This window comes from Bacillus sp. C-3-6 (assembly GCF_054509685.1).
This window is the reverse complement of the sequence record NZ_CM137247.1, coordinates 4,642,501-4,699,560: the sequence shown is the minus strand read 5'-3', so window position 1 is coordinate 4,699,560 and position 57,060 is coordinate 4,642,501. Positions and strand designations below refer to the sequence as shown.

The 57,060-nt window shown below is 36.2% G+C and carries 58 protein-coding genes and 2 pseudogenes (2 of these 60 cut by a window edge); 37 read left to right on the top strand and 23 right to left on the bottom strand.

Going from position 1 to position 57,060, the window contains the following annotated elements:
- The 4 genes from ACW0JX_RS24245 to ACW0JX_RS24230 form a co-directional block, all read left to right on the top strand.
- Positions 1-579, top strand: the 3' portion of a protein-coding gene (locus ACW0JX_RS24245; RefSeq protein WP_134207568.1) for a nucleotidyltransferase domain-containing protein. The gene continues 216 nt to the left of window position 1, outside the view; only the last 579 of its 795 coding nucleotides appear in the window; its start codon lies beyond the left edge, outside the window; the stop codon is at positions 577-579.
- Between the two features lie 97 nt (positions 580-676).
- Positions 677-1,354, top strand: coding sequence for a CPBP family intramembrane glutamic endopeptidase (locus ACW0JX_RS24240; RefSeq protein ID WP_459245144.1), 678 nt, complete (start codon positions 677-679; stop codon positions 1,352-1,354).
- A gap of 113 nt (positions 1,355-1,467) precedes the next feature.
- Positions 1,468-2,136, top strand: coding sequence for a hypothetical protein (locus tag ACW0JX_RS24235; RefSeq protein WP_459245143.1), 669 nt, complete (start codon positions 1,468-1,470; stop codon positions 2,134-2,136).
- A gap of 10 nt (positions 2,137-2,146) precedes the next feature.
- On the top strand, positions 2,147-2,950 hold the full coding sequence (locus tag ACW0JX_RS24230) for a leucine-rich repeat domain-containing protein (RefSeq protein WP_459245142.1): 804 nt from the start codon (positions 2,147-2,149) through the stop codon (positions 2,948-2,950).
- Positions 2,951-2,952: 2 nt separating this feature from the next.
- Here ACW0JX_RS24230 and ACW0JX_RS24225 read toward each other — a convergent pair whose 3' ends face one another.
- Positions 2,953-3,591 (bottom strand): DUF4304 domain-containing protein, encoded by a 639-nt coding sequence (locus tag ACW0JX_RS24225; protein ID WP_459245796.1) that lies wholly within the window; start codon positions 3,589-3,591, stop codon positions 2,953-2,955.
- Positions 3,578-4,048, bottom strand: a complete 471-nt coding sequence (locus ACW0JX_RS24220) for an SMI1/KNR4 family protein (protein WP_053563438.1) — start codon at positions 4,046-4,048, stop codon at positions 3,578-3,580. Before ACW0JX_RS24220 ends, ACW0JX_RS24225 begins: the two co-directional genes overlap by 14 nt.
- Positions 4,049-4,137: 89 nt before the next feature.
- On the opposite strand from ACW0JX_RS24220, the gene ACW0JX_RS24215 reads away from it, so the two are divergent.
- From ACW0JX_RS24215 to phnA, 5 genes are all read left to right on the top strand, one after another.
- Positions 4,138-4,392 carry a DUF7660 family protein gene (locus ACW0JX_RS24215; protein ID WP_000383680.1) on the top strand — a complete coding sequence of 85 codons (255 nt, stop codon included), beginning with the start codon at positions 4,138-4,140 and terminating at the stop codon, positions 4,390-4,392.
- A gap of 36 nt (positions 4,393-4,428) precedes the next feature.
- Positions 4,429-4,812, top strand: coding sequence for a hypothetical protein (locus tag ACW0JX_RS24210; RefSeq protein ID WP_168410367.1), 384 nt, complete (start codon positions 4,429-4,431; stop codon positions 4,810-4,812).
- Positions 4,813-5,100: 288 nt separating this feature from the next.
- Positions 5,101-5,898, top strand: coding sequence for a DUF2628 domain-containing protein (locus ACW0JX_RS24205; protein ID WP_072940842.1), 798 nt, complete (start codon positions 5,101-5,103; stop codon positions 5,896-5,898).
- Between the two features lie 69 nt (positions 5,899-5,967).
- A complete protein-coding gene (locus ACW0JX_RS24200; RefSeq protein ID WP_459245141.1) occupies positions 5,968-6,249 on the top strand; it encodes a hypothetical protein in 282 nt (93 codons plus the stop codon).
- A 159-nt stretch (positions 6,250-6,408) separates the two neighbouring features.
- Positions 6,409-6,750, top strand: coding sequence for an alkylphosphonate utilization operon protein PhnA (gene phnA / locus ACW0JX_RS24195; protein WP_000212735.1), 342 nt, complete (start codon positions 6,409-6,411; stop codon positions 6,748-6,750).
- 200 nt (positions 6,751-6,950) lie between these two features.
- On the opposite strand, the gene ACW0JX_RS24190 is transcribed toward phnA, so the two are convergent.
- The 4 genes from ACW0JX_RS24190 to ACW0JX_RS24175 all read right to left on the bottom strand — a co-directional run bounded on the left by ACW0JX_RS24190 (position 6,951) and on the right by ACW0JX_RS24175 (position 9,923).
- Entirely contained in the window at positions 6,951-7,748 is a 798-nt protein-coding gene (locus ACW0JX_RS24190) for an ABC transporter permease (protein WP_000679254.1), read from the bottom strand.
- Complete coding sequence (locus tag ACW0JX_RS24185) at positions 7,732-8,391, bottom strand: ABC transporter ATP-binding protein (RefSeq protein ID WP_459245140.1); 660 nt, start codon at positions 8,389-8,391, stop codon at positions 7,732-7,734. The genes ACW0JX_RS24190 and ACW0JX_RS24185 overlap by 17 nt, the downstream gene beginning before the upstream one ends.
- A 54-nt stretch (positions 8,392-8,445) precedes the next feature.
- The gene (locus tag ACW0JX_RS24180; RefSeq protein ID WP_001054090.1) at positions 8,446-8,619 is read right to left on the bottom strand and encodes an aspartyl-phosphate phosphatase Spo0E family protein; all 174 of its coding nucleotides are present in this window, start codon (positions 8,617-8,619) and stop codon (positions 8,446-8,448) included.
- A 233-nt stretch (positions 8,620-8,852) separates the two neighbouring features.
- The gene (locus ACW0JX_RS24175) at positions 8,853-9,923 is read right to left on the bottom strand and encodes an NAD(P)/FAD-dependent oxidoreductase (protein ID WP_000682065.1); all 1,071 of its coding nucleotides are present in this window, start codon (positions 9,921-9,923) and stop codon (positions 8,853-8,855) included.
- Positions 9,924-10,275: 352 nt separating this feature from the next.
- Between ACW0JX_RS24175 and ACW0JX_RS24170 the strand changes: the two genes are divergently transcribed.
- The 3 genes from ACW0JX_RS24170 (at position 10,276) to ACW0JX_RS24160 (ending at position 12,023) form a co-directional block, all read left to right on the top strand.
- The gene (locus ACW0JX_RS24170; protein WP_000595026.1) at positions 10,276-10,515 is read left to right on the top strand and encodes a YuzB family protein; all 240 of its coding nucleotides are present in this window, start codon (positions 10,276-10,278) and stop codon (positions 10,513-10,515) included.
- 246 nt (positions 10,516-10,761) lie between these two features.
- Positions 10,762-11,628 (top strand): diaminopimelate epimerase, encoded by an 867-nt coding sequence (gene dapF, locus ACW0JX_RS24165; protein ID WP_000077392.1) that lies wholly within the window; start codon positions 10,762-10,764, stop codon positions 11,626-11,628.
- A 41-nt stretch (positions 11,629-11,669) separates the two neighbouring features.
- Positions 11,670-12,023, top strand: a complete 354-nt coding sequence (locus tag ACW0JX_RS24160) for a HesB/IscA family protein (RefSeq protein ID WP_053563443.1) — start codon at positions 11,670-11,672, stop codon at positions 12,021-12,023.
- A gap of 105 nt (positions 12,024-12,128) precedes the next feature.
- On the opposite strand, the gene ACW0JX_RS24155 is transcribed toward ACW0JX_RS24160, so the two are convergent.
- Positions 12,129-12,692, bottom strand: a complete 564-nt coding sequence (locus ACW0JX_RS24155) for a GNAT family N-acetyltransferase (protein WP_001068190.1) — start codon at positions 12,690-12,692, stop codon at positions 12,129-12,131.
- A 405-nt stretch (positions 12,693-13,097) separates the two neighbouring features.
- Here ACW0JX_RS24155 and ACW0JX_RS24150 point away from each other — a divergent pair.
- From ACW0JX_RS24150 to ACW0JX_RS24130, 5 genes and pseudogenes are all read left to right on the top strand, one after another.
- Positions 13,098-13,190: pseudogene (locus ACW0JX_RS24150) on the top strand (iron-sulfur cluster assembly accessory protein); the annotation flags it as partial.
- A 389-nt stretch (positions 13,191-13,579) separates the two neighbouring features.
- Positions 13,580-14,356, top strand: coding sequence for a hypothetical protein (locus tag ACW0JX_RS24145; protein WP_459245139.1), 777 nt, complete (start codon positions 13,580-13,582; stop codon positions 14,354-14,356).
- A 99-nt stretch (positions 14,357-14,455) separates the two neighbouring features.
- A pseudogene (locus tag ACW0JX_RS24140) lies at positions 14,456-14,649 on the top strand (hypothetical protein).
- Positions 14,650-14,750: 101 nt separating this feature from the next.
- Positions 14,751-14,936: a methyltransferase gene (locus tag ACW0JX_RS24135; RefSeq protein WP_459245138.1), complete on the top strand. Its 186-nt coding sequence runs from the start codon at positions 14,751-14,753 to the stop codon at positions 14,934-14,936.
- A 106-nt stretch (positions 14,937-15,042) separates the two neighbouring features.
- Positions 15,043-15,396, top strand: a complete 354-nt coding sequence (locus ACW0JX_RS24130; RefSeq protein WP_000833148.1) for a YxeA family protein — start codon at positions 15,043-15,045, stop codon at positions 15,394-15,396.
- A 30-nt stretch (positions 15,397-15,426) separates the two neighbouring features.
- On the opposite strand, the gene ACW0JX_RS24125 is transcribed toward ACW0JX_RS24130, so the two are convergent.
- Positions 15,427-15,888, bottom strand: coding sequence for a 2-thiouracil desulfurase family protein (locus ACW0JX_RS24125; protein WP_000635489.1), 462 nt, complete (start codon positions 15,886-15,888; stop codon positions 15,427-15,429).
- Between the two features lie 80 nt (positions 15,889-15,968).
- Between ACW0JX_RS24125 and ACW0JX_RS24120 the strand changes: the two genes are divergently transcribed.
- Positions 15,969-16,850 (top strand): helix-turn-helix domain-containing protein, encoded by an 882-nt coding sequence (locus ACW0JX_RS24120; protein WP_459245137.1) that lies wholly within the window; start codon positions 15,969-15,971, stop codon positions 16,848-16,850.
- A 17-nt stretch (positions 16,851-16,867) separates the two neighbouring features.
- Here ACW0JX_RS24120 and ACW0JX_RS24115 read toward each other — a convergent pair whose 3' ends face one another.
- A complete protein-coding gene (locus ACW0JX_RS24115; RefSeq protein WP_157417389.1) occupies positions 16,868-18,115 on the bottom strand; it encodes an MFS transporter in 1,248 nt (415 codons plus the stop codon).
- A gap of 218 nt (positions 18,116-18,333) precedes the next feature.
- Positions 18,334-18,813: a GyrI-like domain-containing protein gene (locus ACW0JX_RS24110; RefSeq protein ID WP_088346159.1), complete on the bottom strand. Its 480-nt coding sequence runs from the start codon at positions 18,811-18,813 to the stop codon at positions 18,334-18,336.
- Between the two features lie 444 nt (positions 18,814-19,257).
- On the opposite strand from ACW0JX_RS24110, the gene ACW0JX_RS24105 reads away from it, so the two are divergent.
- Positions 19,258-29,403 (top strand): isopeptide-forming domain-containing fimbrial protein, encoded by a 10,146-nt coding sequence (locus ACW0JX_RS24105; protein WP_459245136.1) that lies wholly within the window; start codon positions 19,258-19,260, stop codon positions 29,401-29,403.
- Between the two features lie 114 nt (positions 29,404-29,517).
- Here ACW0JX_RS24105 and ACW0JX_RS24100 read toward each other — a convergent pair whose 3' ends face one another.
- On the bottom strand, positions 29,518-30,507 hold the full coding sequence (locus ACW0JX_RS24100) for an NAD(P)/FAD-dependent oxidoreductase (protein ID WP_459245135.1): 990 nt from the start codon (positions 30,505-30,507) through the stop codon (positions 29,518-29,520).
- A 462-nt stretch (positions 30,508-30,969) separates the two neighbouring features.
- On the opposite strand from ACW0JX_RS24100, the gene ACW0JX_RS24095 reads away from it, so the two are divergent.
- From ACW0JX_RS24095 to pepA, 5 genes are all read left to right on the top strand, one after another.
- Positions 30,970-32,178 (top strand): NAD(P)/FAD-dependent oxidoreductase, encoded by a 1,209-nt coding sequence (locus ACW0JX_RS24095; protein WP_459245134.1) that lies wholly within the window; start codon positions 30,970-30,972, stop codon positions 32,176-32,178.
- A 318-nt stretch (positions 32,179-32,496) separates the two neighbouring features.
- Positions 32,497-33,003 carry an NUDIX hydrolase gene (locus ACW0JX_RS24090; protein ID WP_000517993.1) on the top strand — a complete coding sequence of 169 codons (507 nt, stop codon included), beginning with the start codon at positions 32,497-32,499 and terminating at the stop codon, positions 33,001-33,003.
- Entirely contained in the window at positions 33,000-33,317 is a 318-nt protein-coding gene (locus ACW0JX_RS24085) for a YuiB family protein (RefSeq protein WP_000027016.1), read from the top strand. The genes ACW0JX_RS24090 and ACW0JX_RS24085 overlap by 4 nt, the downstream gene beginning before the upstream one ends.
- 85 nt (positions 33,318-33,402) lie before the next feature.
- Positions 33,403-34,029, top strand: coding sequence for a 3D domain-containing protein (locus ACW0JX_RS24080; RefSeq protein WP_002094181.1), 627 nt, complete (start codon positions 33,403-33,405; stop codon positions 34,027-34,029).
- Between the two features lie 145 nt (positions 34,030-34,174).
- Complete coding sequence (pepA, locus tag ACW0JX_RS24075) at positions 34,175-35,659, top strand: cytosol aminopeptidase (RefSeq protein ID WP_000487953.1); 1,485 nt, start codon at positions 34,175-34,177, stop codon at positions 35,657-35,659.
- 174 nt (positions 35,660-35,833) lie between these two features.
- Here pepA and cdaS read toward each other — a convergent pair whose 3' ends face one another.
- Positions 35,834-36,439, bottom strand: coding sequence for a sporulation-specific diadenylate cyclase CdaS (gene cdaS, locus ACW0JX_RS24070; RefSeq protein WP_001158743.1), 606 nt, complete (start codon positions 36,437-36,439; stop codon positions 35,834-35,836).
- A 143-nt stretch (positions 36,440-36,582) separates the two neighbouring features.
- On the opposite strand from cdaS, the gene ACW0JX_RS24065 reads away from it, so the two are divergent.
- Positions 36,583-38,307, top strand: a complete 1,725-nt coding sequence (locus ACW0JX_RS24065; protein WP_459245133.1) for a phospho-sugar mutase — start codon at positions 36,583-36,585, stop codon at positions 38,305-38,307.
- Between the two features lie 107 nt (positions 38,308-38,414).
- Positions 38,415-39,302, top strand: coding sequence for a UTP--glucose-1-phosphate uridylyltransferase GalU (galU, locus tag ACW0JX_RS24060; RefSeq protein WP_075717126.1), 888 nt, complete (start codon positions 38,415-38,417; stop codon positions 39,300-39,302).
- A gap of 45 nt (positions 39,303-39,347) precedes the next feature.
- Here the strand turns inward: galU and ACW0JX_RS24055 are convergent, their stop codons facing one another.
- On the bottom strand, positions 39,348-39,941 hold the full coding sequence (locus tag ACW0JX_RS24055; protein ID WP_459245132.1) for a biotin transporter BioY: 594 nt from the start codon (positions 39,939-39,941) through the stop codon (positions 39,348-39,350).
- A gap of 50 nt (positions 39,942-39,991) precedes the next feature.
- Complete coding sequence (locus ACW0JX_RS24050; protein ID WP_000810334.1) at positions 39,992-40,735, bottom strand: DUF3298 and DUF4163 domain-containing protein; 744 nt, start codon at positions 40,733-40,735, stop codon at positions 39,992-39,994.
- Between the two features lie 95 nt (positions 40,736-40,830).
- Between ACW0JX_RS24050 and ACW0JX_RS24045 the strand changes: the two genes are divergently transcribed.
- Complete coding sequence (locus ACW0JX_RS24045; RefSeq protein WP_001140612.1) at positions 40,831-41,214, top strand: hotdog fold thioesterase; 384 nt, start codon at positions 40,831-40,833, stop codon at positions 41,212-41,214.
- A gap of 39 nt (positions 41,215-41,253) precedes the next feature.
- Here the strand turns inward: ACW0JX_RS24045 and ACW0JX_RS24040 are convergent, their stop codons facing one another.
- Together ACW0JX_RS24040 and ACW0JX_RS24035 are read right to left on the bottom strand one after the other, a co-directional pair.
- Positions 41,254-42,630 carry a glycine--tRNA ligase gene (locus tag ACW0JX_RS24040; RefSeq protein WP_000287154.1) on the bottom strand — a complete coding sequence of 459 codons (1,377 nt, stop codon included), beginning with the start codon at positions 42,628-42,630 and terminating at the stop codon, positions 41,254-41,256.
- Between the two features lie 345 nt (positions 42,631-42,975).
- Complete coding sequence (locus ACW0JX_RS24035) at positions 42,976-43,689, bottom strand: DNA alkylation repair protein (protein ID WP_078400741.1); 714 nt, start codon at positions 43,687-43,689, stop codon at positions 42,976-42,978.
- A gap of 117 nt (positions 43,690-43,806) precedes the next feature.
- Here ACW0JX_RS24035 and ACW0JX_RS24030 point away from each other — a divergent pair, with 117 nt between their 5' ends.
- Positions 43,807-44,274, top strand: a complete 468-nt coding sequence (locus ACW0JX_RS24030) for a hypothetical protein (RefSeq protein ID WP_000390061.1) — start codon at positions 43,807-43,809, stop codon at positions 44,272-44,274.
- A 79-nt stretch (positions 44,275-44,353) separates the two neighbouring features.
- On the opposite strand, the gene ACW0JX_RS24025 is transcribed toward ACW0JX_RS24030, so the two are convergent.
- A complete protein-coding gene (locus tag ACW0JX_RS24025) occupies positions 44,354-45,679 on the bottom strand; it encodes an ArsB/NhaD family transporter (protein WP_000545210.1) in 1,326 nt (441 codons plus the stop codon).
- Positions 45,680-45,968: 289 nt separating this feature from the next.
- Between ACW0JX_RS24025 and kapD the strand changes: the two genes are divergently transcribed.
- Positions 45,969-46,592, top strand: coding sequence for a 3'-5' exonuclease KapD (gene kapD / locus ACW0JX_RS24020; protein WP_000344356.1), 624 nt, complete (start codon positions 45,969-45,971; stop codon positions 46,590-46,592).
- A gap of 40 nt (positions 46,593-46,632) precedes the next feature.
- Here the strand turns inward: kapD and ACW0JX_RS24015 are convergent, their stop codons facing one another.
- Positions 46,633-47,016 (bottom strand): kinase-associated lipoprotein B, encoded by a 384-nt coding sequence (locus ACW0JX_RS24015; protein ID WP_001209343.1) that lies wholly within the window; start codon positions 47,014-47,016, stop codon positions 46,633-46,635.
- A 165-nt stretch (positions 47,017-47,181) separates the two neighbouring features.
- Between ACW0JX_RS24015 and ACW0JX_RS24010 the strand changes: the two genes are divergently transcribed.
- Together ACW0JX_RS24010 and sodC are read left to right on the top strand one after the other, a co-directional pair.
- Positions 47,182-47,358: a hypothetical protein gene (locus ACW0JX_RS24010; protein WP_000982763.1), complete on the top strand. Its 177-nt coding sequence runs from the start codon at positions 47,182-47,184 to the stop codon at positions 47,356-47,358.
- Between the two features lie 68 nt (positions 47,359-47,426).
- Positions 47,427-47,966: a superoxide dismutase [Cu-Zn] gene (gene sodC / locus ACW0JX_RS24005; protein WP_023523265.1), complete on the top strand. Its 540-nt coding sequence runs from the start codon at positions 47,427-47,429 to the stop codon at positions 47,964-47,966.
- A 198-nt stretch (positions 47,967-48,164) separates the two neighbouring features.
- Here the strand turns inward: sodC and ACW0JX_RS24000 are convergent, their stop codons facing one another.
- On the bottom strand, positions 48,165-49,316 hold the full coding sequence (locus tag ACW0JX_RS24000) for a PatB family C-S lyase (protein ID WP_200458878.1): 1,152 nt from the start codon (positions 49,314-49,316) through the stop codon (positions 48,165-48,167).
- 117 nt (positions 49,317-49,433) lie between these two features.
- Between ACW0JX_RS24000 and ACW0JX_RS23995 the strand changes: the two genes are divergently transcribed.
- A complete protein-coding gene (locus ACW0JX_RS23995) occupies positions 49,434-49,685 on the top strand; it encodes a YugE family protein (RefSeq protein WP_000537641.1) in 252 nt (83 codons plus the stop codon).
- A 120-nt stretch (positions 49,686-49,805) separates the two neighbouring features.
- Here ACW0JX_RS23995 and ACW0JX_RS23990 read toward each other — a convergent pair whose 3' ends face one another.
- The gene (locus tag ACW0JX_RS23990; RefSeq protein ID WP_459245131.1) at positions 49,806-50,645 is read right to left on the bottom strand and encodes an alpha/beta fold hydrolase; all 840 of its coding nucleotides are present in this window, start codon (positions 50,643-50,645) and stop codon (positions 49,806-49,808) included.
- 109 nt (positions 50,646-50,754) lie between these two features.
- On the bottom strand, positions 50,755-51,747 hold the full coding sequence (locus ACW0JX_RS23985; RefSeq protein ID WP_002094180.1) for a 2-hydroxyacid dehydrogenase: 993 nt from the start codon (positions 51,745-51,747) through the stop codon (positions 50,755-50,757).
- Positions 51,748-51,865: 118 nt separating this feature from the next.
- Here ACW0JX_RS23985 and ACW0JX_RS23980 point away from each other — a divergent pair, with 118 nt between their 5' ends.
- The 3 genes from ACW0JX_RS23980 (at position 51,866) to yugI (ending at position 54,148) form a co-directional block, all read left to right on the top strand.
- Positions 51,866-52,363 carry an Lrp/AsnC family transcriptional regulator gene (locus tag ACW0JX_RS23980; protein ID WP_459245130.1) on the top strand — a complete coding sequence of 166 codons (498 nt, stop codon included), beginning with the start codon at positions 51,866-51,868 and terminating at the stop codon, positions 52,361-52,363.
- A complete protein-coding gene (locus tag ACW0JX_RS23975; protein ID WP_000808528.1) occupies positions 52,360-53,550 on the top strand; it encodes an aminotransferase in 1,191 nt (396 codons plus the stop codon). Before ACW0JX_RS23980 ends, ACW0JX_RS23975 begins: the two co-directional genes overlap by 4 nt.
- 253 nt (positions 53,551-53,803) lie before the next feature.
- Positions 53,804-54,148, top strand: coding sequence for a S1 domain-containing post-transcriptional regulator GSP13 (gene yugI, locus ACW0JX_RS23970; protein WP_000003764.1), 345 nt, complete (start codon positions 53,804-53,806; stop codon positions 54,146-54,148).
- Between the two features lie 109 nt (positions 54,149-54,257).
- Here the strand turns inward: yugI and ACW0JX_RS23965 are convergent, their stop codons facing one another.
- Positions 54,258-54,491: a DUF378 domain-containing protein gene (locus ACW0JX_RS23965; protein ID WP_000105788.1), complete on the bottom strand. Its 234-nt coding sequence runs from the start codon at positions 54,489-54,491 to the stop codon at positions 54,258-54,260.
- 274 nt (positions 54,492-54,765) lie between these two features.
- On the opposite strand from ACW0JX_RS23965, the gene ACW0JX_RS23960 reads away from it, so the two are divergent.
- Together ACW0JX_RS23960 and ACW0JX_RS23955 are read left to right on the top strand one after the other, a co-directional pair.
- Positions 54,766-56,118: a glucose-6-phosphate isomerase gene (locus tag ACW0JX_RS23960; protein ID WP_000103664.1), complete on the top strand. Its 1,353-nt coding sequence runs from the start codon at positions 54,766-54,768 to the stop codon at positions 56,116-56,118.
- Between the two features lie 107 nt (positions 56,119-56,225).
- Positions 56,226-56,639, top strand: coding sequence for a YugN-like family protein (locus ACW0JX_RS23955; RefSeq protein WP_000612347.1), 414 nt, complete (start codon positions 56,226-56,228; stop codon positions 56,637-56,639).
- Here ACW0JX_RS23955 and ACW0JX_RS23950 read toward each other — a convergent pair.
- Positions 56,626-57,060, bottom strand: partial view of a potassium channel family protein gene (locus tag ACW0JX_RS23950; RefSeq protein ID WP_459245129.1) — the 3' end only. It continues 561 nt past the right edge of the window; 435 of the gene's 996 nt are visible here — the last part of the coding sequence; its start codon lies off the right edge, out of view — the gene reads right to left on this strand; the stop codon is at positions 56,626-56,628. The two genes, ACW0JX_RS23955 and ACW0JX_RS23950, sit on opposite strands and share 14 nt — an antisense overlap.

The following is a 57,060-nucleotide window of genomic DNA, read 5'->3' as shown; positions in this document are numbered from 1 at the left end:
GTGGAACTGCATAAGAAACTTAGTGATAATACGCTAGGTAAAAGAATGGACGGTATGTATATTCCGCTTGCTGACTTAGGAAAATACAATGATGAAATGAACGAGTATGTATATTGTGCAGAAGGAAAAGCGGACATTGGTTATTGGGATATTAATGCGGTCACATGGTGGACGTTGAAAAATCAAGGCATTACAGTTACCGGAAAAGAAGCAGAAGATCTTCCGCTGCAAATACAATGGAATGATGTAGTAAATACGATGAAATATAACGTAGAACAGTACTGGAGTGAAAAGGCGAAGAAGCCATATTTATTTTTTATAGAAGAGTGGGTAGAATCAGCTGTCGTTACGATGGGACGTATTTTATATACACTAGATCATAAAACAATCGTTTCAAAAGATAGAGGACTGCAATACTTGTCAGAACGTTCAGCGGAAGAATGGGAGCTCTTATTAAAAGAAGTAGCGAGAATACGGCACAATCCAAAAGAAAAGCGAATGCTCTCAAGGTGGAGAAGAGCAGATATGACGAAGAGGTACTTACTGCATTTAATTGAGACGTGTAGAGAGAAATGGTAGGGACGAAAATGGACAATACAGTGGGGGGTATTGTCTTTTTTATGTTGAATTTGGTATATAATGGTTTAAAAGGTTTAATTATACTGGAGGGGATAGGATGAATATAGAATTAGCTACATATGAAAAAAAGAATGAACAAATGAGTATGCGCCAAGTAATTAGCATTCTATTAATTATTTTTGGGGTCATGCATGGAATTGGTTTTTTGAACCTTTTATATGATTCTTCCTTATATCCATGGTATGTAGATCATCTTATTCCACCTTTCACGTTTTGTATGATTATCGTAATGTATGCACCGGCAAGAAATTGCTGCTTACATTTAATAAAATCATTACAATTCAATAATTTTAAACACTATGTAACGATAGTAATGACAGCGATTGTAATTCTTATATATCTTGCAATATTAAATTTAGTTTTAGCACATGGGATTGGTGTGGACGAGTCTAGTATAGTAATAAAGCCTACTAAAAGTGAAATCATTTTATATGTAGTTGTGCTCACCATTTTTGCACCGATTTGGGAAGAACTTTTATTTCGGGGGATGTTTTTTACGAAATTATCCCAGCGCTTTTCTGCACTTACTAGTGCCGTTATAAGTGCTTTCATATTTACTTTTGGCCATCCCCTTACAGTAGGTAGTATTTTATATATTTTTGGTATGGGTATATGTTTAGCATACACATATAAGAAAACGAAGAATTTACTCGTTCCAATTGGGATTCATTTATTAAATAATTCGTTTTATTTATTAGTAAATTTTCAACTATAAAAAGACGCCTTTTAAAAAGGAAGTCTTTTTTATTTTGTAGTAGATAGAAAAGTATTTACAAGTATTGTGTAGAGGAAAGATAATAGAAAAAAATATGCGCATGGGGGAAGATGATGAGTAAATATAAATTACATATAGATAAAGAACAACTATGGAAAGGCTGCGTTTTAAATTCGATTGCCCATGCAATTAATGTAGCGCATTGTCCAGATTTCTCACATGAAAGTTCATGGGATGGATTTAACTATAGTATGCAAGATAGCCAAGGCGGACAAGGGACAATTACGTTTCATCCGAATTACACGATTGTATGTCTTCAAGATGTGAATAGCGAGAGAATTGATGAGTGGATTGATGCGAAAAATTATTTTGAAGGGGCATCTTCGGAAGTAATAGATATTGCGAAAGAAGAAGCACTTCAATACGTATTAGAAGAAGTAGAAGGCGAAACAGTTCCTTTTATTACAACTGCATTTTGGATTGAGGATAGCGGTGCGTATTCAATTGATTCATTTGAAGAGATGGAAGAGCACGGCGGATTCTTATTAGAAATTCCATTACTTGATACAGAATCAGCAATAGAAAGACTGGAAGAAGAGTATGAACTGACAGCGGAACAAATAGAGCTTTTACAACTTGTGTATGAGAAAAAAATCCAAAGTCCAAATGAGGAAATTAAGTTGTCTAAAGATGAAATAGCAATGATTGGAACGGAAGATAGCGAAGGATTGGAAGTTAGTAAGGAGTCATTTGAAGAAATGAATATTACTTGGGAGTTGTAGGGGGGATAACATGTTTCCGATTGGTGATCAGCCGAAGATTATGAAAGACTTAGCAAGTATAGCTGGTGATTTAGAAGAAGTAGCGATTGAGGGGAAAACAAAAAATATAGAACGACTAGCATCTTTAAAAGTTAAAAAGTTATGGATGTTCACAGTAAATCAAAAGCAGTTTGATCATATTCTTACGTATGTTTGTCCCGATATATTATACGTTTACGAAATGAGGGTCGAGGATTTAAGTAGCCTTCAGAAATTGTCTAATTTACAACAGTTGTATATGTGCTGGAATACAAAAGCGAAGACGTTATGGGACATTGATTATAATAAAAAACTCAAATCCTTACTAATTGATGATTTTTCTAAGTTAGAAGATTTAAGTGCTTTAAGTAAGTGCACACAACTTAATACCTTCTATATGGGTGGTGGAATAAATACAGCGATGAAAGTACAAACTTTAAAACCACTCGCTGAATTACAGCAGTTGCAAAAGCTTACTTTGATGAATTTAAAGGTTAAAGATGATTCATTAGAACCGTTAATGCAATTGAAAAATTTAAAGGAGTTAAGCTTATCTAATCAATTTAAAGTGGAAGAGTATGCAAAACTCTCTGTAGCATTGCCATATACGGTATGTGAGTCTTTTAAACCTTACGTATATATGAACGATGCAATAGATGGGGAAAATATAATGGTGACTGGGAGAAGAAGGCCAGTCCTTAATTCAAAAACGGATACTGTGAAGATGCAAAAGTATGAAGAACGATTTAAAAAGTTACAAGAGGAATATAAAGCACTAGTAGAAAGTACAATGTGAAATTACATTGTACTTTCTACTAGTTTTTTCATATACATATCAACTTCGTGAAAGAATATGGGCTCTTTTTCCTCGGTATTCAGATGCACGGTGCAATGTAAATATTGCTGTAAGTAGCGATTAGCTTGTTCGTACTGTTTTAATTTGTAGAAAGAAAAACAGGTAAGAAGTAGAAACGCTTTTTCTCGTAATATTGGAACGACAGCTAGTACAGGAGTAATGGAATGCATATTTGTTTCCACTAAATTTTCATAAGATACCCACGTTTGAAACCAGTCGAAAATAGTAGAAAGGTAATTCGGAATTTCGATAGTTTCATGTGAAACATTATGCAATAACTGGTTCTGTTTGATATGCATAGGCTCTATTCTCGTTTGTAGAATGCAATCGAATATTGAAATGTTCTCTTTTATTTGTAATTGGTTCGTAATAAGCTGCGGGAGACCGATAGGGTGGACTCCTATATTTATATAAAAGTCATCTCCAAACTGGCTTTTTTGTATGTTAATGAGCTTATAAAATCCGTTTTCAGCTTTGAAAAATGTATGTCTTTTTTTCTTAAAGTCGAGTGGTTTTAAAGTGGCGTGTAAATTTGTAATAAAATCTTGCTCCTTTTTAGAGCTAGGCTTACTCTTCGTCATATTCATACGTAGTTAAGTTTTGTAAGAAACTTTCAAAGTTAGGTGCTAATTCAATAATTTCCTCAAACTCATTATCGATAAATATAACTGGAGGATTTTCAGCTACATTTCGATAGTCTAATGCAATCCATGTATGTCCATCACCAGATAAAAGTACGATATTCTCAGGCATTTCCCATTCTCGAATTAAATAGCAGCTCTCTAAAATACTAGATTCATTTTCATCAAAAGAAATACCATATAAACCAGATACATTAACGTGATCGTCTGCCCAAGAATTTGGCTTTGAAGTAGGGTGAACATCGAGACGAAGAGTTCCCCCATTTTGTTCTTTTAGAAGGGTTATATATGATTCTGGAAGCTTTACGTTCAGTACTTCTTCTGCTTTTTTGATTAGTTCATCGTTAATGGGTGCTAGTTTTAAATAGTCATCGTCTGCCCAAATTGTACTCTTCATATTCGGTCACCTCAAATAATAGTTTTAAGAATCTTATGTCATATATTATAGTTAGTTTAGATAACACGCAATAGAGGGAGGGACGGAGTATGGATGTGTATGAATACCTCGATCACGTAAATTCTAAAGAAGATTTATTAAAATTTCTTGTATACCTCCAAAAGGATTTTAAAGTGAATAAAGATGAATGGGAGAATGTAGAGGTAGAGACTTATTTAGAGGCATTAAATAGTTGGTTAGGTTCTTGTGAATCGGTTTATATAAATCAAGGAGAGAAGTTTCCAGAAAATATTTCATGGAAGTTTATTGCTCAAATGTTACTTGCGGCAGCTCATTATGAATAAAATTAGATTTTTAAAAGATAGAATGGAGAGGATATCATGATTAACCATAATAAAATTAAACAACTTTTAACACATGTAGATCGTGCTGAGGATAATGAAATTGAGCTAGAGTATGAATCTGAACCTATGACGATAGAATTGTTTAATAGTGAAGAAATAGAAGAAGGGCAACTTGGTTATAGTTTTGATGAAGAAGGACAAAGCTTAGTCGGGAATGAAGAAGGAGATTGGAAAGAAGGATGGATTGTAATAGGGATAGATTCATATCTTGGAGACCCGATTTTTGTAGATAGTAATGATGAGAACTGTCCAGTTTATACAGCTATGCACGGTGAGGGAGAATGGGAGCTGGAATGTATAGCGGAACGTATAGAAGATATTATTGAGAAAGTGAAGGGGAATGTGGGGGAAATAAAATAGTATTTCAATGTGATTAAGAGGGAGGAAATGTAGTATATATTCACTAAAAAAGATGTATAAAAATGATTTTGATGCATCCTTTTTAGTGAATATATAAAATAATTAACTTAGTGTATTAAAGATATGATACATGATTATTTTAATATATTTAAAAGTAAAATGAAATAAGAAACGGATAATTGTCGGAATATATTCGATTTCCGTTCATTTTTATGAAATATGTGTACTTTTTGTTAGATTCCTTCATTTTGTCCATATACAATAAATGTATATAGAAATAAGAAAAGGATGATGTACGTGAAGGACACTGTTTTACAAGAAACGATTTCTCCACAAGAATTACATAAAGTTGTTCAAAAGAATACAGCTTATTATGATTTTAAGTGGGGTAAAGTAGAAAACCCTGCGCAAGGGAATACATGGAATTGGGTAGCCTTTTTCTTCCCAACCTTTTGGTTAGCTTATCGCAAAATGTATAAGTTATTTATTATATTTGCGTTATTGGCTATACCTAGTATAGTTATAACCCCTTTTATAGATATTCCAGAGGGGATTTATGTAACATTTAGTTTAGCTCTTCAATTAGGAATGATGATATTTACTGGATGGCAAGGAAACCGTTTATATTATAAGCAGGCTGTTCGTGTTTTTCGTAAGGGAGAAGATGCGTCTGATCATGAGAAGGCGTATTTCTTACAATCTAAGGGTGGCGCTAGTGTAGCTGGTATGATTGGTTTACAAGTTATAGTCGGGATTGTGTTTGGCGGAGCTATGCTCGGACTTTCTCTTTTACCAACTGAGCCGAATATTAAAAACGTTGTTCGTTCAACTGGTGAAGGGGTTACTTTAGAGATTATGACTGATAATCCAACCTGGAAGTTTGTGAAGAAAGAAAAAGATTATGATGTAGTAGAGTTTACTGGTTATGATTATACAGAGAAGAAAAACGTGAAAATTAAATTTGCTGTTTATTTCGATGAAGATTATTTCGAGTGGCAAGAGGTATATGAAAATAATAAGAAGTTAAGTGAAGAAGAAGTAGAAGAATATCAAATTTATATTGAAGAAAATAATTGGGGTTTCTAGAGGGAACTCGTTCATTTTGAAAAGAAGAATCTTGTGAAGGTTCTTCTTTTATTTATTAGGGGGAGAGAAATGATTTCAGCATTAATAGAAGCTCTAATAGGATCTATTAGTTTAAGTACGGGTTTACACACGAAAAAGATTGATGCTAACATACTTTACTTGCAGCAGTATGAATGGTTTCGAATGATATATGAAGACGAGAAGTATCGAAAGTTATTTATTATGAACTACAAAGTTCGCTCATATTTACAAAGTAAGTTAAGAGTACGATTGCTCGTAAAAAATAAAAATGCACAACGAAGATTTTTAAAATTAGTAGAAGAACAAATAGAAAAAAGGCATACGAATTGAAATTTTGTAAAATACAATAAAAAATGAGAATTTGAGGTAGGCTTGTCAATAGCGTGAGACTATGGCACTATAAAGAAATGCTATACAAATTTTATTTATCGAGATGTAAACATCAATTTTGATTTTTACGTATAAATAATGAACGGAGGAAATGAATTTATGGCTACTTTACCAAATTGTCCAAAATGTAATTCAGAATATACGTATGAGGATGGCGTTCTTTTCGTATGTCCAGAATGTGCTCATGAGTGGGGCCAAGACGCAGAAGCTGAAAATAATGATGGTGCAAAAGTTGTAAAAGATGCGAACGGAAACGTTCTTCAAGATGGCGATGCAGTTACTGTTATTAAAGACTTAAAAGTAAAAGGAACTTCTTCAGTTGTGAAGATCGGTACGAAAGTAAAAAGTATCCGTCTAGTTGATGGCGATCACGATATCGATTGCAAAATCGACGGTTTCGGAGCTATGAAGTTAAAATCACAGTTCGTTAAGAAGGCGTAAGACAATAAAAAGAGGAGGCGAATAGCCTCCTCTTTTTATTATGTCACTTTTTGTCGGTAAATCGATATTTCGTACAAAATCGTTGATATATTCTGAGTTATGATAGATATATTTGAAAAATCGTTGATATATTGCAAGTTATGATAGATATATTGAAAAAATCGTTAATATAATTTCATTCATCGCGAACTACGCACGATTCACCGTGCACCATAGTCAATTTCTTTCAACTGACATCGCTTATTAAAGAACGTTTTATATCCAAGCTGTAAAAAGATAATGACAGCAAAGGCAGTACTTCCTGAAATACCGAGTATGATAGCGATTTGATATTGAATGGCTGTGAATGGTGATACACCGGATAATATTTGACCAGTCATCATGCCTGGTAAGCTTATAATCCCCATTCCGACCATAGAATTAATTGTTGGTAAAATAGCAGAATCAAAAGCGTCTCGAATGAGCGGAGCAGCAGCTTCTTTCGGTGTTGCTCCGAGCATAAGTGCACCTTCAATTTGACCTCTTTGCGACTTCATATTGTTTAAGAACGTATTTGCGCCGAGAGAAACACCAGTCATGGCATTCCCAACTAGCATTCCTGTAATAGGGACGATATATTGCGGAGCATACCAAGGGTCATGACCGATAATAACGAAGATAAATAGTAGAAGTGGCCCAATTGATCCGGCGACCATGGAAAGGGCGGCTACTCGTTTTAATTCTTTAGACATCGGGATGTTAACTCGTTTATAAATATTAAAAATTGCAAAGGTAGTAATAGAAGTAATGAGAGCAATTGTATAAAATGGATTACTGTTTTCAAATACGTATGTAAGGACATATGCAACAAGTACGAGCTGAATGGTCATACGGAATGTTGCGAGCGCGATTTGTTTTTCGCGAGGTATTCCTTTTAATTTTACAAGTCCAATTAAAATAAGAATAAAAATATAAGCAGCTGCAAGTTGCCAAATTTGGAGTTCAATAACGCCCTTCAACAGAGAGCACTTCCTTTCTAGTTGCACCGTTTGCTTTACTAATCTCAATAATGTCGTCTGCAATTTCTTCTGGAAGTTGTTGTGAGTGTGTGATGAAGATAATTGTTTTTTTCTTTTTTCGTGCTAGTTCAGTAAATTGTTTCATAACGCGGCGTTCTGTATCACTGTCTAATGCTGAAGTTGGTTCATCTAATAAATAGACAGGCGGATCCATAAGTACGATACGTGAAAAGGCAAGTCTTTGTTTTTCACCGCCGGATAATGAGGAGGCGCTATCTTCTAATTGCTTGTCTAAGCTAACGGTTTGTAGTGCGCTCCGCAGGGCATCATCATTTGGAAATGGTTTTTCAGAAAGACGAAGTCCCATTAATAGATTTTCTTTAACGGTTCCATCAAAAAGAGGTGGAGTTTGCCCAAGCATAACTACGTCACGACGTAATTGAATAGGCGGATAATCAGAAATTAACTTTCCGTTATATTCAATTGTGCCGGATGTTGGAGATTGTAAATCGTTTAACATGCGAAGCAATGTGCTTTTTCCGCTTCCGCTTTCACCGATAATGCAAGTGATCTTTTCTTTTTGAATCTGTAAATAAGGAATGTGTAGTATATCTTTATATATAACGTCTTTTAATATAAACATAAATCGCTCCTTTCTGATTCTAGTTATATCGTATCAAAAAAGAGGGGGAAATGGTTATAACGAACAACGTTTTTTCTGCGTCTTGAGTTTTATTAATAAGTTAAGTAAACGATCTAATTCTTGGCTGAAAGAAATCACTTTATCATGAGTGAATCCGTATCGTTCAACGAGATAGATTAACTCTTTCTTTTTCGCTTCTATTCGATTGTTTAGTTTCGATAAGTTCATAAGTGGAATGTAATGCCTCCTACAAAAGTATTTATAACATAAAAAATAAGACCGAATGAATTCGGTCTTCAAGGAAATAATAAAACAACTTACAAATAGCATACACTGTTTATCAATAGTTTTTAATATAAAAATGAAAAATAAATCATTATACATATTGAGAAAGATGTGTCTGATAATTTTTAAAAACTGATGCAAAGAAGCTGCCTACATAGTAGACAGCCTGTAAAGTATTAACCTTTATGATATTTGTACATCCAAAGAAGGCCGGATTTTAATAATCTTGGTACACGTCCCATTAACGGTTGATTTGCGAGTAAACCGAATCCATGCTTCTTACCAAGAGATCCTAGAACACCTTTTAATTTAATAACAGGTAGTTCATCAGGGAGTGGTTCATTATTCCAACGTTTTAATAATATTTGGACAATTTGTTCTCCTTGACCTTCAGCAAGTTGGGCAGATGGTGCATGTGGAAGTGCTGCGCAATCTCCTACAACGTAAACGTGCTCGTTGTTTGGAATATTGTGATATTTCGTTAAGACAACCCGTCCGCTACCATCTTGTTCAACTGGAAGGTTTCGAACAACTTCATTTGCTTGAATACCAGCTGTCCAGACAATTGCATCACATTCAAGTGGTTCATCGTGATTATACACAATATTTGGTTCCACTTTTGTAATGTTAGAGTTTCTTATAATATTAACTTTATGTTTTACGAACCATTCTTCTACGTATCTACTTAATTTCTCTGGATACGGGAATAAAATTCTATCTTTTCGATCAAATAAATAGATTTTTAAATCAGAACGGCTTTCGCGAAGTTCACTTGCAACTTCCACACCACTTAAGCCAGCACCAACGACAGCTACTGTTGCATTTGGTTCTAGACTATTTAATTGTTCATATGTTTTACGTGTTTGTTCAATTGATTGTAGACTATGTGTATATTCCTTCGCCCCAGGAACGTTATGATATTTATCTTCACAGCCAAGTCCGATAATTAAATCATCATATTGGATTGCTTCGCCGCCATCGAGATGAACCGCTTTTTCTTCGAGGTCAATATTTGTTATTGTGCCGTATTGAATATTGAGGCGTGGGTGCTCAGGAAACGGTATACGAATATGCGTTTCTGAAATAGTACCCGCAACTAATGCATAATATTCAGTTTTGAAGCAATGATATGGTACTTTGTCGATTAATGTCACTTGTACATCATCTGGAAGTTGGTTGCTTGGAAGTAGCCTTTGTAGAATTCTCATTCCACCGTAGCCGCCACCTAGTATTACGAGGTGTTTCATGATGGATTACCCCTTTTCTGTTGAAATATCCCCTAATCATAAAATTTTATATTAATAAAATATTTTGACTTTACTCAATCAAATTATATCGAATTTGTGAACAAATAACAATGCATGAATGAATACTCTGTTGTACAATAAGAAGAAAAGTAAAGTAAACTGTTTTGCCTTTTTAGTTACTATTTCATTGCAAGTAGCATGTTATATAAAATAAAATCATCTACTTTGAAGTGAAATAGTGAAGTAACTAAATAGTTTAGGATGTATAACGAAAACAACAAGAGACAGCTTAGTTTTCTTCTTATAGATGAAGTCAGAAGGTAATTTGTTTTGTAGTACAGGGGGGAGAATTTTGATTAAACCATTAATTGAATTTTGTGTAGGTAACCTTGCAAGTGGTTCACAAGCAGCTCTAGAAAAATTAGAAAAAGATCCGAATTTAGATGTAATGGAGTATGGTTGTCTAGGGTATTGTGGTATTTGTTTTGAAGGACCGTTTGCACTTGTAAATGGTGAAGTTGTACAAGGTGCAACAGTAGAAGAGCTTGTTAATAATGTATATGAGTATTTGGATGAAAATCCAATGTTTTAAGGTGTTGCGAATGAGCAACGCCTTTTTCATTTTATTTTAGATAAAACGTTATTTTGGAGGGTAGTTTAATACTATAGATAAATAAAAAAAGGCCCTTTTTAGAAGGGCTTTTTTCTTACACAATGTGTGTAAGAGTGGCTCATCGCCAAACGTTGTCAAATATGAGAAACGGGGGACATTCATATTGTGTTCTAAAAGCATGCATTCTATACTTAAAATAACAAATTATTTTTGGAGTGAATACAAATGAGCCAATTTTCTTTTACAAAAATGCATGGTCTTGGCAATAGTTATATATATGTAAATATGTTTGAAGAGCAAATTCCTGAAGAAGATTTAGCTCTTGTGGCGGAAAAGGTTTCAAATATTAATACTGGTATTGGAGCAGACGGAATGATTTTAATTTGTCCGTCTGATGTAGCTCCGGTGAAAATGCGTATGTTTAATAATGATGGATCAGAAGGAAAGAGCTGTGGTAATGGTTTGCGCTGCGTAGCGAAATATGCGTATGAGCATAAACTAGTAGAGGAAACAGTTTTCACAATTGAAACGTTAGCTGGCATTGTAACGGCTGAAGTAACAGTAGAAGATGGTTTCGTGACATTAGCGAAAATCGATATGGGAGCACCGCGTCTAACACGTGCAGAAATACCGATGCTCGGTGAAGGTGAAACACCATTTATTCGTGAAAACTTCTTATATAATAATCATCGTTATGCATTTACGGCTGTTTCAATGGGGAACCCGCACGCGGTTATTTTTGTTGAGGATGTAGAGAAGGCACCTCTTACAACACTTGGTCCAGTTCTTGAGACACATGAAATGTTCCCAGAGCGAGTGAATGTTGAATTTATCGAGATTTTAAACGATGAAGAAATGAATTTCCGCGTTTGGGAACGTGGTTCAGGTGTAACGCAAGCTTGCGGAACAGGGGCATGCGCTGCCGTTGTAGCTGCTATTTTGAATGGGAAGATGGAACGTGGTAAAGAAATTACCGTTCATTTAGCTGGCGGCGATTTAATGATTGCGTGGACAGAAGAAGGAAACGTGTTAATGAAAGGACCTGCGGAAGTAATTTGCCGCGGAGTGTATGAGTACAAGATAGAAGCGTAAAGATGTATAATAGAATGAGAACAGAAAGGATGGTGTATTTCATGATTGAAGTAACAGAACAAGCAGCTTTTCAAATTAAAGATATGTTAAAAGATGCTGAAGATGGAGAGAAGTACGTGCGCCTTGCTGTACATGGCGGCGGATGTACTGGCCTTTCTTACGGCTTAGGATTTGAAGTAGAACCAAAAGAAGACGACACAGTTCTTGAGTTTTTCGGTGTTGAATTTGTTATCGATACAGAAAGTGCTCCAATTGTTAAAGGAGTAAAAATTGATTATAAACAATCTATGCTTGGTGGCGGATTCACAATCGACAATCCAAACGCAATCGCATCATGCGGATGTGGATCATCTTTCCGTACAGCGACGAATGCTGGTACGCCAGAAGAGTGCTAAGGTTTTAGCCGAAATAGAAAAAGACCTTTTTAGCGATGGAATAAAATCGTTAAGGAGGTCTTTTCTTTTGCCGTAAAAGCCCGATTACCAAGGCTAATCAATATTTCACTTTATTTTTGCATAGATGCAAGTATCAGTTAGTTGTTTGCCGTCAGCTGAAAAATCTTCATTACGTAATATCCCTTCAAGTTCAAAGCCTAGTTTTTCAGGGAGTGCACGACTTTTCGTGTTATTACATTCACATCGTATTTCAATCCTTCTAAATTTGAATAACTGAAATCCAAGGTTTGTTAACGCACTTACTGTTTCTGTCATATATCCACTGCCACTAAATTGCGTGTTAATCCAGTATCCAATTTCACATTTAGAAACCTTCCAATCAATTCGATGAAGGCTAGCTGTTCCAACAAAATCATTCGTCTCTTTATGATAGATAAGATAGCGAAAGCTTTCTCTTTTCAAAAAATCTATATGTGCATTTCTCAGAAGAATTTCCGTTTCTTCAACAGTAGGAATGGACTGAAATAAAGACAACCATTGCTTTAATTCATTAATGGAATCTTTAATAGCTTGTTGTACTATATCCCCTTCACCAGCTTGAAGTGGTGCTCGAAGAATGAGTCTGTCTGTTTCTATTTGTAACGGAACATCTAATAAAATAGGGTTCATATCATTTCTCCTCTCGAAAACTTTAAATTAGGACAGAATGAAACTTGTATCATAAAAAACTTTCACCCAAAAGAAATAATTCTGGGGGACGAGAGTTGCAATTTATAATAAATGAATTGAAAAATACTTTATCTCACTAATAGAAAATCACGTCACAGCATCACTATTAGTTATTATAGAACTGTGCGAAGTACAGGAATATAGTAAGGCTTATCTCTCATAAAGGAACCTCTCAAAAACGAGTAAACAATAAATATATATTCAATTCATCATTTAGAAATCCCTTTTCATATATTGAAAACTAAACTATCAGTTGGTACAGCAACATTAGGTTGTTAAACTAATGAATAGGTTAATTGAATAAGAAATTATTATTTTTTAACCTGCTTTAAATTGAACGCATAATTCACGATTGATTATCTAAACGCAATCGCATCATGCAGATTTGGATCACTTTTCCGTACAGCGATGAATGCTGGTAAGCCAGAAGAATGCTAAGTTTTTAGCGATAGAATAAAATCGTTAGAAAGGTCTTTTCTTTTGGCGTTAAAACAGAAAATGCATGCAAAGTGATTTTTAAATTAAATTTTAATGTTATTATATGTGGAATATATGATAAAAATTGTTAATTCGAGTTTCATATTGTTCGTTTCGGAAAATATTATGCAACAGAAATGTAAATGAATAGAAGAAATATACTATTTATTAGTTATATTTAATGTTAATATTTGTAACGAAGATGATTGGTGAGGGCTGATTAAAGTTTCACTTTATATAAAAAAGGTGCATGAGAGAGAAGGCTATAGCAAATTGTATAGAACTGAATAGTTCCGTATTAATTTAAATACGTTGATTACTAAATATTAAAAAATACCGGGGGGATTAGAGTGAAGTCATTTAAGAAAGTACTTATAGTAGGGATGGCGTTGACTACAGTATCGATTTTGGGAGCTTGTTCTAGCGATACAGACGTATTAACAAAAGTAGGAGCAAAGCAACCAGCGAAGGCGGAAGGTGACGTATTAAAAGATCAGAAGAAAACACCTATGACTACGAGTAAACGTGAAAGTATTAAAAATGAGGACGCTCCATCATCACAGAAGCGTTATATTTCTCATGATGAATCTCAAAAGATTGAGGAAGGTATGACGTATACGGATATTCTTAATACGATTGACTACGGTGGTGAGAACATAAAATATTATAATAACAATGAAAAACGCGTATTTTATACTGAAAAAGATACGGATGGTACATATGAAATTATGGTTGAATTAAATACATATGGTTACGTTGTGAATATTGAACGTACTGCTATAAAGGATACAGATAAAGATAAAGGTAAAGGTAAGGAGAATCGGGTATCTACGAAACGTATTGAAGAGCCTGTAAAGGAATATGAAGAAAAAAACGATCGTGTACCGTGGTATAAAGATGTAAATAACAATTCGGCAGCAGTAAGTTACAATCAATATTTGAAAATAAAAAAAGGTATGCCCGCGAATCAGGTAAAAGCTGCAATTGGACAGCCACATGTGATTGAGAAATATAAATCTTATTCAGTATATGACTATACTGGTTATGGTGGAGAAGGATCATTACGTGTAATCTTTGAACCGAATGGAACTGTTACGGATGTAGTGGAAGACGGTTTACCACGATAATAAATTAGTTACGGGAAGAGTTGTAGTAAAGTTGTCTTTGATTTTATAAAGTTTTTGGGAGCATCTCCGAATATAGGTGAAAAAATAATTCTCTTAGCCATGTTAACTATAGTATTAGTATTTACCGAAGTTTCTTCCAAATTCAATAGCGTTATTGTGGATGTTGTTTTCGTATTATTTTTGTTGATATATACCGCAGTAGGGCAGCGATTGTAACTGGACGTAAAAGGACGCGGAGGAGTAGCAGCTTCCTTTTGAAAGAAGGAGGAAAATATGATGGAGGATATTTTTGAATTCATAGGGAGATACGTAATTAAACCTATTATTAATTTAGTAAGATATCTTGTAATAGAGATTATAATTGAGGGCGTAATAAACGGTATAAGGAAATTACGTGATAAGTGGCGAAATTGGCGTGAAAGACGTTATTGGCGGTAGTGTAGCTGAGGAGCGTGCGAAACAAAAACGTTATACAGAAGTTATGAAGAAGTTTAATGAAATGATAGCAAACCACCCGCATTTAGAATCTGTACTCGTTCCAATTGGTGATGGAATGACAATTTCTAAAGTGAAGAAATAATTATTATCTTACAAAAGTGTAATGTTCATGTCATGTTTTTGAATTTCTTCTTTAAGCTCTGGGCTTTAAGATAAGAATATAAGAAAAAACATATGAGGTGAAGGAAATGAAAAGATACATTGCACTATTTAGTATTTTAGTTGTATTCGCAAGCTTGTTAGTTGGTTGTGATTTAAACCGTATGGGTAAAGATGAGTACTACGTTCAAATTACAGTAGATGGAAAAGAAGTTCATAGTAAAGCTGATAATGGTCAAAAATTTAAAGATTATGAATATAAGTTGACTGGCTTTGATAAAGACGGTAAAGAGAAAGAATTAGAATTTACAGCTCAAAAAAATCTTCGTAAAGAAGCATTCCTACGCGTATATCACTCAGATAAAAAAGGTGTATCAGCTTGGGAAGAAGTAAAGAAAGACGAGCTTCCAGCGAAAGTGAAAGAAAAATTAGGCGTGAAATAAGACAGATAGAAAAGGAATTGACGAACAGGGTCAATTCCTTTTTTTGCTTTCAAATTCTTCTTCTGAAATGACTTTAAATCCGTGTCTTTTAAATAAAGCAGTAGTTACCCCGTAACCAGTTTGCTTATTGCCATTAAATTCACCAGTGTAAATCGTAGAACTGCCACAAGATGGACTACGTTCCTTTAAAATAATATATTCTGGGTGTAAATTTTTAATTTGTTCTAATGCTTTATAAGCACCATTTACGAAAGCTTCTGTGACATCTTCACCATCTTTTGTCATCACTTTCGCTTTTCCGTCCAAAACGTCGTCGCCATTCCCGCCAATAATTTCAGCAGAAGGACGAGGTGTTGGCAGTCCTCCTAATACTTCAGGACAAATGAGGACTGTATCTTCTTTTTGTAGTAGCTCCTCTATTTTTGAAACGAGATTGTCATTTCCGTCATATCGACAAGCTATACCACCTAAACAAGCGCTAATTACGATCATATTTTCATCTCCATTAAAAAAATATTAAATTCCACGCCAAATTCTCTTCCTGCCTCTTACTTATAAATGAGGTGATATAAATGGGAAGCTTATATAATTTAATGAAACCATACAGTGAATTTCGAAGTAAAGAAGAGTTTAATACATATCAAAAACAAGTTTTGAAGTGCTATCGATTTCAATTGAATAAAACGGATGCTACCATTATTCATTTTTTAGGAAAGTATGCGGTGAATGAGAAACAAAAAACAGTAGGAGTCGCCTGTCCGTTAATGGAGACGATTGCGAAGAATGTTGGAAAGAGTATTCGTACAGTACGCCGTTCAATTGCAAAGTTAGAGGAACTAGGAATTATAAAGCGTGTTGCAACAAAAGAAAGACATAAGCGCGGTGGGTATAGTGCGAACTTATATATTTTTCTTATATCTGCAATTGACCGCATGGATGACCGTATGAAAATGTCCGCATGTGAAAGTGAGGATTATACAGCTGGCTGTAACGGAAAGGAGCCAAAATCCGAGGGAGAAACAATTCTTTCTAAAAACATTCCACAAATAAAAGAGAAAAGAAAAATAACGTACGAGCTTGATGAGACGTATTGCCGTCATGATATACCGAAGCCTTTTATATACGCACTGGTACCGATGACGAGTAATCCGAAGAAAATTAATATATTTTGGAGTAAGGTCGAGCTTGCGTATAAAAAGAGCGGGTTACTAGAGCAAGGTGTTTTACTAGAGCAGATATTAGCTGATGAAGAAGTGTATGGAAATTTCATTTGGCGAGTGAAGAGTGTTGTGAGAGCTTATAAATATGGGGAAATCCGTAAAAATGTGAAGGCACTTTTATATAGTACAGTGCGAGATTTATTTTTAGAGGTTGGATTAGAATGGGGAGCAGCTGTGAGGAGAAGTAAGGGGATAGCGTTATTTGATCCATTTAAAAAGGAGCCATGCGTATAATACATGACTCCAAGTAGCTAGTCGAACTTTCTTACAACTGGAACACGAATCGCTACAAATAGTACGAAGACGATAACAGCAATTGCACCGCTTTTCATAACGGTTACGATTGGAATTCCCATTGCAAGTGCGATTGATGTGAATGCATAAGAGAGCGGGATAAAGCCCATTGATGATAGCATAAGTAAGCTCATTACGCGTCCCATCATTTCCTCTTTTACTGTCGATTGAATCATCGCCATAAGCGGAACGATAGCCATTGCAATTGTAATACCATAAAACATGCCGGCTAATAATGCTTGCCAAAGTACGGTGCTAAAGTTGATGGATAAGAAGAATACACCAGACAGTAGCATCATGATAATGCAAAATAGTCCGCGTCTACGATTAATATTTTTTAAACCGACAATGATAGCGCCTATTGCCATTCCGCCGCCTACAGATGCTTCTAAGTAACTGAAATGGAGCGAGTCACCGTGCAGAACATTTTTAACGAAAAGCGGGAAACCGACTTGCATCGGACCAATTAAAAATAAATTTAAAAAGGCGCTACAAAGAAGGAAAGTTGAAAGGAATGGCGATTCCTTTACATATAAGATTCCTTCTTTAATGGAAGTGAACATACCTTTATCTGTATCTTTTAGTTCTGGCATCGTAAATTGTATTTTTTGAACGAGTATGGCTGCGACAATCAGTAATAAAATTGTAATAGAAAATATTGTCTCGTAGTTTGTAAATTTGATCAGAATTCCGCCAAGTACAGGGCCTAAGATGACTGATGCTTGGTTCGTCATTTGTGTAAGTGAATTCGCTTGTGTTAACCGGCTTTTTTCTACCAATTCAGGTAAGATAGATCCATCTGCTGACCAGAAGAAAGCATCAGCAAGTCCAAAGAATAAAGCGAATAAAGCAAATGTATATAGTGTTACATCACCAACGATAAACCATGTGAGAATGGTTGCGACAAGAATCGCTCGAATAATATTGGAGTAAAACATAATGTTTTTTTTCGGGAATTTATCAGCTACAGCGCCGCCGATAATCATAAAAATAAGCCTTGGAACACTAAGAGCTACGAAAACAACACCGAGTGAAGCTTCAAGGTTTAATGTTTTTGCTATGTACCACGTTTGTGAAAAAGTAAAAAAGGCTAAAGCAAAGCTTGAAAAAAGAGTAGCTGCCCAAAGAAAAAGGAAATTCGTATTTTTTAATAACGGTTTTCCGCTTCCTTCTAAAGCAGTTTTATTTTGTTGTAGTTCCTCCATATTACTTCCTTTCTATGTGACAAATTTAAACTAAAAAACCAGTAAACGCCCGATTGGTGAGGGCTAATACTCAATGGGAGATGCCCTCCGCTGAGTATAGTTTCACTTTATACAGTTTCTAATATTTCTATACTGCACTTTCTCATTGTAGACAATAATAATGGATTTGCCCAGTAGCTATTTAACGACAAAAAAAGATGCCGAATGGGCATCTTTTTTTAGGCTAACGCAATATAAATATCCAATTGTGCATGATTTGGGTCTAATGCTCTTTCGTCATAAAGCTCAAAGTCTGTTGTGAAGGCACGTTTATTTTCTTTCGACCATTGCCAAATATATTCCCAAGCTTCGCAAACGACTTCAGCAACTGGTCCCTTTCTCGTTGTAAATACAGCATATGTAGCAGCAGGTATTGTTAAAGTTGTCATATTTTCAGGAACGTCTTCTAATGAAGAAACGGGCATACCGATTGTAAATGTATATGTACCAGTTTCATCTGATTCGTAGTTGGAGTAGAAAGCGAATGTTTCTTTCGTTTGTTGATTTGGGATGTGATGCATCATTTGTTCTTGAAAGTATTTGTTCCAAAGCCCGGGGATTTTTCCTTCAGGAGATGCCTCTATTTCATTAGTTGTCGTAACCGAAACGCCGATTGCTTGGAAAGCTTCTTTTTTTACGATAATGGGTTCGTTTATCATTACAAATTCCTCCTTTAAAATAAGAACATACGTTCTTTAATAATGTAACATATTTTTACATGTAACGGTTATTGTTTTTTGAAAATTTTAATCATAAACAACAAACTGAAATAACTAAAAAATGGTAAAAATTCTATTGTATGTATGAATAGGTTAGGGAGTATGTTAAGATTTTTATGTATCCTTTAACTGTTATATAAGCCTATACAGTAGAACGTTTTTACTATATTAAAAATGGTAAAGGTTTGTATAAGTGTCCGATATATCTTCTATTTTTGATAAATTAAAATAGTAATATTCTATGAGATTTATATTGTTGATATTGGGATTTCAACGATATATTTTCATAGGTCGGATTGTTGCGAGTGGATATATATTGCTATGTAAGGCTACGAAATTAAGTAGACGGATAGCAAGTATATAGAAAGGAGAAAGGTAGAAAATATGAAGCAAGTATTGAAGTGTTTTAATGTCGTAACGATGATCACACTTCTCCTATCCATCATATTGCCTTCACCCAGTGCTTTTGCTACAGAGATAAATAAAAAAAGCTGGGATGAGTTACAAGGAAATGATGTGAAAATTAAGGCAGAGCAAGTAAATGCTGAAATATATAAGGGAGAAGTAGCGGAGAGGGAGCACGTATTTCAATATACGATTGAAAATACGGGAGCTACACCAATTCAAGAATTGGTGCTTAAACAAAATAATGAAAATGAAATTACGTTCCCTTCGCAATCCGTGAAAGTAAACGGAGAGAAGTTACCTGAAAATAAGGTAGCGGATTTCTATGTAGAGGAAAAAGATAAGGGAGGAAAGGTTCTTTCTTCTAATCTTAAAATTAAAGATTTAAAATCACATGAAAAAATGACTGTGTTAATAAAAGCTCGTCGTGCACAACATTTTAATAAAGAGTATAAGCAAAAAATTAGTGTGCAAAAGGATCAACTACAAATAGGAAACATGTCTGTAGATGTTGAAGGGATTCCTTCTGAAGACAAGGTTGAAGCTAATACCGATGATGAGGCTGACAGTAGTAAGAAAGAAATCGGATCACCAGCTGATGCTAAATCAAAAGAAGTGGATGGAAAATTAAAAGTATCTGCAGGAGATAAAAATAAACCTACAGCGAACACGGAACTAGTGAAGCAGCCAGTAGATAAAGATGAGAAGAAACTAGAAAAAGAAGCGGAAAATCAGAGCGATGCAAAAGTACAAGCTGCATCAGAGAATGCTTCGAAGGTTCAAATGCAAACAGGGGATAAGCAAGGATTTGGAGATCCACTGTATTCTACAATTACTGCTGGTAATTTAGTACAGACTGGCAATGTAACACTTGGTTTGACGACTGATCATTATGGCAGACAAAGTATGGGTTATAAAACGAATAAAATGACTGTGGACGTTGATAACGATGATAGTATTTTTAATTCGTCAACAGGTGCATTTCCTAATATTCCTGCCGGAAGTAAAGTGAAAAAGGCTTACTTATTCTGGACAGCAGCAATGGGGTTACCAGGAAATATTGCTGATAGAAAGGTTACCGAGGATCAAGTAAGGCAACCAGTCAAAATGAAAATGGGAAATAAAGAATATGCAGATGTAACTGCTGATAGCATACGAAAAGCGGATTACCTACCTTATATTTCTAATTACTCAGGTAGTGGCGCAGGATATGTTGCGTATGCAGATGTAACAAATGTAATTGCACAGCAAGGGATTTCACAAACGTTGACAGTTGCAAATGTGCCACAAATTAAAGATGTAACAGGTGGCGGCTATTACTGGGGTAACTGGAATCTTATATTAGTTTATGAAAACTATAAAGAAACAGTAAAAGACATGAAGATTTGGGAAGGGCTAGTCTCTCAAAAAAGTACAGCCTGGACAGATATTAGTGTTAATAAAATAAACACACCAAAAGAAGGTGCTTTTAAGGCGAAATTTAGTTATTTTTCATCGCAAGGTGACCCAGCTGAGAAAGATGGATATGCATATGATTATGGAGAATATGATTTTGGTGCTGGATATATAAAGATAAAAAATATTAACGGTAAAGACAATGATGCGAATGATTCGTCTATGACAGAAGTACAAGTAGACGGTACTAACGAGTTTGTTACGAAAAAATATCCAGGATATAACCCGGATTGGACAAATTCATTCAGTACTGACATTCATACGTATCATCTTGAAGGACCTACTCAAGTAAAAAATGATTTAAAAGAAGCAAAAATGCGTTTTAGAGCAAATGGTGGCGGTGGTGATATTTACGTATTAAATAACGCTACATTCGTTACAGAACATAATGCTCCAAACTTACAAGTTGATAAAAAGGCATTAGATAGTGCCGGTAAAGAAGTTAAGGAAATTAAATCTGGTGAAGAGTTTACGTATCAAATTGAAGTGAAAAATGATACGAAAAATAACCAAGCACCTGTATCTAATGTAAAAGGTTTTGATAAATTAGATGATCGTTTAGAGTATGTTCCGGGGTCTATACAATATATTTCTGGAAGTAATAAAGGAAATAAAACAGATAATGCAAGCGATGATGAAGCAGAGTTTGTAAATAATCAAATTGATTTCCGTATTGGTGAAGGGGCAGATGCTAAAGACGGCGGTGTTTTAAAACCTGGTGAAAGTGCCATTATTACATTTAAAGTAAAAGTGAAAGCTTCTGTACAATCAGATACAACAATAAAAAATATCGTTGCTGTAAAGGGAAAAGATAGTACCGAGGTAAATTATGAAACTACAGATGATGCAAATGTTACGGTTACGCTTCCGAAAGAAGTTCCGGGAGAAATAGAGGCAAGAAAAATAGCTTCTAATAAAACACCGAAGCTAGGTGACGAGGTAGAGTATCGTATTACATTTAAAAATAAGACAAAAGATGGACGTCTAGATGTATTGACAATTGAAGACGAATTACCAAGTAGTCTTGAATACGTGAAAGATAGCTTGAAAGCAGAAGGTGCAAAACCAGAGCCAGTAGAGCTGAAGTTTGAAAATGGTAAAGTAATTGCAAAGTATCCAGAAATTATGGATATGGAAGAAAGAAGTATCGTCTTTAAAACAAAAGTAAAAGAAACTGCAAAAATTGGTGAAGAAATTGTTAATAAAGCAACCGTTAGTGATAAAACAAATCCACCAAAGGATTTAGAAGAGAAGATTACACCACACCATAAGGCCGGTAAAATTGCTGCAAAGAAAAAAGCAACAAATAAAAAGCCGAAGCTAGGAGAAGAAGTTGAATATCAAATTAGCTTCAAAAATACGGTGGAAAACGGAAAACTAGATGCAGTTACAATAGAAGATGAAATTCCAGCTAACTTAGAATTTGTTCAAGGTAGTGAGAGAGCTGAAGGTGCTGAACCAAATCCAGTAGAGTTAAAAGTAGAAAATGGTAAGGTAATCGCAAAATATCCAGAGATTACGGATACAAAAGAGCGAAGCATTTCCTTTAAAGTGAAAGTAAAAGAAGAGGCAAAAGCCGGAGAAACGATTGTTAATAAAGCGGTTGTGAGTGAGCCAAATGGACAAACTGAGCATCCAGAAGAAAAGATTACGCCGGATTATAAATACGGTAAAGTGGATGTTGAAAAAAGCGTAACGAATCAAACACCAAAACTAGGAGAAGAAGTGGAATACCGAATTACATTTTATAATACGGTAGAAAACGGAAAACTAGAAAAGGTGCTAGTAGAAGATACACTACCTAAAGGTGTTGAATACGTGAAAGATAGTTTGAAAGCTGAAGGTATAAACCCAGAGCCAGTAGAACTAAAAGTGGAAGACGGCAAAGTAATGGCAAAGTATCCAGAAATTACGGATACAGAAAAAAGAAGTATTGTCTTTAAAGTGAAAGTAAAAGATTCGGCAAAAGTAGGGGAGGTAATTGTAAATAAAGCAATTGCAAAAGATCCGAAAAATGAGCCTGCTGAATCGAAGGTTGTTATTACACCACAAAGTAAAAAAGGTGAAATTGCTGCTACAAAGGTAGTTAATAATAAGAAACCGAAGCTAGGCGAGGAAATCGAGTACCGCATTAGTTTTCATAATACGGTTGAGAACGGAAAACTAGAAGAGGTGCGAGTGGAAGATACAATTCCAAAAAGTCTTGAATATGTAGAAAATAGTATCAAGGCCGAAGGAGAAGCACCTGGACCAGTAGAATTAGCTGTTGAAAATGGAATAGTCAAAGCTAAGTATATCGATATTATGGATATGAAAGAAAGAAGTATCGTCTTTAAAGTAAAGGTGAAGGAAGAAGCAAAAGTAGATAAAGAGATTGTCAATAAAGCAATTGTTGATGATACGAAAAATCCACCGATTGAGCCGGAAGAAAGAATTACTCCGCAATATAAGGATGGAATAATTGATTCGAAGAAGACAGTAGATAATCCATCACCAAAACTAGGAGAAGAAGTAGAATACCGAATTAGCTTTAAAAATACGGTAGAAAGCGGAAAACTAGAAAAGGTAACGATAGAGGATATAATTCCTAACGGTTTAGAGTATGTAAAAGGCAGTGAAAAGGCTGAAGGTGATAAACCAGCTCCATTAAAGTTAAGTGTGAAAGATGGAAAAGTCATTGCTGAATACGAAAATATTACGGATATGAAAGAAAGAAGTATTGTCTTTAAGGTAAAGGTGAAGGAAGAAGCGGAAGTAGGTAAGGAAATCATTAATAAGGCAATTGTTGATGATATGAAACATCCGAAAGAACCAGAAGCAAAAATTACACCATTACACAAAGATGGAAAAATTAAAGCGAAGAAAAGCGTAAATAATGAAACACCGAAGTTAGGAGAAGAAGTAGAATACCGAATTAGTATGAAAAATACGGTTAAGTACGGAAAGCTAACAGACGTGATAATAGAGGATACTCTACCAGAAGGTTTAGAGTATGTAGAAAATAGTTTGAAAGCAGAAGGTGCCGGAACAGATTCAGTAGAGCTGAAATTTGAAAATGGTAAGGTAATGGCAAAATATCCAGAAATTATGGATACAGAAGAAAGAAGTATCGTTTTTAAAGTGAAAGTAAAAGAAGGAGTAACAGTCGGTAAAAAAATCATTAATAAAGCAACTATTGATGATTCGCAAAATAAGCCAGTTAATCCGACTGCGGAAATTATTCCTCAGTATAAAGATGGAAAACTTGAAGCGAAAAAGATGGTAAATAATGAAACGCCGAAGTTAGGAGAAGAAGTGGAATACCGAATCAGCTTTAAAAATACGGTAGAACATGGAAAGCTAACAGAGGTAAAGATAGAAGATGATTTACCAAATGGATTAGAGTATGTGAAAGATAGTGTAAAAGCAGTAGGTGCTAAGCCAGCTCCAGTGGAATTGAAATTTGAAAACGGTAAGGTAATGGCAAAGTATCCTGAGATTACAGATACAAAAGAGAGAAGTATTACCTTTAAAGTGAAAGTAAAAGGTAAAGTGAGCGATTCGATTGTTAATGAAGCGATTGTGAGCGATACGAAACATCCGCCAGAAACACCGACAGCAGAAATTATTCCGCAACATAAAGACGGAAAAGTGAAAGCGAAGAAGACGGTAAATAATGAAACGCCGAAGTTAGGAGAAGAAGTAGAATACCGAATTAGTATGAAAAACACGGTAGAAGACGGAAAACTAGCAGAGGTGAAAATAGAAGATACTTTACCAGAAGGTGTAGAATATGTAGAAAATAGTGTAAAAGCAGAAGGTTCTAAGCCGGATCCAGTAGAATTGAAATTTGAAAATGGTAAGGTAATGGCGAAGTATCCAGAGATTACGGATACAGAAGAAAGAGGTATCACTTTTAAAGTGAAAGTAAAAGATGAAGTGAAAGTCGGTAAAAAAATCGTCAATAAAGCAATTATTGATGATACGAAAAATGAGCCAGAAACACCGACGGCAGAAATTACTCCACAGCATAAAGATGGAAAAGTAGAAGCGAAGAAAACGGTAAATAATGAAACGCCGAAGTTAGGAGAAGAAGTAGAATACCGAATTAGTTTTAAAAACACGGTAGAAAACGGAAAGCTAGCAGAGGTAAAAATAGAAGACGATTTACCAAATGGATTAGAGTATGTGAAAGATAGTTTACGAGCAGAAGGATCTAAGCCGAATCCGGTAAAACTGAAAGTGAAAGATGGCAAAGTAATCGCAAAGTATCCAGAAATTATGGATATAGAAGAAAGAAGTATCGTCTTTAAAGCGAAAGTAAAAGAAAAATTTAAAGTTGGTGAAGGCATTGTCAATAAAGTAGTTGTTGATGATACAAAAGATCCAACAACTTCAGAAGTAACAATTACGCCAGAATATAAAGACGGTAAGCTTAAAGCAGAGAAATTTGTAAACAATAAAAAACCGAAATTAGGAGAAGAAGTAGAATACCGAATTAGTTTTAAAAACACGGTAGAAAACGGAAAACTAGTAGAGGTTAAAGTAGAAGATGAAATTCCAGCTGGATTAGAGTACGTGGAGAACAGTTTACAAGCAGAAGGTTCTAAACCAAGTCCGGTAGAATTGAAATTTGAAAACGGCAAAGTAATGGCAAAGTATCTAGAAATTGCGGATACAAAAGAAAGAAGTATTATTTTTAAAGTGAAAGTAAAAGAAGAGGCAGAAATAGGCAAGGAGATTGTTAATAAAGCGATTGTAGTAGATACAAAAAATGAGCCAGAAGAGCCTCATGTGGAAATTACTCCGCAATATAAAGATGGTAAAATTGCTGCGCAGAAAGTAGCCAATAATCATAAACCGAAACTCGGAGAAGAAGTAGAATATCGAATTAGTTTTAAAAACACGATAGAAAATGGAAAACTAGCAGAGGTAAATATAAAGGATGCCTTACCAAATGGTTTAGAGTATGTAGAAGGCAGCATCACAGCAGAAGGTTCTAAACCGAAACCAGTAGAGCTACAGGTGAAAAATAATAAAGTAATGGCAAAGTATCCAGAAATTACAGATACAGAGGAAAGAAGTATTGTCTTTAAAGCGAAGGTAAAAGAAAGCGCAAAAGTGGGAGAAGAAATCGTAAATGAGGCAATTGTAGATGATACAAAGAATCTACCAGAAGAGCCTTATGTACCGATTACACCACAATATAAAGATGGAAAAATTGAGGCAAGAAAAGAAGTAAGTAATCGTGAACCGAAGTTAGGTGAGGAAATCGAATATCGAATTATTTTTAATAATACGGTGAAAGATGGGAAACTAGTAGAGGTAAAGATAGAAGATAAAATTCCAGCTGGATTAGAGTTTGTAGAAGGAAGCGAAAAGGCTGAAGGTGAAGAGCCAAAACCAGTGGAGTTGAAAGTAGAAAATGGTAAGGTAATGGCAAAGTATTCAGAGATTATGGATACGAAAGAAAGAAGTATCGTCTTTAAAGTGAAGGTGAAAGATTCGGTTACAATAGGTAAGGACATTACAAATAAAGCGATTATCCACGTTGATGATCCGAACCACCCTATAACTGAACCGACAGCGAAAATTACACCGCAATATAAAGACGGTAAAATTGCTGCTCATAAAAAGGTGAATAATCATAAACCGAAGCTAGGTGAGGAAATCGAATACCGAATTTCATTTAATAATACGGTGAAAGATGGACAGCTGGCAGAGGTGAAAATTGAGGATGAAATTCCGTCTGGTTTAGAGTATGTGAAAAATAGTCTAAAAGCAGAAGGTGATAAGCCAGCCCCAGTAGAGTTGAAAGAAGAAGCTGGTAAGGTTAGTGCGAAGTATGAAAATATCACTGACATGAAAGAAAGAAGTATTATCTTTAAAGTGAAGGTGAAAGATTCTGTTGAAGTGGACAAAGCAATTGTAAATAAAGCAATTGTTGATGATACAAAAAATCCACCAGAGCGACCGGAAGTAGATATTACACCGCAGCATAAAGCTGGTAAATTTAAAGCTGATAAAAAGGTAAGCAAAAAAGATCCAAAGCTAGGAGAAGAAGTAGAGTACCGAATTAGTTTTAAAAATACGGTAGAAAACGGAAAACTAGCAGAAGTGAAAATTGAGGATCAATTACCAACTGGCTTAGAATATGTGAAGGATAGTTTAAAATCAGAAGGTAATGAGCCAGCGCCAGTAGAGTTAAAAGAAGAAGCTGGTAAGGTTAGTGCGAAGTATGAAAATATTACTGATACAGCTGAGCGTAGTATTCGCTTTAAGGTAAAAGTAACGGAAGCAGTAAAAGTCGGTAAGAAAATCGTGAATACGGCAATTGTGGATGATGATAATCCGAAGAATCCGCCGCAAAAACCAGAAGCGATTATTACGCCGGAGTATAAGGACGGAAAACTAAAAGCTGAGAAAACAGTAAATAATCCAGCTCCAAAATTAGGAGAAGAAGTAGAGTATCGAATTACTTTCCGTAACGTAGTAGAGCATGGAAAAGTAGCGAAGGTGAAGATTAAGGATGAATTACCAGCTGGCTTAGAGTTTGTAGAAGGTAGTGAAAGAGCCGAGGGAGAGAATCCGAAACCGTTGTATGTGAAAGTGAAAAACAGCACAGTACTCGCAGAATATCCAGAAATTACGGATACGAAAGAAAGAAGCATCGTCTTTAAAGTAAAAGTGAAAGAAAAAGCTAAAATTGGCGAAGCGATTGTGAATACGGCGGTTGTGGAAGATACTATAAATCCACCAGAGAAACCAAATGTCGCTATACAGCCTCAACATAAAGATGGTGCATTACAAGCAGAAAAAACAGTAAGCAATCATGAACCGAAGTTAGGAGAAGAAGTAGAATATCGAATTAGCTTTGAAAATACGGTAGAAAATGGAAAACTAACTGAGGTAAAAGTAGAAGATAAAATTCCAGCCGGTTTAGAATACGTACAGGATAGTATAAAGTCTGATGGGCCGGAACCAAATCCAGTAGAACTTAAAGTTGAGAATGGAAAAGTAACAGCAAAGTATCCAGAAATTACGGATACGAAAAAAAGAAGTATCATCTTTAAAGCGAAAGTACAAGAAACGGTACAAGTAGGAAAAGAAATTATAAACAAGGCGGTTGTGGATGATAATAATCCGACAAATCCACCGGTTGAGTCACTTGTACCAATTACACCGCAATATAAAGATGGGAAACTAGAGGCAAGGAAAGAAGTAAGTAATCATGAACCAAAGTTAGGGGAAGAAATCGAATATCGAATTACTTTTAACGGCATAGTAGATGGCGGGAAGTTAGTTGATGTAAAGATTGAAGATGAAATTCCGTCTGGTTTAGAGTATGTGAAAGATAGTCTGAAGGCTGTAGGTGATAAGCCTGTACCAACAGAACTTAAAGTTGAGAATGGAAAAGTAACAGTGAAGTATCCAGAAATTACGGATACGAAAGAAAGAAGTATCATCTTTAAAGTAAAGGTAAAAGAATCAGTAAAAGTTGGAGAGGAAATAACAAATAAAGCGATTATTCACGTAGATGATCCAAATCATCCAGTTATGGAACCGACAGCGACAATAAAGCCAGAATATAAAGATGGTAAGGTAAAAGCAACGAAGACAGTAAGTAATAAAGAACCGAAGCTAGGAGAAGAAATCGAATACCGAATTAGCTTTGAAAATACGGTAGAAAACGGAAAAATAGCAGAGGTAAAGATAGAAGATGAAATTCCAGCCGGTTTAGAGTACGTGCAAGATAGTATTCGATTTGAAGGGGCTGAACCAAATCCAGTAGAGTTAAAAATGGAGTTTAGAAAAGTAATAGCGAAGTATCTAGAAATTACAGATACGAAAGAACGTAGTATTATTTTTAAAGCGAAGGTAAAAGCAGCACCAAGTAAAGGGATAACAAATAGAGCGACAGTGGACGATAGAATAAATCCACCACTTGAGCCTACAGTTACAATTTTACCGAAAACAAAAGAAGATTTTAAGATACCAGAAGATCCGAAAGAGCCGAAAGATCCGAAAGAACCAGAAGTGAAACCGGAAGATCCGAAAGAACCGAAAGATCCGAAAGAACCAGAGGTGAAACCGGAAGATCCGAAAGAACCGAAAGATCCGAAAGAACCGAAGGAGCCAGAAGTGAAACCGGAAGATCCGAAAGAACCGAAGGAGCCAGAAGTGAAACCGGAAGATCCGAAAGAACCGAAGGAGCCAGAAGTGAAACCGGAAGACCCGAAAGAGCCGAAGGAGCCAGAAGTGAAACCAGAAGACCCGAAAGAGCCGAAGGAGCCAGAAGTGAAACCGGAGGATCCGAAAGAGCCGAAGGAGCCAGAAGTGAAACCGGAAGATCCGAAAGAGCCGAAGGAGCCAGAAGTGAAACCAGAGGATCCGAAAGAGCCGAAGGAGCCAGAAGTGAAACCAGAGGATCCGAAAGAACCGAAGGAGCCAGAAGTGAAACCGGAGGAACCGAAAGAACCGAAGGAGCCAAAAGTGAAACCGGAAGACCCGAAAGATCTGAAGAAACCGGAAGTAAGACTGGAAAAGTTAAATAAAGACCCGCAAGTAAAAGTAGAAAAAGAATTACCGAAAACAGGGGCAGCACATCCATGGATGATGTCAGTTGGTGCGGGAATTTCATTCTTAGTTGGCGGAGTGTTATTCGTATTAGGTAGAAGAAGAAAACAATAATTTTTGTAGACGAAAAGCACACTGAGTTCGATAGTTTATCGAATTCAGTGTGCTTTCGTGGTATATAAAATAAAAGCTCCTTCCGCGTATGGAAGGAGCTTTTATTTTTACATATTAAAACATGCTTGAGCTATGCATTGGTTGAAGTTTTGCATTTGGATCGAAGTAAGCTTTTGCATTGTTTACTGCTGTCGGTGCTTCGCCAAATCCACAAGCGATAAGTTTTACTTTTCCTTGATATGTACAAATGTCACCAGCAGCGTAAATGCCAGGAATATTTGTTTCCATTTTTGAATTCACAAGGATGCTATTTTTTTGTATATCTAAGCCCCAGTTTTTAATTGGGCCAAGAGAGGAAACGAAGCCGTAGTTTACAATTACATCATCAACATCGATGATAACTTTTTCTTCAGTTTTTACGTGCTGAAGAACGACTTGTTCAATTTTGTCATCACCAATGAGTTCAACTGGAACATACGGTGTACTTACTTCTGCACGAGAATTCATTAAGTTTTCGACGCTATGTTCATGTGCGCGGAATTTATCACGGCGATGAACGATTGTAACTTTGTCAGCAATCGGTTCTAACATCATCGTCCAGTCTACTGCGGAGTCGCCACCGCCAAATACTACGACGCGCTTGCCAGCAAATTTATTCATATCATCAACGAAATAATGTAAGTTTTTCTTTTCGTATTTTGCTGTACCTTCTAATTCTAAGCGGCGTGGTTGGAAAGCACCATTGCCGGCAGTAATAATGACTGATTTAGAATAGTGAGTTTGTTTATTCGTAACAAGTTTAAATATACCATCAGCTTGTTTTTCAAGCGTATCAACAGCTTCTTCTAAGCAAATGGTTGGATCAAATTTCTTCATTTGTTCTTTTAAGTTATCAACTAATTCTTGTGCGCGCACTTTTGGAAATCCAGCTACATCATAAATGTATTTTTCAGGGTAGAGTGCGGATAATTGTCCTCCAAGTTGAGGTAAGCTTTCAATGATTTTTACACTTGCTTGTCTCATCCCGCCATAAAATGCTGTGAATAGTCCTGTTGGACCACCACCAATAATTGTTATGTCGTAAACTTTTTGATTTTCTGCCACTTTCATTCCCCCTATAGATGGAATTTTGATATTGATTTCATATATTGTTCATATGTACACGAAAATCCTGCAAATGATGACACTTTCAAATAAATGATAGCATATTTGAGTTCATAATACTTCTGAAAACGACTGAATTGTGTGTAAGTTTTCGCATAGATGCTTTTTGTATTGTATAAAATATACAGAAAGGAAAATACATGAAAAAAAGGCTGAAAAACCCTTGAAAACGCTATGTTATTTTAAAATATTGATAATTCTCCAGAAGCTTGAATTCTGGAATAAAACCGACTAATATAGGGAAGTATTATGTTAAATTTCTATGACAAAATTCGTACGATTTTTTGACTGCGTTTTGTTATGATATAGAATGTGATAAATTCCACATTCTTGACAAATAGAGTTTTTAGTACTTGGTATTATTTCTCATTACTATTATATAAAGAAAAGGGTTGTGATTTGGTGAAGATTCCAAAAATCGTAGTTTTAGGTGCAGGTTATGGCGGGATGATTACGACTGTTCGTCTGCAAAAAGCATTATCTGTAAATGAAGCTGAAATTACGTTAGTAAACAACAACAGCTATCACTACCAAGCGACTTGGTTACACGAGAGCGCAGCTGGTACATTACAAGATGAAAAAATCTGTCTAGATATTCAAGACGTTATTGATACAAATAAAGTGAACTTTGTACAAGACACAGTAGTAGAAATTAAAGCTGCTGAAAAACGTATTATCTTAAAAGACGGCGAGTTAGAGTATGACTACTTAGTAATCGGTCTTGGTTTCGAATCAGAAACATTTGGAATTACAGGATTAAAAGAGCATGCATTCTCAATCGCTAACATTAATGCAACTCGTGAAATTCGTGAGCATATGGAAGCTAGTTTCGCTAAATATGCAGATGAAAAGCGCGATGAGTTAGTAACAATCGTTGTTGGTGGTGCTGGATTTACTGGTATCGAGTACGTAGGTGAGCTTGCAAACCGTGTTCCTGAACTTTGCAAACAGTACAATGTACCACGTGAAAAAGCACGTATCATCTGTGTAGAAGCTGCTCCAACAGCACTTCCAGGTTTCGATCCAGCATTAGTTGAATATGCTGTAAAACAACTTGAGAAAAAAGGCGTAGAATTCCGCATCGGTACAGCAATTAAAGAAGCAACTGAAGAAGGTATTATTGTTGCAAATGGTGATGATACTGAATTAATTAAGTCTGAAACAGTAGTTTGGGCTGCAGGTGTTCGTGGTAATGGTATTGTGGAAGAGTCTGGCTTTGAAGCAATGCGCGGACGTGTAAAAGTTGATGAGTACATGCACGCTCCAGGATACGAAGAGGTATTCATGGTTGGTGATGCAGCGTTAATCATTAACGAAGAAATTAACCGTCCTTACCCACCAACAGCACAAATTGCAATTCAACAAGGTTACAATATTGCACACAACTTAACTGTATTAGTTCGTGGCAAGGGCGAAATGAAAAAATTCGCATTCGATAATAAAGGATCTGTATGTTCTTTAGGTCATGACGATGCAATGGGCGTTGTTATGGGTAAAAAGTTAACAGGTTGGAAAGCTTCCTTCATGAAGAAAGTAATCGATAACCGCTACTTATTCTTATTAGGTGGACCTTTATTAGTTCTTAAAAAAGGTAAATTAAAGTTCTTTTAATATATAGTAGAAAAAGCAGAAACGGCTAAGCGCCGTTTCTGCTTTTTTTTCATATAATACATGTTTTCGATATAACAATAGAAAGATGAGAGAAATGTTTTATTTGAATATTGCCTTATCATGAAATGGATGAATCCAATGTTTTATTTTCTTCATAATTACATTTCTGCATCTTGATATTTTTTTGTTAACAGTATATCGACAAAATGGGTTTTTTCACTTTTTGAAAAAAGGAAATTTCACAGCGAATTAAAAAGTATAGTATAATATATAGAAAAGAAAGAATATTCTGTCCGTTCGGATGGAGGAGGATGCATCATGGGGAAGCGCGGGAAAGTATGGTTAGCTGTTAGTGGCTTAGTAGCTACAAAAGATGGCAGGTGGCTATTCGTTAAGAAGAAATACAGTGGATTAAAAGGGAAATGGTCTTTACCGGCTGGTTTTGTAAATGAAGGTGAGACAGTTGATGAAGCTGTGAAACGCGAAGTGTTAGAAGAGACAGGCATTGTCGCTCATGTGAAGGGGATCATTGGTGTTCGATCGGGTGTTATTCGTGATGAAATTAGTGATAATATGATTATTTTCCTTTTGGAGCCTGAAGGAGAAAATATTATTGTACAGGAGAAAGAATTGTCTGAAGTGGCGTTCTTACATCCAGATAAGATTGCGGACGATCCGAATACGTCTGTACTTATTAAATATTTGTTAGAAGGAAGATCAGAACTACATCTTGAAGTGGACAAAACATTAAATCCAGGAGAACCATTTGGTTATACAGCCTATCACGTATTTACGGCACGTGCGAAGGAGAGGGAGAAAGAGTGAGTATACCGGTACTACTTATTTCAATGATGTTATTTTTTATTTTGTTCTTTGGAATTGGATTTTTACTCAACATGATTTTGCGAGCTACTTGGGTAATGGTTATTGTGTATCCGATTGTTTGTATGCTTATTATTAATAAAGCGAGTATGTGGGATTATTTTTCAAAACCGAAAGAAACATTTTCTTCATTTGGGACAAGTGTATCGCACTTAGGACAAGCAGACGTGTTTATTCTATCTACTGGATTAGTAGGGGCTGCTTTAGCAGGAGTCGTGATCAAGAAACTTCGGAAAAGCGGATATCAAATGTTTTAATCTCCAACTAAGTTGGAGATTATTTTTTGCATATTCCTTCATCGTATAGGGAATGATTAACGATGAAGGAGTGTGGAATATAAAAATGTTAAAACGATATTGTATTCGCATTATGATGACTTGTTTACTTGCATTTGCATTATGCGTAACGTGGAAGGCTTTCACTGGAGTTTCTTTATTAGAGATTGTAAAGACATATGAAGGAATGAGTGCAAAAGAAGTACATGCAGCAGAAGTTAAGAGAAATGTTGCTCCGAGTAAAGAAGTGATAAATGCTTTAGAGCAGGCAAACGACTGGTCTAAATATCGTTCAATTGAAATGACTGCAACAGGTTATACATCGGGGATTGAGTCAACAGGTAAGAGGCCAGGGCATCCAGAGTATGGTATTACATATTCAGGTGTTAAAGTGAAAAGGGATTTATATTCCACAATTGCTGCGGACTTACGCGTATTCCCGATTGGAACGATTCTCTTCGTGCCAGGTTACGGGTATGGTGTAGTAGCTGATAAGGGCGGAGCAATAAAAGGAAACCGTCTTGATTTATATTATGATACGGTGAAAGATGTTTATAGCCAATGGGGTAAGAAAAAAGTAAATGTGTATGTAGTAAAAGTAGGAAAAGGTAAGTTTACAGAAGAAGAGTTAACGATGTTAAATCAAGACGAAACGATGCAAGTGTTTCGTGGTCAATATTTAAAGCAAAGATAGTCTAGTCGTAATTACGCTAGACTTTTTTTTTTGGCTTATTTCATAATAGAGGAGATTTTACACGTCATATAACTGTAGTTAGAATTGTCGCATTTTATCGAAAATAAAGTTATAATGGTGGTAGAGAAATTTAGGGGGGCTGAACATGTTTCAAGTACAAAAAGAATTAGCAGGTCACGAAGCAGTAATTGTCGCTTTATTTGAAGAAGAGAAAATGAGTAGTTTTGTACAAGAACTGGACAAAGCGTTTGAAGGACAATTACAAGTTTTACTAGAAGAGAAAGAATTATCTACGAAGAAAAAGGCCATTTCGAAAGTACATAGCTTAGGAAAAACAAATGTGAAACGTTATTACTTTGTTGGTTTAGGCAAGAAAGAGTCTTATACGACAGAAACGTTACGTGTGGCTCTTGGAAAAACGTTTAAAACACTACAAGCAGCAAAAGTACAAGATGCAGCAATCTTACTTGATTCTTTCGTAACAGAGAAATTAGACGCGATTGATGTCGCTCATATTGCAGCAGAGGTACAAGGCCTTGGTACATATGAATTACAAACGTATAAATCAGATAAAAAGGATCGTGTAGAGTTAGAGAAGTTCACGGCTATTACAGCGGAAGATGCACAAGAAATTGAAGCCGCATTAACAGTTGGCTACGTACATGGACGTGCAACAAATTCAGCTCGTACACTTGTAAATATGCCGCCAAACGTATTAACAGCGACAAAGCTTGCTGAGTATGCTGTTGAGTTAGCGGAGAAATATGATATGGACTATAAAGTTCTTGAAAAAGAAGAGATGGAAGATCTTGGTATGGGTGCGTTACTTGCAGTAAACCAAGGTAGTACAGAGCCACCCAAAATGATTGCTCTTATTTATAAAGGAAAAGAAGAGTGGACAGATGTCATTGGATTCGTTGGAAAAGGTATTACATACGATACAGGTGGTTATTCTTTAAAACCACGTGAAGGCATGGTTGGTATGAAAGGTGATATGGGCGGTGCAGCTGCTGTATTAGGTGCGATGGAAATTATCGGAGAACTGCGCCCAGAACAAAATGTGATCGCTGTTATTCCTTCAACTGATAACGTTGTAAGTGGTACGGCATTTAAGCCAGACGATGTAATCACATCTATGAGTGGAAAAACAATTGAAGTATTAAATACGGATGCAGAAGGTCGTCTAGCTTTAGCTGATGGTATTACGTATGCGAAAAAACTTGGCGCAAACTACCTTGTTGATGTTGCAACATTAACAGGCGGTGTAATTGTTGCACTTGGAAACCATACGACAGGCGCAATGACAAATAATGAAGAGTTGTTTGAGCAAGTACTAGAGGCTTCTATGGAAACAGATGAACCAATTTGGCAACTACCGATTTTTGATCGTGATAAAGAACGTGTGAGAAACAGTAAGTTTGCTGATTTAAATAACTCACCAGGCCGTGAAGGACATGCGGTTATGGCAGGTACATTCCTAGGCGAATTCGCTGAAGATACACCGTGGGTACACTTAGATATCGCTGGAACATCAGAAACAAAAGGCGCGCACGACTTAGGTCCAGCTGGAGCAACTGGTGCAATGGTACGTACACTTGCAACACTTGTGGAGCGTTTCGGAGAAGAATAAGAGTATAAGTGAAGACTGTTCCAATATTTTGGAACAGTCTTCTTTTTTATAGGTTTGTTTATCCCGCTATTTGCCGGACAGTAAGACCCTAATCTCAAAATTCAGTGGAAGCAAAGAAGTGAGGTGGGGTTGCCCGTAAACGCTCAATTGGTGAGGGCTGATTAAAGTTTCACTTTATAAAGAAATTGTATACAAAATCCCATTTAAAGCAAAAGAAGTACGGCCCGTTTCTTCAGAGACAACTAATATAAGTGCATCACTCTTTTCTGATAAGCCTATTGCAGCTCTGTGACGCGTTCCTAGCTCAGAATCAACTTCTGTACTTTTCGTTAAAGGAAGAATATTAGCAGCTGAGACTATATGATTATTTTTTACGAGAACGGCACCGTCATGAAGGGGGTTACCTGGGTAAAATATTGATTCGAGTAATGGCGCAGTTAAATGAGCGTTTAATGTCGTTCCAGTTTGAATGAAAGCTTCAAGCGTTTCATTTCGTTCCACAACGATAAGAGCACCATGTTTTCTAGCGCTTAAATGTTGGATAGCTGTCGTAATAAAAGATGAACTTTCCGTATAAGGTGATAAATATGCCTGAATATAGTATGTAGCTGCCAATGTTTGTACATTTGCCAACATATGATGAATATCTTCCATTTTGCATAAAATACATTCATCTTCTTTATCGATTGCGTTTCTCATAATCGATAGTTCTCTTTCAGCAATTTCAATCATTTGCTTTGTTTGTATTTTGAGCTCTTCTGACAAGCCCCATTCTTGCATAATCCTCATTCCCTTTAGTGGAGTATTTAACAATAGTGTATACAAATATTCCTAGTAAAATCCTGCTAGATTTTATAAAATATTGAGATACAGCATATTTTTTTCATATAATAAAGATATGACAAGCGGGAGGAGAGAGAAGAATGAATTGGAAACAAGAATTTAGTCGCTGGCTTTCTTACGCACAATTAGATGCAGAATTAAAAGAACAGCTAGAAAATATGAAGCAAGATGAGAAGAAAATCGAGGATAGCTTTTATAAAAATCTAGAGTTTGGCACAGGTGGTATGCGTGGTGAACTTGGTGCTGGTACGAACCGTTTAAACGTATATACAGTTCGTAAAGCAACAAAAGGATTAGCAAGCTTTATCGAAAAGTTAGGTGAGGAAGCGAAAAAACGCGGTGTTGTTGTAGCCTATGATTCTCGTCATAAATCACCTGAGTTCGCAATGGAAGTCGCTGCTACACTTGGTGCACGTGGTATCACAACATATGTGTTTGAAAGCTTACGTCCAACGCCAGTACTTTCTTTCGCAGTTCGTCATTTACATACAGTAAGTGGAATCGTTCTTACGGCAAGCCATAATCCGCCTGAATATAACGGATATAAAGTATACGGTGAAGATGGTGGACAGTTACCTCCAAAAGAGGCCGATGAGTTAATTAGTTACGTAAACGCAGTAGAAGATGAATTAACAGTTGAAGTGGCTGATGTAGAGCAATTAAAAGCTGACGGTTTATTACATATTATTGGACAAGAAGTAGATGATGCATATGCTACAGAATTGAACAATGTCATCATTAATAAAGAAATGGTACAAAAGGTTGGTAAAGACTTAAAAATCGTCTTTACACCATTACACGGAACATCAAATATTTCTGTACGCCGTGGTTTAAAAGAAGTTGGATTTACAGATGTAACAGTTGTAAAAGAGCAAGAGTTACCAGATCCAAACTTCTCTACAGTAAAATCACCGAACCCAGAAGAGCACGCAGCGTTTGAGTATGCAATTCGTGACGGTGAAAAGGTAGGCGCAGATGTATTAATCGCAACTGATCCTGACGCAGATCGTCTAGGTGTAGCAGTTCGTAATCATAATGGTGAGTTCCAAGTATTAACAGGAAACCAAACAGGTGCATTAATGCTTGATTACTTACTATCTCAAAAGAAAGAAAACGGAACGCTTCCAGAGAACGGTGTCGTATTAAAAACAATCGTAACGTCTGAAATTGGTCGTACAATTGCAAAAGCATATGGTTTAGATACAATTGATACGTTAACTGGATTTAAATTTATCGGTGAGAAAATTAGGCAGTATGAAGAAAGCGGACAATATGAATTCCAATTCGGTTATGAGGAAAGCTATGGTTATTTAATCCGTCCATTCTGCCGTGATAAAGATGCAGTACAATCTGTCCTATTTGCATGTGAAGTAGCTGCATACTACAAATCACAAGGGAAAACGTTATATGATGGTCTATTAGAAGTATTTGAGAAATACGGATTCTTCCGTGAAGACCTTGTATCGTTAACGTTAAAAGGAAAAGATGGAGCGGAACAAATCCAAGAGATGATGGCGACGTTCCGTGAGAATCCTCCGAAAGAAGTAGCGGGCTTAACAGTCGTAGCAGTGGAAGACTATAAAGCAAGCATTGTTACGTCTTTACAAGATGGAAATAAAGAAGAGATTCACTTACCGAAATCAAATGTGTTAAAATATCAATTAGAGGATGGTTCATGGTTCTGCCTACGTCCATCTGGAACTGAACCGAAGATTAAGTTCTACTTCGGTGTACAAGATAGTTCTTTACAAAATAGTGAACAAAAGTTACTTACTATTAAAGAAGACATTATGAATCGTTTATAATACAAAGTAATTTTAAGTAGTAAGGAACAAAAGGGAGCGAAATCTCCCTTTTGTTTTATGTAGGAAATAATTGCTATTAATTCCGACAGGAGAGAGGGTATTTTGTGATGAAAAAAGTAAGAAAAGCGATAATCCCAGCAGCTGGATTAGGAACACGTTTTTTACCAGCAACGAAAGCAATGCCGAAAGAAATGTTACCGATAGTAGATAAACCAACGATCCAGTACATTGTAGAAGAAGCAGTGAAATCGGGCATCGAAGATATTATTATCGTTACTGGTAAAACAAAGCGTTCTATCGAAGATCATTTCGATAACGCATTTGAACTAGAGCAAAACTTATTAGAGAAGAAAAAATATGAGTTGCTTGAAAAAGTACAAGCTTCTTCAAAAATGGTAGATATTCATTATATCCGTCAAAAAGAGCCGAAGGGGCTAGGGCATGCTGTTTGGTGCGCACGTAAATTCATTGGTGATGAGCCGTTTGCAGTGTTACTAGGTGATGATATTGTCCAAGCTGAGAAACCATGTTTACGTCAATTAATGGATGAGTATGAAAAAACACTTTCTTCTGTTATTGGTGTACAAACTGTTCCAGAAACAGAAACACACCGTTATGGAATTATCGATCCATTAGAACAAGAAGGTCGTCGTTACCAAGTTCGCAATTTCGTTGAGAAACCAGCACAAGGTACAGCACCTTCAAACTTAGCGATTATGGGCCGTTACATTTTAACGCCTGAAATCTTTATGTTCTTAGAACAGCAACATGTCGGTGCTGGCGGTGAAATTCAGTTAACAGATGCAATCCAAAGCTTAAATGAAATTCAACGTGTATTTGCTTACGATTTCGAAGGAAAGCGCTACGACGTAGGTGAAAAGCTAGGATTTGTTCAAACGACAATTGAAATGGCCCTGCAACACCCAGAATTACGTGATGACATGGTTGTAATGATGAAGAAAATTTTAGAAGAACAAGTGAATCAAGAGTCTTAATATAAAAAAAGAGTTATTGCAGCAAGCTGCAATAACTCTTTTTTATTATGAAATCGTCGAATGAGAATGCTGATAAGCAGAACGACGCACAGCATAGTATATGCGAGGGGCGATAATAGCACCGATAATTGTAAATGCAATATCTTTTACTGCAAACCACATCATAATCATCCAAGCAGCTTTATAGCTCATATTACCGCCCATAAAGAGATTGACTGCCCCGTACATGTAAGTAGTACCGATTATATAAGTTAAAATAATTCCTGTGAAAGAGGCAATCGCAAATGTAATGCATGTTGGTCTTTCTTTTTGTTCTACTAGTTTCCCCGATACGTAAGCAACGATAATAAATGCGATAATAAAACCACCAGTAGGATCTAAAAGTGCTCCAAATCCAGCCTTGAAGTTAGCGAAGATTGGTGCGCCGGCTACGCCAACGAGCATATAAACAGTCATGGATAAAGCACCAAGTCTACTTCCAAGAAGAAGACCTGCTAAAATTGCGAAAAATGGTTGCATAGATAATGGGATACCTGCTACTTGAAGGAATGGTGCCCAAGATACAATATTTGCACCGATGGCCATAAGAGCAACGAACATGGCAGCTAATGCTAAATCTAAAACATGTAATCTTCTCATAATGTTAACCTCCTGTTGTTTTTAGGTTAACATTATCGTAGCTAAAATATTTACTTGTTGTCAATCAAAATATTTTGATAAGAAGGCTTTAAATAGTCTCTTAGCAACGTATATGGAATACGAAATTGCGGAATTCCACTTGAATACGGAGCAATCTCATATAAAGGGAAATAAATGACGAGATTGTCTGGCTCTAAAAAGAAGTGAAACTTTTTCATACTCATTACCTTTTCAGTTGCATCAGGAAAATAAATACTTTCATTTTGTTTAATTTGTCTTACAATCTCTGCACGGATTACATCTTTATATTTATCTTTTTGTTGAAATAAATCGTCTAAGTGCAGTAGCTTTTTTTCTTTTAAATCAAATGTATTTGCCTTCCACGTATAAAGACCGTGTGCTCCGCCAGTATATTGATAGTAATTCACATATAGGCTAAGAAAAGGTGGTTTGTTTAAAGAGACTTTATAATCAACATTTGCTACGTACGGATGAAATGGTGTACTAGATCCTTCTGTCTCTTTATAGTATTTTTTTGCTTCTTTTTCTAATTTGTTTTTAAATTTGTCAGTGGATTTTTTGTAGTATAAATTGAGCTTATTTTGAAATGTAGAGTCAGAAAAGTTGTGAAAAGAAGGCCTATTTATTTGATATTCTATATAAGGTTTCTTACCTTTTTGCGTTACAGTCTTAACATCGATTGTCAGGTTAGATGCTTTGGCTGTTATTGCACAATTTGGTACAATAGTCAGCAAGGAGAACATAAGCAGTAATATACAAAATTTCTGTTTCATTTAGGTGAAGCCTCCTTATATAAGTGTTATAAGTAGTTTGAAAATAAATAGGTAAAATTATACATTTAATTAAAGCAAGAGAAGGAGGAAGCGATATGGCAAAAACTTTAATGGATTCACTTGGAATTGAGTTGTTAGAGATGACAGAAGATAAGGTGGTTGCTACGATGCCTGTTGATGAGCGTACGCATCAGCCATTTGGATTTTTACATGGCGGTGCATCGGTTGCATTAGCAGAAACAGTGGCAAGTGTTGGTTCATACAATTTAATTGATCAAGAAAAATGTATTTGTTTCGGATTAGAAATTAATGCAAACCACATTCGCTCAAAGAAAGATGGAATTGTAACAGCGATCGGAACACCGATACATAGAGGACAATCGACAATGGTTTGGGATGTTCGTATTATTGATGAAAATGATGATTTACTATGTATATCAAGATGTACAGTAGCAATTAAAGAAAAACGTGAAAAATAAAAAAGAGGCGCTCTTATGAGCAGCCTCTTTTTCTTATAATTAGAACTGGATTTTCTTCTCTAAGAAACCTTTTAGTTCGCTAATTGGCATACGAACTTGTTCCATTGTGTCACGGTCACGTACTGTAACAGCTTTGTCTTCAACTGAGTCGAAGTCGTATGTGATACAGAATGGTGTACCGATTTCGTCTTGACGACGGTAACGTTTACCGATAGAACCAGTTTCATCAAAGTCTACCATGAAGTCTTTAGCTAATTCTGCGAATACTTCAGTAGCACCTTCAGATAGCTTTTTAGATAATGGTAAGATAGCTGCTTTGTATGGTGCTAAAGCAGGGTGGAAACGAAGAACTGTACGAGAATCGTTTTCTAATTGCTCTTCTTCATATGCATCACATAAGAATGCTAATGTTACACGGTCTGCGCCTAAAGATGGCTCGATGCAGTATGGTACGTAACGCTCATTCGTTTGTGGATCGATATAGTTAAAGTCTTCGTTTGAGTGTTCCATGTGACGTTTTAAGTCGAAGTCTGTACGAGATGCAACGCCCCAAAGTTCGCCCCAACCGAATGGGAATTTGAATTCAATGTCAGTTGTTGCATTACTATAGTGAGATAACTCTTCTTCACCGTGGTCACGAAGACGCATGCTCTCTTCAGTCATACCAAGTGAAAGTAACCAGTTTTTACAAGTTTCACGCCAGAATGCGAACCACTCTAAATCTTCACCAGGCTTACAGAAGAATTCAAGTTCCATTTGTTCGAATTCACGTGTACGGAATGTGAAGTTACCAGGCGTGATTTCGTTACGGAAACTCTTACCGATTTGGCCAATACCAAATGGAAGCTTTTTACGCATAGAGCGTTGAACGTTTTTGAAGTTTACGAAAATACCTTGTGCTGTTTCAGGACGAAGGAAGATTTCGTTTGTGCTAGATTCTGTAACACCTTGGAATGTTTTGAACATTAAGTTGAACTGACGGATTTCGGTGAATTCTTCACTACCGCAATCAGGACATTTTACTTCATGTTCTTTCATTAAGTCAGCCATTTGGTCGAAAGTAAGACCATCAACAACCATTTCGATGCCTTTTGCATCTAAAGCATCCTCAATTAATTTGTCAGCACGGTGACGAGCTTTACATTTTTTACAGTCGATCATTGGATCGTTGAAGTTACCAACGTGACCAGAAGCGATCCAAGTTTTAGGGTTCATTAAAATAGCTGCGTCTAAACCAACGTTGTATGGAGATTCTTGAATGAATTTTTTCCACCAAGCTTTTTTAACGTTATTTTTTAATTCGATTCCAAGTGGACCGTAATCCCAAGTGTTTGCAAGACCACCGTAAATTTCAGAACCAGGGAAAACAAAACCGCGATGTTTCGCTAAGTTTACAACTTGTTCCATTGAATACATAAGAAAATCCTCCTTTTGAAAGTTAACGTATTGGCGATGACATACTCTGATACTTTGGAAACGAGCAGTATAGCTAAAAAGAACATAAAAAAACGCTCATCCCAAGGCTTATTTGCCTAGGGACGAGCGTTTGCCCGCGGTTCCACCCTAGTTGATACACAAAAGGTGCATCCACTTTATCATGTATTGCTCGGGACTGCCGTTTCCTTGCGGCTTCAGGCTTTCACTATCCCTGAATCGCTTTTTATGCAAGTACTTATAAGTCCGTCATCGCTACTTATATTAGTAATAATGAACATATTCTAACACGTTCTTTTTTAAATCTCAATAGAGGAACGCGTCTATCTATGATAGAGTCTCGCCTATTTTTTCATTATTTATTCCGTAATTTTCTTTAATATGCTTAATTGCTTCACGCTTACTTAATGGAGCGAGCTCGTTGTTTTGCACGTATTCCCAAACTACATCCGGATTTGTTTTTGCATATTCACGAAGGACCCAGCCAATCGCTTTTTGAATGAAAAATTCTTTTGAAGAATGTAGTTGTCCAATAATCCAGAAAAGAAGTTCTTCATCCATCTTTTGTTTATATTTCAGTTGGAATAAAATAGCGGCGCGTTGTAACCATATGTTATCTGATGCAATCCATTTTGGAATATAAGCAGAAATCAATTCTGGGTGTTTTAAAAAGATAGTACCTAAGAATGTAGGGACGATGCTATCGACAGAGTCCCACCAAGATTTTGTGACAATAAGTTCTTCTAAGAAGGGGATATGAGTTTCGTTTATATGCTTTTTATATTTTTGCATAATATCAAGTGCGGCCGCTTGGAATTCACGTTCTGGTAAGTCCCAAAGCTCACGTACGATAATTTGGAAGTCTTTTTTATCTGGGAGAGTATGTATTTGAATGACGTCTTTTAATAATTGGCGTCTTTCCGGTGTTTGAATACCTAGAAATGGGAAGTGATTTTTCATATAACGAGCCATAGGTTCTGCTTTTTTAGGATTTTTATGAGCTGTGAAATGCTCTTGTAATGCTTTTACAAATGGATGCATAAGTGTTTCTCCTCTCTTATTCTCTTTCTTCTCTTATTATACAAAGAGTTTGGATAAATTTTAAAACATAACTTGCAATGTAATGAAATATGTTGAAAGTAGAGAGGAGAGGATAAGATGGAGGATCAAGGCGTACTAGCAGGTTTCTTTGCTCTTAGTTTTGCGTTTATTCTTGTTATATTGATTTGGGCAATTATTTCATATTTGTTAACGGCTTTTGCACTTTATTCGATGGCGAAAAATGATGGTGCAACGGACGGGGTGCTTGCGTTTATTCCGTTTTTGAATAGTAAGACGTGGGGTGACTTAGCGAAAGATAAATTACCAGATTTTTTGAAAGAAGAAGCAGGGTGGAAAGTATTCGGTATATATGTTGCATGTTTCATTTTTAATTTCGTACCAATTATAAGTTTACTAGCAACAGCTGTATCGATTGTATTGTCTATTTATCTTATCTACGCTATTTTAGACAGATATGGAACGAACTCTATATTATTTACGATTATTCATGTAATCACATTTTCGGTGTTCTTACCGATTCATTTATTTATTATTCGAAATGAACCGGTGAGATATAAAGAGTAGATTTTTCGTTTTTGTTGATAAGTCGATATATTTTAGATATAAGTAAAAAAGCGCCCTGATTATCAGAGCGCTCTTTTTACTACATAAGGTAGCGTAAATAAATATAAATGTGAGAAATGATTAATGAAACGATCATAATTGGGAAACCGACTTTTAGGAATTCCATGTAACTAAATTTATGTCCTTCGCGGCTCGCAATACCTGCAACGATTACGTTAGCAGAAGCTCCGATTAATGTTCCGTTTCCACCGAGACAAGCACCTAGTGCTAATGCCCACCATAATACATCGATTTGTGCGTCAGATGGTGATAAGCCTAGCCCGACTGCCATATCGTTAATAAGTGGAATCATTGTTGCGACGAATGGGATGTTATCAATTGTTGCAGAGGCGATACCAGATACCCATAAAATAAGGATGGATGCGTAAGAAATATCTCCGCCTGTTATACCAATTACTTTTTGAGCTAACATTTTGATAAGACCGATATCGATAAGTCCTCCAACAAGTACGAATAGCCCTGCGAAGAAGAAGATTGTTACCCACTCTACGCTTGCAAATACTTCTTCAATTTCATGCTCTTTCACACCAATTAACATAAGTACAGTAGCACCAGTTAAGGCAATGATAGCCGCATCAATATGGAAAATAGAATGAGTCATGAAACCTACAATCGTAAGTCCAAGCACCGTTAAAGATTTTTTCATTAATACTGGATCTTTAATGTATTGTTTTTCATCTAAGCTCATTAATTTTTTAACTTGTACAGGATCGGCAATTAATTGTTTACGGTACATGAAGTAAAGTATTGTTGCTGTAACTCCAATAATAATAATTACGATTGGTGCTAGATTCAATAGGAAAGCATTGAAGTCTAAATGCTTATTGGCAGAACCAATCATAATGTTAGGTGGATCACCAATTAATGTTGCCGTTCCCCCAATGTTTGAAAAAATAATTTCAGAAAGTAAATATGGAACAGGATTTACTTGCAGTATGCGCGTAATAGATAAAGTAACTGGAACAACAAGAAGTACAGTTGTAACGTTATCTAAAAATGCGGAGCCAAGCGCGGTAAGTAGGGAAAGGGAAATTAAAATTTTAATTGGATTTCCTTGTGCCCCTTTTGCTGCTTTAATGGCAACGTATTGGAAAACACCTGATTTACTCGTAATGTTCACCAAAATCATCATACCGATGAGTAGCGTAATCGTTCCCCATTCAATATGTTTCGTAAAGGCGTTATGTAAATCGACGACCCCCACAATTACCATGAATGCTGCACCAAGAAGTGCGATGACAGCGCGATTAATTTTTTCAGAAATAATAATGGCATATGTAATTAAAAAGACTGCGATAGCAAAATAATACTGCCAGTTAGCGAGTTCTTGCGTTGTTTCGTGCAAAAATCTCATCTCCTTTCATTCATTTTTCTTAGTGTGTCAAATATTAACTAGATGAAACACACATAACGTCATTATAAAGTAGAAAAACTGCGGATGTAAATGAAAGGAGGGATTTTGTCATATTTTCTGCATAGGTCATTTTTTCTTATTTTTTAAAATATTTGTGGGCATTTGACATATATATAAGATACATCCAATCTGAATATTTAAAATGGAATTAGCATTCGAGCTTGTTCGTGTAGGAGTGTCAAATAGAAAGGAATGATAAAAATGATAAGGAAGGGATCGTATGGATGAACAACGATTTTTATTTTTAGACTTTGAGTTTACGATGCCCCAGCACAGAAAAAAACCAAAAGGATTTTTCCCGGAGATTATTGAGGTAGGACTCGTTTCAGTTGCTGGCTGTAAGGTGGAAGATACGTATTCATCACATGTCAGGCCGAAAACATTTCCTTCTTTAACGGATCGATGTAAGAAGTTTTTAGGAATAAAACAAGAAGTCGTGGATAAAGGGATTTCATTTCCTGAACTCGTTAAGAAGCTTGCGGAATACGAAACGAAATGTAAACCGACAATTGTAACGTGGGGAAATATGGATATGAAAGTGCTGAAGCATAATTGTGAAATGGCAGGGATAGCTTTTCCATTCTTCGGACAGTGTCGTGATTTATCGCTTGAGTATAAGAAGTTTTTTGGAGAAAGAAATCAAACAGGATTATGGAAAGCAATTGAGGCGTACGGAAAAGTAGGGACAGGGAAGCATCATTGTGCGCTTGATGATGCGATGACGACGTACAATATTTTTAAACTAGTAGAAAAAGATAAAGAGTATTTAGTAAAACCAGCACCTCCAACATTAGGAGAACTCGTTGATTTTTCAAAAGTGTTAAAGAAAGTGAGCACACAGTAACGACCAAATTGCACATTATGTAATTTGGTCGTTTTGTTTTTTAAAGTTTGTAGTCTTTCTTTAACTGTTCTAATGTTTCTAGACTACGCTCTGCAAAAGGTGAATCATCTTCAGAAAATGAATTCATTTGGGTTTCTAATGCTAATTTTAGTGACTCGGTATAATCCGGAATTTCTCCTTCATATTTTTTCACCATTTGCTCTGGAATGTTCGTCTGTTCACGGAAAGCTAAAGCGCGTCTTTCATGGAAAAATGGTACGTCAGCTTGTTTTACGTTATGTAAGTCACCTTGCACCGGATGCTTTAAAACAGCTAATACTTTTACGACGTAACTGCCAGGGCGGCTATTTGTAACTTCGCCGATGTATTTGCCAGTTTTATAAATACCAGTAACGATTTCACCAATTTCAAATGTTTCTCTCATATTTTTCACCTCAAGTTTATAGTAAGGAAAGTAGGAGAAGGAGTCAAAGAAATCATTCACTTTCGGAACGCCCCCTTGAGAATATGGATAGGTTCCACTATAATTTAAAGTTATATAACAGAAAATTCTGATGTTTTACAAATCCTATAATAAGGAGTGTTCTATATGATGCCTTTATATTTTCCGGAAGATAAAACAGAATATATTATTCCAGGGATTGTTTGCGTGCTATTTATAATTGGTGCCGTTGCTACGTGGCGTATGTTCATTCGTGTATCAAAACGCGAAGCGGAGCGATTACAGAAAGTTGAAGAAAAACTATTAGCTGAAAAGAAACAGTAACGCATTTTTGTATGTTTCCCTCTATGCTCGGACAATCTAAGGGCAGAATATATTTTGGAGGGAATGGAATGAAGAAACGGCTTTTTTTCAGTTGTTGTTTATTATTTCTGATGGCAGGTTGTGACCAAGGAAAGCCGAAAGAAATTGAAGTGAAATTACATAATGCTTCAGGAGATGAAGTAGGGACTGCGAAAGTAGTGCAGCAAACAAGTGGCGTGAAAATTACGATTAAAGGAGAAGGTTTCACGCCAGGACCACACGGACTACATGTACATGAAATCGGAGAGTGTAAGGCACCTCGTTTTGAATCATCCGGGAATCATTTTAATCCTGATGATAAAAAACATGGTCTTCTTAATCCGAAGGGTGCAGAAAACGGTGATTTACCGAACGTAGTTGCAGATGGTTCTGGGAAGATTAAAGCGGAAATCGATGCACCTCACATCACACTTGAAGAAGGAAAAACGACGATTCATAGAAAAGATGGAGCGTCTATTATTATTACAGAAAACCCTGATGATGGTATGACACAACCGACAGGTAAATCAGGCGATCGAATTGCTTGTGGTGTAATTGTAAAAAAAGCAGCGGATATGAAGAAAAAGTAAAAGCTACCGTGCTGGTAGCTTTTTTTGTGTAGTATAAGTGAAAATATATCAGCGATTATTGGAATATATCGATTGTAACTCAAATTATATCGGCGATTATTAGAATATATTGACCGTAACTTGAAATATATCGACTTACCGATAAAATATGACAAAGGAGTCTGTCCAAGAATGATTAGGGGACAGACTCCTCTATTATTATGAAAACGTATGACGCAGTCTGTTCAAAATTTCTTCTAAAACAGATCGTGGACAGCCGATGTTAATTCGAATATGTTCTTCGCCACCTAACCCGTATTTCTCACCAGGTTCAACGATGATTTTTCCTTTTTCCTCAAGTAATGTAGTACGCTCGTTTTGAGAAAGCTTTAGACGAGAACAATCAATCCATAATAAAAAGCTACCTTCTGGCTTTGTTACGGAAAGAGCAGGTATGTGAGTTTTAATATATTCACAAGCAAATTGAGCATTATCTTCTATATATAATCGAATTTCGTTTAACCAATCATTACATTCTGTATAGGCACTTTGCATCGCTGTGTAGGCAAAGATATTTAACCCGTGGAAGCCTTGTCTATATTGGATAGCTGTAAAGGCGTGACGGAGTTTTTCGTTTGGAATGATAATAATCGAAGCTTGTAATCCAGCGATATTAAATGTTTTACTTGGAGCCATACAAGTGATAGTGCGCTCTGCTAATTCTTCAGATAAGGAAGCGAACGGCGTATGTGTATGGTCTGCATAAATGATATCGGAATGAATTTCATCCGCGACAACGATAACGTCATATTTAGTACATAACAATCCGAGCTGCACAAGTTCCTCTTTCGTCCAAACGCGTCCGATTGGGTTATGAGGGCTACAAAGAAGCATGAGTTTGACACCTTGCTGAAACTGCTTTTCTAAATGCTCAAAGTCTATCACATATGTATCATTTTGTTTCTGTAATGGACTCACGCATAACTGCCTGTTGTTTGTTGTGACCATTTCGAAAAATGGAGGATAAATAGGTGGTTGTACGAGAACGGATTCGTTTTCTTTTGTAAAAGCCTGTATGCTCGTACTAAGAGCTGGAACGATCCCCGCGCTAAAAACAATCCATTCTTTTTGAATGTCCCAGTTATATTGTTTTTTTGTCCAGTTACAAATAATATCTCCAATATTTTCGGGAGGAAGTGTATAGCCGAAAATAGGATGCTCAATACGTTTCTTTAAAGCAGTTTGAATTTGTGTTGGTACTTCAAAATCCATATCAGCAATCCAAGCATGGATAAGTTCTTCGTTTTTATATGTATCCCATTTTATACTATGCGTTCCACGTCGATTGATTGCTTTATGAAATAGTTGCATACGTTTGCCCCCTTCTTCTGTAAAACCAATAAGTTATGAAAGTTCTCTCTCTTCTTATAGAATAGCTGATGTGATAGGATAAAGAAAAGTATTAAAAAGTGAAAAGGCGGGAAGCGAATGGGTACATATGAAAAGATGATAGAGGTTGTGAAGAATTGGGATCCGTTTCAAATGGGACCGGAGTTTTATGAAACAGAAGCGAGCGATGTTGTGAACGTCATAAGTGTGTTTGATGATCCAAAATACATCGCAAAGAAGATTCAACATATATACTTTATGTCTTTTGAGGAAGTACCTGCGCTTGAAAAATGTGAGAAATTAGCTGTGGAATTACTTGTAATAAAAGAAGGCGGAAGCTGTTCATTATAGGCTGTCGGAATTTCCGACGGCCTTTTTTATATTATCCCGCTATTTGCCGGGCAGTAAGACCCCCACCTCAAAATTCAGCAGAAGCAAAGAAGTTAGGTGGGGGCTAATTAAAGTTTCACTTTATTGCGCAGAAAAAGCGATAATTTCTTCATAAACATGTTCAGGCTTTTCTTCAGGTAGTAAATGTCCTGTATTTTCGTAAGAAATAAATTTTGAATTCGGTAAATCTTTGTGTAGACGATGACCTACATGTACAGGGACGACGCGGTCTTTTTCACCCCAAATGAGTAGTGTAGGTGTTTTGATTTTTTGTAATTCAGTTGAAGATAAGTCACCTTCACGGTCTCGTATCATGCGAGTTAAAGCGGGAAATATACGGTCGTCATAAAAAGGAGCGGAGTAACCTTTTTTCATTTCATCGTCAATTAATGAGTGATCATGAACGACATTCATTAAGTTATGAACAATACCGCGTCTAATAATCCAGTTCTTTACGTATAAATGAAAGAACGGTAAATAAGAAGAGTATAGTAAAGGTAAGGTTGCGCGTGCTAAATAGCTAGAGCTGCATAGTAAAATCGTTTTTGAAATGAGTTCAGGACGTATACGGTTTACATAGAGAGAAATTTGCCCACCCATAGAGTGCCCAACTAATACAATGTTTGAGAGAGATAAATGTTCAATTAAATCAATAATAATCGTTGCTAAATTGTGATAAGAATACTTAAACAGATGAGACTTATCACTTTTTCCGAACGGTGGTAAATCAAGAGCAATCACTGTTCCTGCTTTCGATAGTAAGGGAATGAGACGACGGTAACTGAATGAGGAAGATAAAAAGCCGTGAACGAGTACGAAAGTAGGATGTTCTGTTTTGTTATCGTGTTCATACAATTCGTAATGAATAGTAGTGCCGCGAGTGGAAAAAGTGAAATAAGGACAAGTATATTCGTGATTCATTTTTTGTCACTCCATTGATTTTTGTTCATATCATCTCCAAGGAAGAAGAAAATATGTTAACAAAAAAAGGCAAGATGACGACGTCATCTTGCCTTTCGTTTATTCAGTATTACCCGCGAACAATATTAGGCGGTGTTTTTCCTTGTAATCCTGCAACTAAATTTTCAGCGGCGGTCATAGCCATTTGCTGCCTAGTTTTTAATGTTGCAGATCCGATGTGTGGTAAAGTTACAACATTTTGTAATGATAAGAGTGGATTATCTTTTTGAATCGGCTCTTGTGTAAATGTATCGATACCTGCTGCAAAGATTTTCTTTTCTGTTAAAGCATGGATTAACGCTTCTTCATCTACTGTTTTCCCGCGAGAAGCATTAATGAAGATTGCTGTTTCTTTCATTAATGAAAATTCCTTTTCTCCAATAAGGTGATATGTTTCATCTGTTAATGGAGTAAGAAGAACAATAAAGTCAGACTGCTTCAGTAGCGTTTGTAAATCACAATATGTAGCATCGAATTTTTGTTCAGCTTCTTCTTTACGACGGCGGTTATAGTAAAGAACATTCATATCAAATCCGAATTTTGCTCGTTTTGCAACGGCTTCTCCAATTCGGCCCATACCGATAATACCAATTGTGCTATGGTGTACATCTAGTCCGAAGTGTTCTTTTCCGATTTCAGCGTTCCATTCACCATTTTTCACGTAAGAATCGAGTTCGCAAACGCGGCGCCCAGCTGATAGCATAAGGGCGAAAACGAGATCAGCTACTGTATCATCTAATACGTATGGTGTATTCGTTCCGATAACATTTCGGTTTTTCATCGCTTGTAAATCAAAATTATCGTAACCGACAGAAATGTTGCTCACTACTTTTAAGTTAGGAGCCACTGTCAGTAATTCTTCATTAATAGCAGATCCGAAATTTAATAACCCATCTTTATCTTGTATTTTCTCTAATAGAACATCACGAGGTACTTTCTCATTTTGATCCCATTTTTCATAATCACAGTGTTCTGATAAATAGTTTTCTACAAATGTTGGAACTGGTTCAGCAATATAAACTTTTGGTTTCACGGTTCCATCCCCTTTCGCTTTATCACGCATTTTTCCGCTGATTAAAGTTTCACTTTATTTTGACATAATTCAATAGAAAAATCTTCTTTTCAAACTGGAAAGGGTATTTGTATAATTTAAACACAAACGAAAAGGAAGGATGATTTATATGGTGACAGAAAAAGAATTAGAATTATTAGCTTGTCTTGAAAAGAGTAGTCGATTATCTGTAGATACATTAGCGAAGCTGTTAAATATAGAGTTAGAAGAAGTAAAGAAGATGGTTGCGAGGTTAGAAAATGAAAAGATTATTGTGGATTATGTAACACATATTGATTGGACGAAGGTGAAAGAACATACAGGTTTAACGGCAATGATCGATGTGAAAGTTACGCCAAAGCATGGCGTTGGGTTTGATGCGGTTGCTGAACAAATTTATCGTTATTCAGAAGTGAAATCCGTTTATTTAATGTCAGGGACATATGATCTTTCTATTACATTAGAAGGGAAAACGATGGGAGAAGTAGCGATGTTTGTTTCTGAGAAATTAGCAACAATTGAATCTGTTGTTTCTACAACTACTCATTTCATTTTGAAGAAGTATAAACATGAGGGTGTTATTTATGAAAAAGACGATGATGATAAGCGAATTGTGGTGACACCATGAAGCAATTTGAACTATCTAGATCAGCAGAATCTTTAAAACCATCTGGTATTCGAAAATTTTTTGATTTAGCAGCAAATATGAAAGGTGTTATTTCCCTCGGGGTAGGAGAGCCGGATTTTGTTACACCTTGGAATGTAAGGCAAGCATGTATTCGTTCTTTGGAACAAGGGTATACGTCATATACAGCAAATGCAGGATTATTGGAGCTCCGTCAAGAAATAGCAAAGTATCTAAAAAAACAATTTGCAGTATCTTATGATCCAAGTGATGAAATCATTGTTACAGTTGGAGCGAGCCAGGCGTTAGATGTAGCGATGCGCGCCATTATAAATCCTGATGATGAAGTGCTCATTATTGAACCGAGCTTCGTTTCTTATGCACCACTTGTGACATTAGCTGGAGGAGTTCCGGTTCCTGTGGCGACTACGTTAGAAAACGAGTTTAAAGTACAACCAGAACAAATTGAAGCAGCTATTACAGCGAAAACAAAGGCAATTTTGCTTTGTTCACCAAATAACCCGACAGGTGCAATGCTAAATAAATCCGAGCTTGATGAAATAGCAGTGATTGTTGAGAAGTACAATTTAATCGTATTATCTGATGAAATTTATGCAGAACTTGTATACGACGAAGTATATACAAGTTTCGCCAGTATTAAAAATATGCGTGAGCATACGATTTTAATTTCAGGATTTTCAAAAGGATTTGCGATGACAGGATGGCGCCTCGGTATGATTGCAGCTCCTGTTCAATTTTCAGAATTAATGCTCAAAATCCATCAGTATTCAATGATGTGTGCACCGACGATGTCTCAGTTTGCAGCACTTGAGGCGTTACGCGCAGGGAACGATGAAGTAATTCGAATGAGAGATAGCTATAAGAAGCGTCGTAACTTCATGACGACATCTTTCAATGAAATGGGCTTAACGTGTCATGTGCCGGGCGGAGCATTTTATGTTTTTCCTTCTATATCTTCAACCGGATTATCTTCAGCGGAATTTGCAGAACAGTTATTGTTGGAAGAAAAAGTGGCCGTTGTCCCTGGTAGCGTATTTGGCGAAAGTGGTGAAGGATTTATTCGTTGTTCATATGCGACGTCGCTTGAACAACTTATGGAAGCGATGAAGAGAATGGAACGATTTGTAGAAAATAAAAAAAGGACAAAACGTAATACGTTTTGTCCATAAAAGGGGGGGAATACTAGAAAGCCATGTGTTAGTAGTCTATCCCAATATTGGAGAATTATACTTCTTTAAGGGAAATTTTTCATGAATTTTGAATGAGTTCTGTCATAGTGGTATAATTTACTAATATAAGGTATACGCATTCTAGATATCATTATCTAGAATGCGTACTAACCAATCGGATATTTAAAATAAATATATCTGCTTTGCTCTCTATAATTGTAGAGAGAATGGTAAACGTATGGGAGTGTTTCATATGTCAGAACAATATACAACAGGAGTGGTTGTAACAGGGAAAGTGACTGGAATTCAAGATTACGGTGCATTTGTAGCGTTAGATGCAGAAACACAAGGACTTGTGCATATATCTGAAATTACAAATGGATATGTAAAGGATATTCATGACTTTTTAAAAGTCGGCGATACAGTAGAAGTAAAGGTACTTTCAATTGATGAAGAGCACAGAAAAATGAGTTTATCGTTAAAAGCGGCGAAAAGAAAACAAGGAAGGATTCTTATACCGAACCCATCTGAAAACGGATTTAATACGCTGCGAGAAAAGTTGGCAGAATGGATTGAAGAGTCCGAGTTAACAAAGTAAAAGAGGAACGCATATGAGCGTTCCTCTTTTACTTTATCTTATGATATATATTTGCAAATATGATTGCATGCAATCATATTCGTATGTCGGAGGTGAAAGGACATACTGATTATCGAATTTCGTTTGTTTCTGGGTGCGTACCAAGATTTTCAGATGGTTTAAACAGTAAACCAAGGTTGATAAGCCCAGATATACCAACGATGCCGTAAATAATACGTGCAAGAGCTGAATTTTGTCCGCCGAAAATGGCTGCTACTAAGTCAAACTGGAAAAATCCGATTAGTCCCCAGTTCACAGCGCCAATTACAGTAAAGACTAATGCGATACGTTGCAAAGTACTCATGAAAAAGCCCCCCTTAATTGTGAAGCATGAGCAAGCGATGAGTTAATTAACTCTTTTATAGAATGGGGTAGTTATGTTGTTTTTATACATAAAAAATGTTCGAAAGATGATGTATATACATCTATACCGAAAAATGCGAATTTTTATGCAAAAAATGAACTTTTTCTAAAAAATATATATTGGTTACGTTTACAATGGTTGAATCGCTTGATTTACAACTTCAGTTTCGCTAAAGTGAATACAGAAATACATATCCATAATTGGAGGGAAAAAGATGAGTACACATGTAACGTTCGACTATTCTAAAGCGTTATCCTTCATCGGTGAACATGAAATCACTTATTTACGTGATGCAGTGAAAGTAACACATCATGCAATCCACGAAAAAACTGGAGCTGGGAACGATTTCCTTGGGTGGGTAGACCTTCCGCTTCAATATGACAAAGAAGAATTCGCTCGCATTCAAAAATGCGCAGAAAAAATTAAAAACGACTCTGACATTTTACTTGTTGTAGGTATTGGTGGTTCTTACCTAGGAGCACGCGCAGCAATCGAAATGTTAAGCCATTCTTTCTACAACACGCTATCTAAAGAACAACGTAAAACTCCACAAGTGCTATTTGTTGGACAAAACATTAGCTCCACTTACATGAAAGATTTAATGGACGTATTAGAAGGTAAAGACTTCTCTATTAACGTTATTTCCAAATCAGGTACAACAACAGAGCCAGCACTAGCATTCCGTATTTTCCGTAAGTTATTAGAAGAGAAGTATGGAAAAGAAGAAGCTCGCAAACGTATTTATGCAACTACAGATAAAGCACGTGGTGCATTAAAAACATTAGCTGATAACGAAGGTTACGAAACATTCGTTATTCCAGATGATGTTGGAGGACGTTTCTCTGTATTAACGCCAGTTGGTTTATTACCAATCGCAGTAAGTGGCTTAAATATTGAAGAGATGATGAAAGGTGCAGCTGCTGGTCATGATGACTTCGGAACATCAGAACTAGAAGAAAACCCAGCTTACCAATACGCAGTAGTTCGTAACGCTTTATACAATAAAGGAAAAACAATTGAAATGCTTGTTAACTATGAGCCAGCACTTCAATACTTCGCTGAGTGGTGGAAACAGTTATTTGGTGAAAGTGAAGGAAAAGATCAAAAAGGTATTTTCCCATCTTCAGCAAACTTCTCAACTGACTTACACTCATTAGGTCAATACGTTCAAGAAGGTCGTCGTGACTTATTTGAAACAGTTCTTAAAGTAGGTAAATCTACACATGAACTAACAATCGAATTAGAAGACAACGATTTAGACGGATTAAACTACCTTGCTGGTGAAACTGTAGACTTCGTAAACACAAAAGCATACGAAGGTACATTACTTGCACATAGCGACGGGGGAGTACCAAATTTAATCGTAAATATTCCTGAATTAAATGAGTACACATTCGGTTACCTTGTATACTTCTTCGAAAAAGCATGTGCGATGAGCGGCTACTTATTAGGCGTAAATCCATTTGACCAACCTGGCGTAGAAGCATACAAGAAAAACATGTTTGCTTTACTTGGTAAACCAGGATTTGAAGAATTAAAAGCAGAATTAGAAGAGCGTTTAAAATAATAAAAAGCGACCGGAATCCGGTCGCTTTTTATTATTTTATCGAAAAGTCCATCAGTATATTCAAACTAGAGTGGGTATGCTAAAGGAAAAGTCTTGGAGGGATGGGCTTGATTCCGATTCAATCAAATTTAGAAGGACGTACATATGCGTTATATAAATTAGAAGAGGTTATGAAACCACTTGGATATAGTATTGGTGGTAATTGGGATTATGATAAAGGATGCTTCGATTACAAAATCGATGAAGAAGATGGGTATCAATTTTTACGAGTGCCGTTTACAGCAGTAGATGGTGAACTAGATGTACCTGGTGTAGTAGTCCGTCTTGAAACGCCGTATATTCTTTCGCACGTATATCAAGACGAACTAGATGATAATGTGAATACTTTAACCGCGGGAACGAGTGGGATGGATCAATTTGCTGAACCGAAAGATCCAGATGCAGAAGTGAAAAGAAAATATATCAATATTGGAAAAGTGCTCATGCGGGAACTAGAAAAACATTTTCTTAATGGTGAATAACAATGAGTACGTCGCTTTCGATAAGAATGAAGGTATGGACTGGGTTAATCATATATTGATCGTCGCGCTTTATACCTAGTAAGAGAATGTTTTGTTTTAAAAGGGTATAGCTACAATTTGCAAAGGTTTGTCCGGTGCAGGACGGAGAAAGCTCCATCAGTTGTAATTTATTATCAGAGATTTCATCGTAAAGTGAGAATAGTACACCTGAAATAGAAGGGAATAAAAGAGAAGCGGTAAATACATAACTCGTTAATTTATTTCCTTCTATAATTTCTGACGCGCCAGCTCTCGTTGCATTTTGAATTTGTTCAGTAGTAAGTAGTTCTGCGATGCAGTGAATGTTTGGATTGAGTCCTTTTGCAGTTAAAATATTTAAAATGGATTGTGTATCTGCTAAGCTTTCGTTCTTTTCTTTATC

Excerpts from the sequence above, each read along its gene's own strand:
- ACW0JX_RS24240 (WP_459245144.1), top strand. The coding sequence starts at position 677 with ATGAATATAGAATTAGCTACATATGAAAAAAAGAATGAACAAATGAGT.
- ACW0JX_RS24235 (WP_459245143.1), top strand. The coding sequence starts at position 1,468 with ATGAGTAAATATAAATTACATATAGATAAAGAACAACTATGGAAAGGC.
- ACW0JX_RS24230 (WP_459245142.1), top strand. The coding sequence starts at position 2,147 with ATGTTTCCGATTGGTGATCAGCCGAAGATTATGAAAGACTTAGCAAGT.
- ACW0JX_RS24225 (WP_459245796.1), bottom strand. The coding sequence starts at position 3,591 with ATGACGAAGAGTAAGCCTAGCTCTAAAAAGGAGCAAGATTTTATTACA.
- ACW0JX_RS24220 (WP_053563438.1), bottom strand. The coding sequence starts at position 4,048 with ATGAAGAGTACAATTTGGGCAGACGATGACTATTTAAAACTAGCACCC.
- ACW0JX_RS24215 (WP_000383680.1), top strand. The coding sequence starts at position 4,138 with ATGGATGTGTATGAATACCTCGATCACGTAAATTCTAAAGAAGATTTA.
- ACW0JX_RS24210 (WP_168410367.1), top strand. The coding sequence starts at position 4,429 with ATGATTAACCATAATAAAATTAAACAACTTTTAACACATGTAGATCGT.
- ACW0JX_RS24205 (WP_072940842.1), top strand. The coding sequence starts at position 5,101 with ATGATGTACGTGAAGGACACTGTTTTACAAGAAACGATTTCTCCACAA.
- ACW0JX_RS24200 (WP_459245141.1), top strand. The coding sequence starts at position 5,968 with ATGATTTCAGCATTAATAGAAGCTCTAATAGGATCTATTAGTTTAAGT.
- phnA (WP_000212735.1), top strand. The coding sequence starts at position 6,409 with ATGGCTACTTTACCAAATTGTCCAAAATGTAATTCAGAATATACGTAT.
- ACW0JX_RS24185 (WP_459245140.1), bottom strand. The coding sequence starts at position 8,391 with ATGTTTATATTAAAAGACGTTATATATAAAGATATACTACACATTCCT.
- ACW0JX_RS24180 (WP_001054090.1), bottom strand. The coding sequence starts at position 8,619 with ATGAACTTATCGAAACTAAACAATCGAATAGAAGCGAAAAAGAAAGAG.
- ACW0JX_RS24175 (WP_000682065.1), bottom strand. The coding sequence starts at position 9,923 with ATGAAACACCTCGTAATACTAGGTGGCGGCTACGGTGGAATGAGAATT.
- dapF (WP_000077392.1), top strand. The coding sequence starts at position 10,762 with ATGAGCCAATTTTCTTTTACAAAAATGCATGGTCTTGGCAATAGTTAT.
- ACW0JX_RS24160 (WP_053563443.1), top strand. The coding sequence starts at position 11,670 with ATGATTGAAGTAACAGAACAAGCAGCTTTTCAAATTAAAGATATGTTA.
- ACW0JX_RS24155 (WP_001068190.1), bottom strand. The coding sequence starts at position 12,692 with ATGAACCCTATTTTATTAGATGTTCCGTTACAAATAGAAACAGACAGA.
- ACW0JX_RS24130 (WP_000833148.1), top strand. The coding sequence starts at position 15,043 with ATGAAAAGATACATTGCACTATTTAGTATTTTAGTTGTATTCGCAAGC.
- ACW0JX_RS24125 (WP_000635489.1), bottom strand. The coding sequence starts at position 15,888 with ATGATCGTAATTAGCGCTTGTTTAGGTGGTATAGCTTGTCGATATGAC.
- ACW0JX_RS24120 (WP_459245137.1), top strand. The coding sequence starts at position 15,969 with ATGGGAAGCTTATATAATTTAATGAAACCATACAGTGAATTTCGAAGT.
- ACW0JX_RS24115 (WP_157417389.1), bottom strand. The coding sequence starts at position 18,115 with ATGGAGGAACTACAACAAAATAAAACTGCTTTAGAAGGAAGCGGAAAA.
- ACW0JX_RS24110 (WP_088346159.1), bottom strand. The coding sequence starts at position 18,813 with ATGATAAACGAACCCATTATCGTAAAAAAAGAAGCTTTCCAAGCAATC.
- ACW0JX_RS24105 (WP_459245136.1), top strand. The coding sequence starts at position 19,258 with ATGAAGCAAGTATTGAAGTGTTTTAATGTCGTAACGATGATCACACTT.
- ACW0JX_RS24090 (WP_000517993.1), top strand. The coding sequence starts at position 32,497 with ATGGGGAAGCGCGGGAAAGTATGGTTAGCTGTTAGTGGCTTAGTAGCT.
- ACW0JX_RS24080 (WP_002094181.1), top strand. The coding sequence starts at position 33,403 with ATGTTAAAACGATATTGTATTCGCATTATGATGACTTGTTTACTTGCA.
- pepA (WP_000487953.1), top strand. The coding sequence starts at position 34,175 with ATGTTTCAAGTACAAAAAGAATTAGCAGGTCACGAAGCAGTAATTGTC.
- cdaS (WP_001158743.1), bottom strand. The coding sequence starts at position 36,439 with ATGCAAGAATGGGGCTTGTCAGAAGAGCTCAAAATACAAACAAAGCAA.
- ACW0JX_RS24065 (WP_459245133.1), top strand. The coding sequence starts at position 36,583 with ATGAATTGGAAACAAGAATTTAGTCGCTGGCTTTCTTACGCACAATTA.
- galU (WP_075717126.1), top strand. The coding sequence starts at position 38,415 with ATGAAAAAAGTAAGAAAAGCGATAATCCCAGCAGCTGGATTAGGAACA.
- ACW0JX_RS24055 (WP_459245132.1), bottom strand. The coding sequence starts at position 39,941 with ATGAGAAGATTACATGTTTTAGATTTAGCATTAGCTGCCATGTTCGTT.
- ACW0JX_RS24050 (WP_000810334.1), bottom strand. The coding sequence starts at position 40,735 with ATGAAACAGAAATTTTGTATATTACTGCTTATGTTCTCCTTGCTGACT.
- ACW0JX_RS24045 (WP_001140612.1), top strand. The coding sequence starts at position 40,831 with ATGGCAAAAACTTTAATGGATTCACTTGGAATTGAGTTGTTAGAGATG.
- ACW0JX_RS24040 (WP_000287154.1), bottom strand. The coding sequence starts at position 42,630 with ATGTATTCAATGGAACAAGTTGTAAACTTAGCGAAACATCGCGGTTTT.
- ACW0JX_RS24035 (WP_078400741.1), bottom strand. The coding sequence starts at position 43,689 with ATGCATCCATTTGTAAAAGCATTACAAGAGCATTTCACAGCTCATAAA.
- ACW0JX_RS24030 (WP_000390061.1), top strand. The coding sequence starts at position 43,807 with ATGGAGGATCAAGGCGTACTAGCAGGTTTCTTTGCTCTTAGTTTTGCG.
- kapD (WP_000344356.1), top strand. The coding sequence starts at position 45,969 with ATGGATGAACAACGATTTTTATTTTTAGACTTTGAGTTTACGATGCCC.
- ACW0JX_RS24015 (WP_001209343.1), bottom strand. The coding sequence starts at position 47,016 with ATGAGAGAAACATTTGAAATTGGTGAAATCGTTACTGGTATTTATAAA.
- ACW0JX_RS24010 (WP_000982763.1), top strand. The coding sequence starts at position 47,182 with ATGATGCCTTTATATTTTCCGGAAGATAAAACAGAATATATTATTCCA.
- sodC (WP_023523265.1), top strand. The coding sequence starts at position 47,427 with ATGAAGAAACGGCTTTTTTTCAGTTGTTGTTTATTATTTCTGATGGCA.
- ACW0JX_RS24000 (WP_200458878.1), bottom strand. The coding sequence starts at position 49,316 with ATGCAACTATTTCATAAAGCAATCAATCGACGTGGAACGCATAGTATA.
- ACW0JX_RS23995 (WP_000537641.1), top strand. The coding sequence starts at position 49,434 with ATGGGTACATATGAAAAGATGATAGAGGTTGTGAAGAATTGGGATCCG.
- ACW0JX_RS23990 (WP_459245131.1), bottom strand. The coding sequence starts at position 50,645 with ATGAATCACGAATATACTTGTCCTTATTTCACTTTTTCCACTCGCGGC.
- ACW0JX_RS23985 (WP_002094180.1), bottom strand. The coding sequence starts at position 51,747 with ATGCGTGATAAAGCGAAAGGGGATGGAACCGTGAAACCAAAAGTTTAT.
- ACW0JX_RS23980 (WP_459245130.1), top strand. The coding sequence starts at position 51,866 with ATGGTGACAGAAAAAGAATTAGAATTATTAGCTTGTCTTGAAAAGAGT.
- ACW0JX_RS23975 (WP_000808528.1), top strand. The coding sequence starts at position 52,360 with ATGAAGCAATTTGAACTATCTAGATCAGCAGAATCTTTAAAACCATCT.
- yugI (WP_000003764.1), top strand. The coding sequence starts at position 53,804 with ATGTCAGAACAATATACAACAGGAGTGGTTGTAACAGGGAAAGTGACT.
- ACW0JX_RS23965 (WP_000105788.1), bottom strand. The coding sequence starts at position 54,491 with ATGAGTACTTTGCAACGTATCGCATTAGTCTTTACTGTAATTGGCGCT.
- ACW0JX_RS23960 (WP_000103664.1), top strand. The coding sequence starts at position 54,766 with ATGAGTACACATGTAACGTTCGACTATTCTAAAGCGTTATCCTTCATC.